Consider the following 55,791-nt stretch of genomic DNA (forward strand, 5'->3'; position numbering starts at 1 on the left):
ACAGCCAGCAGTGGCCGAGCAGGCCATAAAGCACACCCGACAGGCCACCGAACAAACTCGGCCCGCTCACCTCGTACTGCACCAGGTTGGACACCAGGCTCAGCAGCAAGGTGAGCCCCAGCAGCATCCAGCCGCCCTGGCGGTATTCGATGCGCCGCCCCAGCTCCCACACCCACATGCCGTTCATGGCCAGGTGCAGGATGCCGAAGTGCACCAGCATGGGCGTCACCAGGCGCCACCACTGGCCGGCTTGCAGGCTGTCGGCCAGCGGAGTGAAGAGCACGTAGTCGCCTTCCACACGGAAGTCGAGGAAGGTCAGCCAGCTGACAGCCTGGAGGTTGTCACCCAGCGCCGTCACACCGGCACAGACCAGGGTCACCAACAGCAGGGCCACGGTGAAGGGCGTGGCCTTGAGCCGCGCGCCCCAGGACTCGCGTACCGGCTCGGCCGGTGCGTGTTCCAGCACGAACTGCGGATCACCCTGGGGGAAGCGCGCATACAGGCCACGCACCTGCTCCGCCCAGTCCTCGCCGGGCACCCAGAGCACCTGCTCCTCGCGCTCCTCGCTGACCCGGTGCGGCACCTCCAGGCGTCGCAGCAGGCTGACGAATCCACTCAAGTCCACCGAGGCCGGCAGACGCATCGCGGCCACCACCGTCATCGGGGCTCCTCCGGGCGTTCCACCTCGACCCACACGAACTTCGCGGGGTCCAGGCGCAATTCATCGTCCAGCCGGTAGGCCACCAGCTTGCCGTACATCACTGCGCTGTAGTCCAGGCAGGCCAGGTTGGGGCGCAGCGGCGCCGGGCGTCCGCGGCGCCAGTAGTGCCCGACGAACAGCAGCGGCTCGTTGACGCCGTAGCTGAGCAGCGCCGAGCGGTGGGCGTCGGAGAGTGGCTGCCGCGCCACGTCTTCCGGCAGCGCATCGGGCTGGAAGACCACGTCGCCGTAGGTACGCGGGTTGTCTTCCCAGAACTTGGTGCGGAACACCGAGCGGGTGAAGCCGTCGCTGCCGGTCAGGGTCATGCCGCCGGGCAGCGGCAGGTCGGTCCCCCGCAGCAGGCGCTTGAACACCCGCTCGGCGAAGCCGCCGCGCTCGGCCGAGGCCTGGATGAAGGTGGCGTCGATCCGCCCGTCCGGGTAGTCGCGGCGCACCGCCTCGATCAGGTCGTGGTCCCAGCAGGCATGCACCAGGCGGAAACGGCCGCCGTCGATGAACAGCGGCAAGTCCTGGAACCAGCGGAGGAAGTCGTGCCAGTCGCCGGGGTGGCCCTCGAACTGTTCGAGGGTCTCCTTCAACAGGCGGGTGTGGCGCGGCGTGTGGTCGTGGACGAAGGTCCGGCCACTGCCGGCCGGTGCCGGCGTCACCCAGCCGAGGGCGTTGTACTCATGGTTGCCCATGATGCAGCGGGCCTGGCCCGCCTCGACCATGGCGTGGACCAGATGCAGCGCCTCGCGGATGCGTGGCCCACGGTCGATGAGGTCGCCGAGGAACAAGGCCATGCGCCACGGGTGGCGCCAGACATCGCCCTGCTTGCGATAGCCCAGCCGATCCAGCAGGCGCTCCAGGGTGTGCGCACACCCGTGGATGTCGCCGATCAGGTCGTAGCCACGCCCGGCGTCCAGTTCCATCAGTCGCCACCACCCAGGCGGCTTCCCCAGCCGAGCTTGGTGCGGCACACCTCGTAGTAGTTGTGGTCCAGCGGGTGGATCAGGCGCAGCTTCTGCGGCTTCTTGCGCACCGTGATGGTGTCGCCGGGGGCGCAGGTGAAGTGGTTCTGGCCATCGCAGGACACCAGCGGGTAGATCTGCAGGTTGGGCGAGACCACGATCTTCAGCTCGCTGGTGCTGTCCACCACGATGGGCCGGCTGGACAGGGTGTGCGGGTACATGGGCACGACGACGATGGCGTCGAGCTTCGGGTGCATGATCGGCCCCCCGGCGGACAGCGCGTAGGCCGTGGAGCCGGTGGGCGTGGCGATGATCAGGCCGTCGGCCTTCTGGGTGCAGACGAACTGGCCGTCGATGTGCAGCTCGAACTCGATCATCCGGGTCGACTTGCCCGGGTGCAGCACCACGTCGTTCAGCGCGTCGCCCTGGCCGATGGCCTCGCCGTGCTGGCGGCGCACCTCGGCCTCCAGCAGGAAGCGCGTCTCGACGCTGTAGTGGCCGTCCAGCACCTCGGCCACCTTCACCTCCAGCTCATCGGGCTTGATGTCGGTGAGGAAGCCCAGGCTGCCACGGTTGATGCCCAGTACCGGGATGTTGTGGCGGGCCAGCGCACGGGCGGCGCCGAGCATGCTGCCGTCACCGCCGACCACGATCACCAGATCGCAGACCTCGCCGAGGATCTTCCGCGACGACGTCTGCAGGCCGTGCCCGGGCAGCACTTCGGCAATGGTGTCCTCGAGGATCACGTGGAGGTGGCGATCCAGCAGGAATCGCTTCAGGCGGCGGATGGTATCGAGCACGTGGGGGCTCCCCAGGCGTCCGATGATGCCGATATTGCGGAATTGCTCCATGGGGCTCCAGCAAGGCTCTACGACGGGAGGAAATGCCGGCGATTATGGGCGAAAGCCCGTGGCAGCGGCAAACCGCTGCTCGGCTATGCTGCGTGCATGACGCCCTTCCCCACCCTCGCCGATCTGCCCCGTCACCTGCATCACCCTGCCGTGCGCGACCTCGCCTGGGCACTGCTCGCCCCACCGTTGCTGGCGCGTCCGGGGCTGGCCCAGCGGCACCCGCTGAGGGCCTCCGAGTGGGCCGCCGCGCCCCTCCGGCTGGAAGCCTGGCTGCAGAGCCAGGAGCAGGCACCGCAACCGCTGGAAGCATGGCTCGCCGGCCTGGCCTCCAGCCGCCTGGGGCTTCGCTTCGAGCGGCTTTGGCAGTACGCCCTGGCGCAGGCACCGGGCGTGCGCCTGCTGGCCAGCAACCTGCCGGTGCGCCAGCAAGGCAAGACGCTGGGGGAAATGGACCTGTTGCTGCAGGACGACCATGGCATCCACCACGTGGAGCTGGCCATCAAGCTCTACCTCGGCCCCCAGGCGGGTGGCGGGCATGACGCGGAGCACTGGTGCGGCACCGATGTCAGCGACCGCCTCGACCTCAAGCTCGCCCACCTGCGCGAGCGTCAGCTGCCCCTTTCCAGCCTCGCCGTCAGCCGCTCCGCCCTGGAGAGCGTCGGCGCCTGGCCGGCCCAGGCATCGGCCTGGCTGGGCGGCTACCTGTTCTATCCCTGGCCGGGAGGGTGCGAAGCGCCGACCATCGCCAACCCCGGCCACAACCGGGGCCTGTGGCTGCATCGCCGCCACTGCCAGGCCCTCATCGACCAGCATCCCGACGCCCGCTGGTACCCCCTGCCCCGCCCGGACTGGCTGGGCCACGCGCAGGTGCCGGCCGAGCAGGCCTGGCCACGGACGCAGGTGATGGAGTGGCTGGCCGCGCAGCCACCCGGCGGGCCGGCCTGGATGCTGGCAAGGCTGGCGCCGGAAGGCACCCACTGGCGGGAAGTGGAACGGGGGTTGGTGGTGAACGACGCCTGGCCCGCGACGGGCTGAGCCCGCCGCAGCGACCGGTCAGCGGCTGCGCTCGGTGCGCCCACCGGAACGGGCCAGGTAACCGGCACCGCTTTCGCACAACAGCGCATCGCGTTGCACCGCCGGCAGTGCATCCAGGCCATCGCGCAGCGCATAGGCACGGAAACCCAGCTGGGACAGCAGGAACACCGCACTGGCGCTGCGCTTGCCGCTGTCGCAATAGCAGAGGTAGTCACGCGCCGGGTCGAGCAGACGCGTCTTCAGCCGCAACAGGTGCAACGGCATGTTCAGCGCTTCGGGGGCGTGGGCCCGCTCGTATTCGTCCTGCAGGCGCACATCCAGCCACTGGCCACCTGCCGCCAGCAGCCGCGACGCCTCACCGAGGGATACCTCGTCCACCACGGGGGCACGCAGGAGGGCAAAGAAATCCTGGCGGTCCAGCCGCATCACCACACCGTCCTCCAGCAGGGTGACGCTGGCGTTGCGCGGCCGGTCGGACAGCAACGCCTCCTCACCGAAGCAGGCCCCTACCTCCAGCTCCGCCAGCACCTGGTGATCGCTGCCGGCCCCACGGATGACCTCAGCGCGGCCCTCGCGGAGGAAGTAGCAGCAATCCCCCGCTTCGCCTTCGCGCAGCACCTCGCTGCCCGCCGGCAGTTCGATGCGCTGAAGCCGTCCGACCATCTGCTGCACGTTGGCCGGCGGCACCTTGCTGAACAGCGGGTTCTCCAGCAGACGCTCCAGCCATTCGACGTCGTCGCTGTCCATCTGCAGCAACAGGTCCTGGTAGGCGGAACGCCAGGTGATGAGGCGCGCGAGGGTGGCGCTGTCGATGGCCAGCACGCTGACCTCGGTGAGCGCCACCGCCTCCTGCAGGCGCGGCAGGCTGGGCGAGAGCGGGTGGCAGCTGGCTTCGCTGCCGGCCACCAGGCGGATTTCAGCCCCCGAGGCGTCCCGCAGCAGCAGCTCGCCGGCCAGCAGGTAATAGGTCAGCCGGGCCTGGTCGCCGCGCCGGAATAGCACCTGGCCCGCCAGCAGGGGCTGGGGCACCAGTTGCCCACGCAGCTCCCGCCACTGCTGCTCGGAAAGCGCATTGAGCGGTGTCAGGCTGCGCAGCTGATCCGGATTGAGCGGTTCGGTCATCGGTTGATTTCCAGGGCATCGGCTGAGGTGGAAGTGTAGCCAGCCAGGTGGTGCAGGCGCGTTGAAAGGGCGCGGCGCCCCTGCAGCCCACCGGTGTGCAGCAGGACGATCCGACTGCCGGCAGCAAGGTAACCGGCCTCGATCTGCTGGCGCAACGCCAGCAATGCCTTGACGGTGTAGAGCGGGTCCAGCTCGATGCCGCCCTCCGTTTCCCAGGCGAGCATGGCGCAGGCCAGCTCGGCATCGACCCGACCGAAACCGCCTCGGCAGGCATCCAGCAGGCGATAGCCGGCATCGACTGCGCCGGCTTCAACCAGCAGCGCGCGGACCTGCTCCGCCACGCCGTGATCCGCCGGTACCGCCAGGGCACCCACCACCGGGTGGCGGCCAGCCTCGCCGAGCACCAGCCCTGCCAAGGTGGTACCGGTACCGGCAGCAGTCCACAGCGCGTCGTAGTCAGCCCAGCCCAGCACCGGCAGTTGCCGTTGGATCATCGCCACCAGCGGCGCGCAGCCGAGGGCGCCCGGCAATCCGCCGCCGCCCTCGGGCACCGGCATCAACGCGGGGTAGCGGGCCTGCCAGTCATCCCAGAAGCCCGGCGCGTGGCGAGCCCGATAGCCGCCATAGCCCAGCCAGTGCAGGGTCATGCCGAAGCGGCGCAGGTCCGCGACGGTCGGGGTGTCCTGGGGGTCGCCACGCAGCAGGCCCACGGTGTCGAAGCCGAAGCGCTGGCCGGCGGCGGCCACCGCATGCAGGTGGTTGGAATGGGCCCCGCCCAGGGTCATCACCCCGCCGAACCCCTTGGCAGCCGCCCGTTGAAGATGGGGGGCCAGCTTGAACCATTTGTTGCCGCTCACCAGCGGGTCGATGCGGTCGAGGCGCAGCATCGCCACCTCGACGCCCGCACGCCTCAGCCACCCCAGGCGCAAGGGTTCGAGAAGGGCTTGCGGGTTCCAGTCGGGAAGCGGCAACGGCACGGATGGGCTCGCTCGGAAAAGGCGCGGAGCTTACGGCAAGCGCCGCGCCATGGCGATCAGCCCACCGTGCGCAGGCGGGCGGTGGCCTTGTGGCGGGCGCAGCAGTTGGAGTCCCCGGCCACGAAGCGGCTGGGCGTGTCCACCCGGTCGATGGGCATGCCGCAGCGCTCGCCGCCCGGCAGGGTCGCCTCGCAGGTGGGCTGCTGGTAGTGGGCCAGCCACTGGCGGTACTGCGCCTCGGAGACGAAGCACTTGGCCGCCGCGTAGGCGTAGGGGTTGTCCTGGTAGCGGGCGATGTCCTGCAGCGGGATGGTCAGGTGGCCGGCGCCCGGGTGGTAGACCACGAACACCACACCCAGGCGGGCCAGGCGCTCGAGGATCTGGTCACCGCCCTGGTTCACCAGTTGCTCGCGCTCCTGCTTGAGGCGGTCGATCTCCTGCTGCAACTGGGTGTCCAGCTCGTTGCGGTAGGCCAGCTCGACGTCACGGATGGCCAGCTGCTCCTTGTAGTCCATGACGGCGGCGGCCACCTTGGCCTGCAGCTCGCCCTCGAACTGGGAACGGAGGATGTCCACTTCGGTGCGCCCATGGCGCTCCAATGCGCGCAGTTGCTGGCTCATCTCCTCGCGGGATTTCTGGAAGCCCTCGGCCTGGACCTGCAGCTGGCGCTTGAGGTCGGCGTTCATGTCCTGCTGCTGGCGCAGTTCCAGCTGCAGGGAGTCGATGGTCTGCTGCAGCTCGCGCGCCTTCTCTTCGGCGGCCAGGCGGTACTTGGCCAGGGCCTCTTCGTTCTGCTGGCCGAGGCTGGCGATGCGCAGGCGCTGCTGCTTGATCAGCTGGGCCGTCTTCAGGCGGTGCTCCTGCTCCAGCTGCTGCGCCAGTTTCTCGGCCATTTCGGCGGCGGCATCCGGCGGTGCGTACCACTTGTCCTCCGGCGCCATCTGCAGGCGCTGGGGCTCGACCACCTGGGGCGCGTCCTCCTCCACCATCAGGCCCAGGGCATTGCGGCGCACGGTGTCGCGCACCAGGGCCAGGTCGTTCTGGCCGGGGGCGAGGTTCGGGTCCCACATGTGCATCTGGTGCCAGGAAACCGGGCACTGGCTGCGGCAGGCGAGGCGGATGGGGCCGGCGCCCAGGTCGGGGCCGCGCCCGGCGCGTTCGGCCAGGTGGCGCAGGGGCATGTTCCAGCCGGTGTCAGCCTGCCCCTTCTCGTCGAAGTCGAGGTAGAAGAAGACCAGCGAGCGGACCATCAGGCGCGGGTTGATCAGGACGTAGACCAGGCGCATCTGCTGGTCGGCGAACTCGGGCATGTTCACCACGCCGTCGAGCATCGCTTCGAATTCGGGGAAGAGCATTTCCTTGCAGATGCCCCGTTCATTGAAGAACAGCACGGCCTCAACCATCTGCGGCTTGTTCTGCATGCTCATCGGGTTTACCTCTGGCCAACGCGGTGAGTCCCGGAGGGGACGGGCGACTTCCTTGTCGGTAAAACGGGGCCTTTATGACAGGCGCACCGGCTGATTGTCGGAGTCTAGGGTAAAAGCCGAGGCGGGCAATGTGACTGGGTTGGCACTCGCCCGGCCCCTGGCGGGAGGCGGACGAAGTGCACGGCCGTTTTGTGATGGGGTTGGAGAGTTTCAGCCTTTCATGGCAGCGAGATAGGGTGCCAGGCGCCGCCCCATCTCCTCGCCGAGGGCCGCAAGGCCGCTCATCGGGCGCACCATCACCTCGAATTCGCGGATCAGCCCCTGCTCGTCGAAGCGGATCATGTCGATGCCCTTGAGGTCGCGCCCGCCCACCCGCGCACTGAACTCCAACACCACGTTGAGGCCATCGTCACTGGCCAGTTCGCGGTGATAGGCGAAATCCTGGAACACCTGCAGCACGGTATTGAGGATGAGGTTGACCGCCTGCGCGCCCGGGTAGGGCGTGTGGGCCATGGGCGAGCGGAACACCGCCTCGGGGTGCAGCAGCTCGGGCAGGCGGCTGAGGTCCTGGCTGGCGATGAACTGGTGCCAGCGCTGCAGGCTGGCGGCCGCGGCAGGGTTGAGTCGGGCGTCGAGGGACATCAGCTTCTCCTTGTTTTTATCAGCCTATAAAGAGAGCGCCCCGCACGAGGCGGGGCGTCTTTCCATCAGAGTTCGGCGGCGAGGCGCGAACCCTGGTTGATCGCACGCTTGGCATCCAGCTCGGCGGCCACGTCGGCACCGCCCACCAGGTGCACGGACTGCCCGGCAGCCACCAGGCCCTCGTGCAGCTCGCGCAGCGGGTCCTGGCCGGCGCAGACGATAACGGTGTCCACCGGCAGCACCTGGGGTTCGCCCTCGGCCACGCGGATGTGCAGGCCGGCGTCGTCGACCTTGAGGTACTCCACCGAGTTGAGCATCTGCACCTGCTTGTTCTTCAGGCCGGTGCGGTGGATCCAGCCGGTGGTCTTGCCGAGGCCGTCGCCCACCTTGGATTTCTTGCGCTGCAGCAGGAACACCTGGCGAGCCGCCGCGTGGGGCTGCGGCTTGACGCCGGCGATGCCGCCACGAGCTTCCAGCGCGCCGTCGATGCCCCACTCCTTCCAGAACGCCTCGCGGTCCAGGCTGGTGGAGGTGCCCTGGTGGGTGATGAACTCGGAGACGTCGAAGCCGATGCCGCCGGCGCCGATCACCGCCACGGTCTGCCCCACCGGCTTGCGCTCGAGGATGGCGTCCAGGTAGCCGATCACCTTCGGATGGTCGATGCCCGGAATGGCCGGGGTACGCGGGGCGATACCGGTGGCCAGGATGATCTCGTCGAAGCCGCCCTTGACCAGGTCCTCGACGCTGACGCGGGTGTTCAGGCGCAGGTCGACACCGGTGGTTTCCAGCTTGCGCTTGAAGTAACGCAGGGTCTCGTAGAACTCCTCCTTGCCCGGCACGCGCTTGGCCACGTTGAACTGGCCACCGATCTCGGCGGCCGCGTCGAACAGGGTCACGCTGTGGCCGCGCTCGGCGGCGACGGTGGCACTGGCCAGGCCCGCCGGGCCGGCGCCGACCACGGCGATCTTCTTCACCTGGGTGGTGGGGATGTAGTTCAGTTCGGTTTCGTGGCAGGCGCGCGGGTTCACCAGGCAGCTGGTCAGCTTGCCGCCGAAGGTGTGGTCGAGGCAGGCCTGGTTGCAGCCGATGCAGGTGTTGATCTCGTCGCTGCGGCCTTCGGCGGCCTTGTTGACGAAGTCCGGGTCGGCGAGGAACGGACGGGCCATGGACACCATGTCGGCGTCGCCTTCGGCCAGCACCTGCTCGGCCACTTCCGGGGTGTTGATGCGGTTGGTGGTGATCAGCGGGATCTTCACCTCGCCCCGGAGCTTGGCGGTGACCTTGGTAAAGGCCGCGCGCGGCACCTTGGTGGCGATGGTGGGGATGCGCGCCTCGTGCCAGCCGATGCCGGTGTTGATGAGGGTGGCACCGGCGGCCTCGATGGCCTTGGCCAGGGTGACGATCTCGTCCCAGGTGCTGCCGCCTTCCACCAGGTCCAGCATGGACAGGCGGTAGATGATGATGAAGTTCGGGCCCACGGCCTCGCGCACGCGGCGGACGATCTCCACCGGCAGGCGCATGCGGTTCTCGTAGCTGCCACCCCAGCGGTCGGTGCGCTGGTTGGTGTGGGCGGCGAGGAACTGGTTGATGAAATAGCCTTCGGAGCCCATGACCTCGACGCCGTCGTACTCGGCCTTCTGCGCCAGCACGGAGCAGTTCACGAAGTCCTGGATCTGCTTCTCGATGCCCGCCTCATCCAGCTCGTGGGGCTTGAAGGGGTTGATCGGCGCCTGGATGGCGGACGGCGCGACCGACTTGGGGCTGTAGGCGTAGCGGCCGGCGTGGAGGATCTGCATGCAGATCTTGCCGCCCGCCTCGTGCACGGCGCGGGTGACGATGCGGTGCTTCTCGGCCTCTTCCTCGGTGGTCAGCTTGGCCGCGCCGGAGTAGACACCGCCCTCCTCGTTCGGGCCGATGCCGCCGGTCACCATCAGGCCGACGCCGCCACGGGCGCGCTCGGCGAAATAGGCGGCCATGCGCTCGAAGCCGTTGGGCTTCTCCTCCAGGCCGGTGTGCATCGACCCCATCAGGGTGCGGTTGCGCAGGGTGGTGAAGCCCAGGTCGAGGGGCGCGAGCAGGTGCGGGTAAGCGGCCATGGGGTGGTATCTCCAGCAGGCTTTTTCTCTCACGGGTGCCACGGCCTCGCGGGCCATGGTCGGTTATGGGCCAGACGATAGTCAGCGATACGAGGCCGCTCAATGATCGAAAGTGACAACTTACTGATCCAAACGCACAGCCGCCCTTGGCAAGCCGGGCCCGCTCCCCTACCCTGGCCGGCACCTTCACGATGACCGAGCCGACATGCGCAAACTGCTCTACACCTTCGCCTGTGCCCTGCTGGCCGGCCTGCTGGTGGCCTACTCGCTGTGGACCGACCAGCGCCCGGTCGGCCACTACCTGTCGGACCTGCGCAGCGAAGTGGCGGTCAACCAGGGCCAGCCCGGCGAGCGCGGCAACCTGCTGGGCATCCAGCCCGAACTCTTCGCCGCCGACTACCAGAGCGTGGAGCGCCTGCGCCTGAAGCTGGCCGCCTACCTGGGCAAGGCCCGTGACCAGGGCCTGCTCAATGCGCGCACCATCGTCGTACTGCCCGAGCACGTCGGCACCTGGCTGGTGGCCGCTGGCGAGAAACCCCAGGTCTACGAGGCCCACCACCTCGACGAGGCGATGCTCTGGCTGGCCGCCGCCAACCCCCTGCGCCTGGCCCGCGCCCTGGCCAGCGGCCACGGCGACGATCGCTTCACCGATGCGGTCTTCCGCATGAAGGCCCGGCGCATGGCCGACGACTACCAGGCACTGTTCGGCGGCCTGGCCAGGGATTTCGGCGTAACCCTGGTGGCCGGCTCCATCCTGCTGCCCGCCCCCCGGGTCGAAGGCGGCACCCTGCTGGTCAGCGACGGCCCGCTGTACAACGTCAGCCTGGTCTTCGACGCCCACGGCCTGCCCATCGGCCAGCCGCAGCCCAAGCTGCATCCGGACCACCACGAACTCGCCTACACCCAGGCCGGCACGATCACCGGGCTGAGCGCCCTGGACACCCCCGCCGGCCGCCTGGGCGTCCTCCTCGGTGAAGACGGCCGCAGCCCCGAAGGCCGGCAAGCCCTCGCGGAACAGGGTGCGGAGCTGCTGGTCTATCCGGCCTTCGCCCCCGGCAACGGCAGCTGGGAGCGTCCACTGGCCGGCGGCGCGCACGCCCTGGATCTCTGGCGAGAACAGCTGTACGCACCCCAAGCCCGCGCGGCGCTGGCGGTGTTCCTGCGTGGCCAGCTGTGGGACCTGGGCAGCGATGGCCGCAGCCTGGCAGGCAGCGCCACGGACACGGCGGTGGCCGATGCCGGGCGCGGCGCCAAGCTGGTGAACATCTGGCTATGAAGGCGCCCCGGGTCAAGCTGGGGGACCTGTCCGTCGGCTTCGTGCAGAACCTGGCGGAAACCCTGCGCGCCCACGGCCATGACCCGGTGCCGCTGCTGGACCAGTACGGCCTGGACGCCGTGCGCCTGGCCGAACCCCGGGGCCGGCTGTCCATCCCCCGCTACATGCGCCTGGGCCACGCCGCCAGCCAGTTGCTGGACGAACCCGCCCTGGGCCTGGCCATGGGCCGCCTGGGGCGCTTCAGCCAGCTGGGCCTGGCGGGCGTCACCGCCGAACAGGCGCCGAACGTGCGTGAGGCAGCGCGCGCACTGACCCGCTTCGAGCCGCTCTACGCCCAGAACTACCGGGGCCAGTCGAGCTTCCACGAGGACGCCAGCGGGGCCTGGCTGCGCTTCTATTCCATCAGCCCGTACAACGCCTACAACCGCTTCGTGGTGGACTCGGTGCTGGCCAGCTGGGCCTGCCAGCTCGGCCATCTCGCCGGCCAGGCGCTGCAGCCGGAACGGGTCGAGATCGAGTTCCCCGCCCCGACCTACGCCGAGTGCTACGGCGAGCTGTTCGGCTGCCCGGTGGAGTTCGGCGCCGCCACCAACCAGCTGCGCCTGTCACGGGCCACCCTGGCCCTGCGCAATCCGGCCCACTGCCCCAGCACCTGGCGCCAGTTGCTGGAACTGTGCGAGCGCGAGCTGGAGCACATGACCCGCACCCGCAGCCTGCGCGAGCGCATCGCACAACTGCTCGGCCCCCTGCTCCACGGCCGCGAGCCCGACCTGGAAGAGGTCGCGGCGCGCCTGCAACTGCCCACCTGGACCCTGCGCCGCAAGCTCGCCGAGGAAGGCACGCAGTTCCGCAGCATCCTCAACGACACCCGCCGCGACCTGGCCATGGCCTACATCCGCGACACCGAGCTGGCCTTCGGCGAGATCGCCTACCTGCTGGGCTTCGCCTCGGCCGAGGCCTTCCAGCGCGCGTTCAAGCGCTGGAGCGGCAGCACTCCCGGCGAATTCCGCCGCGCCCAGCGCCAAGTCGGCTGATCACAGTTCGGTGGCGTCGTCGGCGGGCTCAGGCATGTCGCGCTCGCGGGCATGCAGGTCGAGCAGTTCTTCCTGGTAATCATCCATCTCAGTTCCCTCCCTGGGCGGCCTTGTCCAGGCCCCTCTGGGAAGTAACGAACCGGCTGAGGCGAAATCCAGGAATCCCCCATTCAGAGCGCACCATGGCCCTAGGGCTGTGCAGCGGTTCTGGAAGGAAGGAAGCCCAGGCCAACCGGCCAGGACCTCGGCAGGCCTATAAAAGGCAGACAAATAAAAAGCCCCCAGGTATCGCTACCTGAGGGCTTTCGTATATGGCGCAGCGGACGGGACTCGAACCCGCGACCCCCGGCGTGACAGGCCGGTATTCTAACCGACTGAACTACCGCTGCGCGTCGGTTTGGACTTGCGTCCGGTGGAGCTTTGCTTTGGAGCGTCTGGCGCTTGCCTTTCGGCCTTCGCCTCATCCCGGGCAGGACCCTGGATGGAAGATAAGTGGCGCAGCGGACGGGACTCGAACCCGCGACCCCCGGCGTGACAGGCCGGTATTCTAACCGACTGAACTACCGCTGCGCGTCGGCCGGACTTTCGTCCGAAGTATCACAAGGAGTGGTGGGTGATGACGGGATCGAACCGCCGACCCTCTGCTTGTAAGGCAGATGCTCTCCCGGCTGAGCTAATCACCCATCGCCTTGCGAGGCGCGCAATTTACGCAGAGGGATCACCTAAGTCAACACCCTGCTTGAAGTTTTTTTCATCGAGGAGATTTTTCGAGGGGCTGAAGGGACGCCTTCGCCGCGTCCCTTTTCCCGCTCGACCGATGACTCAGCCGCCGACCCGCAGGGTCAGCCGGGCGGCAACGCGTCCTTCTTCCGCACGATCGAGCCCGGTTTCCTCGATGCGCACGCCCTGGGCCTCCAGCGCCACGAACCAGCGCAGCAGCTGAGGGAAGGCGGTGGGCTGCAGGCTGACCTGCACCTGGCCGGGTGCATCGCTGTCCATGCGCTCCACCGAAAGGCCCTGCTCTGCGGCACTGGCGGTGACCAGCCCCTGCAGGCGTTCGGGCTCGACACTGGCCTGGGGCCGCTCGACGCCGGCCCGCGCCTGGGGCGCCTGGGCCTGCATGTAGAGGTTCAGCGCGCGCTGCTGCTCGAAATACCGGCGCGCCTCCAGCATGCCGTTGTGGGCAGGACGCCAGAGGGCCAGGTACAGCAGCACCAGTGCCAGGAAACCACCCAGCGCCGCCAGTGCCAGCCGGTCGCGGGGTGGCAGGGCTTGCCAGCGGGTCGCGGCGCTGGAGGCCTGCCAGTGGGTCTGCAAACGATCCCTGAGAGTGACCATGCTCATCCTCCGATCACCAGTCGCGCGCTCACGCTGTCACCTTCCCGGCTGGCAGAGCCCATCTGCACGGCCAGCCCGGCGCCGATCAGGCGCTCGCGCAGCCGCTCCAGTGCGTCGAACCCGGGGGCCTGCACCTGCAGGGCCAGGTCGCCACGGGTTTCGCTGAAATCCAGCTGCTGGATGCGCACCACGGCGCCGTCCTCCAGCAAGGCCCCGGAGGCCTGCCCGAGGGTTTCCAGCAGCTTGCCCTGCCCGGGCCGGTTGCCGTCCGCCAGGTGCTGGTCGAACTGCGCCCGCAGGTTCACCAGCCGGGTGTCCTGGGGAAACAGCTCGCGGTACAGCGCCTCGTTGGCCTGGGCATAGGCATCCCCCTGGTGCCGCAGGTGCCAGCCCTGGGCCAGGTAGAAGCCGCACTGCAGGACCGCCCACAACCCCACGAGCCCCAGTGCCGGGCGCCACAGCGCCCACTGCCGGTTGGGCTGGCGGACCTCGAAGTCGCCCTGGGCCAGTTCGGTGCCCTGCCAGCCGGCCAGGTCGACGTGGCTGTCCTGCACGCCCTCCCAGCGTTCGATGCCCTCCAGGCTGCGGCGGTCGGCGCTCGCCTGGCCGATCCACGGGGGCGGACAGGCCTCGCGCAGCATCGACCAGTCCTCGTCCTGCACGCTCAGGCGGGAGACGCCCTCCCCGCCCAAGAGCCAGCGGCCGTCCAGCCAGAACAGCCGGGTGCCTTCCAGCGGCAGCAGGTCCGCGTCCACCTGCAGGCTGGCCGGCGAGGCACCGCTCGCCGTCGCCAGGTCGATCCACGACGCCAGCCAGGCCCGGCGCACGGCCAGGACACGGTGGCGACCGTCCTCCAGGGGCTCCCCCACGGCCAGGTGCAGGCCGTCCACGTCCTCGGCCAGCAGCTCCTCCACCGCGAACGGCAGGGCCTGGCGCAACCAGCGCGCCTTTTGCGTCGGCAGGCGCACGGCGCAGGCGGTCACCGCCTCCACGGGCAGCACCAGCCGCCAGTTGTTGCCTGCGGCTGCCACGGCGTCGGCGAACGGCAGTCGCCGCACCTCGCTCCCACTGACCAGTCGTACCTCCAGGTCACCCATGACCCACTGCAGGGCCTGGGGCGGGAGGAACACGCTCGTCTGAATCATTGTTTGTCCTGCTCCTTGTTGAGGGTGAGCGGCAGTCCGCCCTGTCCCAGGTCGCGCGCCAGCACCCGTACCCGACCGTCATTGCTGCGCTGCAGGGTACTTACCAGCACCTGCCGGCGGTCGCCCAGACGGACTTCGCTGGTCACGCGGAAATATTCACTGCCCACAGCCAAGCCCTGGGCTTCGAGGCCGAGGCCCGCCAGAGCCGGCTGGCCGAGGAAGGCGTCCACCGTCTTGAACCCTTCACGGCCGCGGGCCGCCACCAGGGATTCGGCCACCGAGGGGCTGAGGGTGTCGCCCAGGCTGGAGAGCACCAGGGCCCCGGCGGTGTTGACATTGAGGGTGGCGTCGCTGGGCAGGGCGGTGACGAAGGGCAGCAGGCGACGGTAGTCGGCCTCCGTCATGCCGGCCAGCAGGCGCAGCTCGGATACGTCCGCCATCACGCGGTTGGCCGCGCGATAAGGCGGCTGGTTCAGCAGGTACTGGTTGTCCTCGGCGCCATTGGCACCAGTAGGCTCCTGGTCCTTGTCCAGCCAATCCACCAGGCGTTCGCCGTAGGGCGCCTCGATACCCAGGCGCAGCAACAGGCGACGGAACTGCTTGAGCCCCTGCTCGTTCACCCGGCCCTGGCGCACCACGCCATTGAGGTTGAAGCGTGCGGTGGCGTCCTCGATGCGCACAACCAGTTCACCGCCGTCGTCCAGCGGGAAGCTGGTCAGGGGCCGCGCCCAGGCTTCACCCAGGTGGTCCACCGGGGTGCGCGGGTCGCCGGCGCGCAGATCACGCACCAGGATCGCCCGGGCCAGCGCCTCGCCCCCGAGGGCGTACTGCAACGCCTGGCGGGTGTGCAACTGGTTGGCACTGGAGCGAATGGCCAGTTCCTGGCGGGCGATGAGCCCGGCACAGACGACCGTCACCACGGCCACCACCAGCAGCACGGTGATCAGGGCCACGCCCCGTTGCGCTCTCACTGGGCGCCCTCCTCGGGAAGCGGTGTGTCCGAGTCGGGGTCGGTGCTGTTGGGTACCGGCTTGCGCTCCGGCGGCTCGTCCACCAGCCGCAGGACACGGCGCAGCTCACCGTAGCGGCGGTGCTCCAGGGTCACTTCGACGGCCTTCGGTACTTTCTCCAGGCGCTTGCTGTCGCTTTCGCCATCCGGCGGCCAGGTCTCCAGCCAGTTGTCGTCCTTGTCCAGGTAGCGCAGGCGCAGCCGTGTGACGCCATCCAGCGCCTCCTGGACCCGGGGCTGGCTGTCCTGGGCCTGGTCGAGCACCGTCCAGTAGCGGCGTTCGAGCTTTTCCCCGGAGAGCTGCCAGCGCACCCGCTGCAGGCCCGAGCGCAGCGCGCCCATGGGGTTGCGCCAGCCGCTGCGGGTGAATTCGACGCTGTCGTTGTCGGCGCGCTCGCCCAGCAGGGCGCTGCGCCATTCGCCGTTGGGGTCGCGCACCGGGCGCACCACCACCTGCTGCAAGTCACGCTCCAGTGCGGCCATGGCGCGCACCAGCTCGCGCAGTTGCTGCTCCTGCACGCGGGTGGCGCGGTCGGTGGCCAGCACGCTGTCGAGCATGCGGTAGGTGCCCAGGGCCAGCAGCGCGAAGATGGCGATGGCAATCAGCAGTTCCAGCAGGGTGAAGCCACGCTGGCGGGTCATGGTGCGGTCTCGATGAAGCCGACCAGGCGAGCCGCAGCGCGCTCTTCCAGCTTGCCGCGCTCGCTGCGCTCGGGCCGCTGCGCCACCCACAGGGTGACCCGGCGCAGGGCGGGGTCGGAGGTGGCTTCTACCTGGCTCTGCCATTCCCAGCGCCGACCGGCCATCTGCACCTCGCCTTGGTCGCGGCCTTCAGCAGGGGGCGTGCGGCTCAGCTGCATCTCGGTGAGGCGGTTGTCGGCCACCCACATGGCCAGGGTCTTGTCTTCCAGGCGGGCGGCGTTGCGCAGGCTGCGGCCGCTGGCGGTGAGCACCGAAGCGGCGACCACGGCGAAGATCGCCAGGGCCACCAGCACTTCCAGCAGGGTGAAGCCGCGCAGCGCTTTCATCCGGCGCGCCCCCGCACGACCGGTTCGATTCGCGGCAGGCGGAAGCCGTCGCTGCTCAGTTGCAGGCGAATACCGTCCTTGCTGCGCTCGCCCATCTCCAGGCGGAACGGGCTGAGTTCGCCGCTGGAGAGAATCAGCAATTGCGGCGCCCGGGCGTTCGGACTGCCCTTCTTCTCATCCCCATCGGTAACGCTGCCCGGCAGCACCAGGGCATCGCCTTCCAGCTCGAGCTTCATCTCCGCCCAGGCGGGCAGCACGTGGGGCTGCTTTCCCATCGGCTCCCAGCGGGCCTTGGCCTCGTCGAAGCGCAGCACCTGGTAGCGGTCGTTTTCCAGGCGCAGGCCGTACTCGCGGTTGTCCAGCACGGCCTCGTCCACCAGCACGCCGATCAGGCCGGCCAGGCGCTCGGCTTCGTTGCTCAGTTCACGCGAGGGCCCGGCAATGCCGGTGCTGAAGACTGCCAGCCCGACCAGGCAGCCGATGATCACCAGGACCACCAGCAGCTCGATCAGGGTGAAGCCCCGGGCCCCGCGCGCGCCCATCAGTTGTCCCAGTTACCGATGTCGGCATCGGCGTCGGTACCGCCTTCCTTGCCGTCGGCGCCGAAGGAATACAGGTCGTACGGGCCCTTGGTACCCGGCGCCAGGTACTGGTAGGGGTTGCCCCACGGGTCGACCGGCAGGCGCTTGAGGTAGCCGTCCTTGTTCCAGTTCTTCGGCTGCGGGTTGCCGCTGGGCTTCTTCACCAGCGCCTCCAGGCCCTGCTGGGTGCTGGGGTAGGCGAAGTTGTCCAGCTTGTACATGTCCAGGGCAGCGCCGACGGCCTTGATGTCGCCCTTGGCGACGGTGATCTTGGCCTGGTCCGGGCGGTTCATCACCTGGGGCACCACCAGCGCGGCGAGGATGCCGAGGATGACCACCACCACCATGATTTCGATGAGGGTGAAGCCCCTCTGTAGACGGCTCGATTTCACGCGTTTACCCCACGAGTTGGTTGAGAGAAAGGATGGGCAGGAGAATAGCCAGGACGATGACCAATACCACGGCGCCCATGAACACCAGCATGAAGGGCTCGAACAGCCCCACCAGCAGCGCGATCTGCGCGGCCAGGTCGCTTTCCTGGTTGCGGGCGGTGCGGGCCAGCATCTGGTCCAGCTCGCCGGAACGTTCGCCGCTGGCCACCATGTGCAGCATCATCGGCGGGAACTGACCGGTCTGCTCCAGGGCACGGGTCAGGCTGCCGCCTTCGCGCACTTTCTGTGCGGCCAGCACCACTTCGGCACGGATCACCCGGTTGGCGATGACCTCGGCGGCAATGCCGAGGGCCTCTACCAGCGGTACGCCGCTCCGGGTGAGGATCGCCAGGGTGGAGGCGAAGCGCGCAGTGTCGGTGGCACGCACCAGGCGCCCCACCAGCGGCACCCGCAGCAGGATGCCGTGCCAGCGCTGACGCGCCGCCTCCTGGCGCAGCGCCAGGCGGATCGCGGTGATGCCGGCCACCAGCAGCAGGATGGCCAGCCAGCCCCAGTGCTTGACCAGGTCGCTGAGGGCGATCAGGCCACGGGTGAGCAGCGGCAGGGTCTGCCCGGAATCGATGAACACCCGCACCACATCCGGCACCACGAAGCCCAGCAGGAAGCCGACGATGCCGAGGGAGGCGCACATCAGGATCACCGGGTAGAGCAGTGCCAGCTGGATCTTCTGCCGCGACTGCTGGCGTTGTTCGGTGTAGTCCGCCAGTTGTTCCAGCACCGGGCCGAGGTGGCCGGCGTGCTCCCCTGCCGAAACGGTGGCGCGGTAAAGCTCGGGGAAGGCAGCGGGAAACTCGCGCAGGCTGCCGGCCAGGCTGTGCCCCTCCAGCACCTTGGCGCGCACCGCCAGCAGCATCGACTGGATGCGCGATGAGGTGGACTGGGCCGCCGCAGCGCGCAAGGCTTCCTCGATGGGCAGCGCCGCCTGCACCAGGGTCGCCAGCTGGCGGGTCACCAGGGCCAGGTCACGGGCGGACAGCCCCCGGGCGAAGCCGAAGCGCTGGCCACCGACGGCTTGCTCGCGGGTGCGGGTGGCCTTGACCTCCAGCGGCGCCAGCTGACGCTCGCGCAGCAGTTGGCGGACCTGACGGGCACTGTCGGCCTCCAGCACGCCCTTCTGCTGGCGTCCGCGGGCGTCCAGGGCGATGTATTCGAAGGCAGCCATTTATTCTTCCCGGGTCACGCGGAGGACTTCTTCCACGGTCGTCACGCCTTCCAGCACCTTGCGCTTGCCGTCGTCACGGATGCTCGGGCCGGAGCGGCGGGCGTGGCGGGTCATCTCCTGCTCGGAGGCGGCGTTGTGGATCAGGCTGCGCATGTGGTCGTCGAACACCACCAGCTCGTAGATGCCGGTTCGCCCGCGATAGCCCTGCTGGTGGCATTCACTGCAGCCACGTGCGTGATAGAGGGTGACCGGCTGCGTCGGGTCGACGCCCAGCAGCTGGCATTCGGCAGCGTCGGCCTGGTAGGCCTCCTTGCAGTGCGGGCAGAGCACCCGCACCAGGCGCTGGGCCAGCACGCCCAGCAGGGAAGACGACAACAGGAAGGGCTCGACGCCCATGTCCACCAGGCGGGTAATGGCCCCGATGGCGCTGTTGGTGTGCAGGGTGGAGAGCACCAGGTGACCGGTGAGCGAGGCCTGCACGGCGATCTCGGCGGTCTCGTGGTCACGGATCTCGCCCACCATCACCACGTCCGGGTCCTGGCGGAGGATGGCCCGCAGGCCCCGGGCGAAGGTCATGTCCACCTTGGGGTTGACCTGGGTCTGGCCGATGCCTTCCAGGTGGTACTCGATGGGGTCCTCGACCGTGAGGATGTTGCGGGTGCGGTCGTTCAGGGTGGTGAGGCTGGCGTAGAGGGTGGTGGTCTTGCCCGAACCGGTGGGACCGGTGACCAGCAGGATGCCGTGGGGCTTGCGCACGGTCTCTTCCATCAGCGCGCGGTCCCGCGCACTCATGCCCAGGTGCTGCAGGGTCAGGCGCCCGGCCTGCTTGTCGAGCAAACGCAGCACCACGCGCTCGCCATTGGCCGAGGGCAGCGTGGAGACGCGGATGTCCACCTCGCGGCCGGCCACCCGCAGGGAAATGCGGCCGTCCTGGGGGATGCGCTTCTCGGCGATGTCGAGCTTGGCCATGACCTTGATCCGCGACACCAGCAGCGCCGCCAGCTCGCGCTTGGGCTCCAGCACTTCGCGCAGGATGCCGTCGACGCGGAAGCGCACCACGAGGCGCTTCTCGAAGGTCTCCAGGTGGATGTCCGAGGCGTTCTCGCGGATCGCCTCGCCGAGGATGGCGTTGATCAGGCGGATGATCGGTGCGTCGTCCTCCTGCTCCATCAGGTCGGTGGTCTCGGGCATCTGCTCGGCCAGCGCGGCGAGGTCCAGGCTGCCGCCCAGGTCCTCGGCCAACTGCATGGTGGCGGACGAATCGTGTTGATAGGCCTGGGCCAGGGCCTGGTCGAAGGCCTCGGGGGCAAGCGCCCGGAACGGCAGGCTGCGCCCGACGAAGCGGCGGGCCTCGGCCAGGGCCACCAGCTCGGCGCCCTGGCGATGGGCCAGGCAGGGTTCGGCGCCATCCTGGAGGAAGACACCGTGGCGTTTGGCGAAACCGAATGGCAGGCGCCGCAGCGGCGCGTCCAGCGAAGAGGAATTCATCCGTGTCATGCCTTAATGAAATCACCCCGGAAACGTCTAGCACGGGGTCTGACGGTTGTTCGGCGAATCCCTGCCGAATTCTTTTCGTTGTGCTGCCGGATGCACGGCAAGTCGTAAAAAAACGGCGCTATCTTTAGCACATCGTCGCCGGTCGTACATCTTCCGGACGCTTGCAGCGTGATCCATTCGTGCTGCTATGATCAACGCACTTTTTCCCCGACGTACCCCCACAATCACCACTGACTCGCCTCGCGGAGACCCTCTTTTGCCCGTTCCAGGTGCCCGATATCGCTTGCAGGAAAAGGCCCCCGTCGTCGTCGGGGTGGCGCTGGTCGCAGCGATGAGCCTGAGCCTCGCCTGGCAGACCGCCGACTGGATCCGCCTGCTGCGCGCCCCCGCCCCCACCAGTGGCGACAGCCCGCAATCGGCGGCGGTTCCGCCCAGCCTCGACCGCCTGGATCGCCTGTTCGGCCCGGCCCGCATCCAGCAGGAGGGACCGCCACCGGCGACCAACCTGCGCCTGGTGCTGCTGGGCAGTTTCATCAACGCCGACCCGGCACGTTCCAGCGCCATCATCCGCGCGGACGACAACAAGCCGAGGCGGATACTGGCAGGCGAGTCGATCAGCGACGGCGTACGCTTGCACGCTGTCTACCGCGACCGGGTGGAGATCGAACGGGGTGGCCGCCTGGAGACCCTGACCTTTCCCCATACCCGCCCCAGTGCAACCGTTTCGCCGGTGATGGACGCAGCGCCCGCCGACGGAGCGATCGAGGCACTCGAAGGCCTTCAGGACGAGAATGCCGCCGAGCTGCGTGAGCGCATGGAAGCCCTCAGAAAACAGATGGAAGAATCCGGCGGCCTGCCCCCGGACTCACCGCCCGAACAGCCCATGGAAAGCGAATGAATCAATGCCCACAGCCCTCTCGCGCCTGAGTATTGCCGTACTGGTCGCCGGACTTGCGACCGCCCCGCTCCCCGTTTTCGCCGCCGAACCCGTGTCCGCCTCCAGCAGCAGCCAGCAGGACAGCTGGACGATCAACCTCAAGGATGCGGACATTCGCGAATTCGTCGACCAGGTGGCCGACATCACCGGGCAGACCTTCATCGTCGATCCGCGGGTGAAGGGCCAGGTCAGCGTGGTCTCCAAGGCGCCGCTGAGCCTGTCGGAGGTCTACCAGCTGTTCCTCTCGGTGATGGCCACCCACGGCTTCACCGTGATCACCCAGGGTGACCAGGCGCGGATCATCCCCAACGCCGAGGCCAAGGCCGAAGCCGGTAGCGGCCCGGAAGCACCGGACACGCTGGAGACCCGGGTGATCCAGGTCCAGCACGCGCCGGTCACCGAGCTGATCCCGCTGATCCGCCCGCTGGTGCCGCAGTACGGCCACCTGGCCGCGGTGACCTCGGCCAACGCACTGATCATCAGCGACCGCGCCGCCAACATCGCCCGCATCGAAGACCTGATGCGCCAGCTGGACCAGAAGGGCGACCGCGACTACACCGTGCTCAACCTGCAGAACGCCTGGGTGATGGACGCCGCCGAGGTGCTCAACAACGCCGTCACCCGGGGCCAGGCCAAGGGCACCAACGCCGCCCAGGTGATCGCCGATTCCCGCACCAACCGCCTGATCATCGTCGGCCCGCCTTCGGCCCGGGCCAAGCTGGTGTCCCTGGCGCAGTCCCTGGACACACCCACCGCGCGCTCGGCCAATACCCGGGTGATCCGCCTGCGCCACAACGATGCCAAGGCCCTGGCGACCACCCTCGGCGAGATTTCCGAGGGCCTCAAATCCCCTGAAGGCACCGAGCAGAAGGGCAAGCCGCAGAACATCCTCATCCGCGCCGACGAGAGTCTCAACGCCCTGGTGCTGCTGGCCGAACCGGACACAGTGAATGCACTGGAAGACATCGTCCGCCAGCTGGACGTGCCCCGCGCCCAGGTGATGGTGGAAGCCGCCATCGTGGAAATCTCCGGCGACATCAGCGACGCCCTCGGCGTGCAATGGGCCGTGGACGCCCGTGGCCGCACCGGTGGCATGGGGGGTGCCAACTTCGCCAATACCGGCCTGTCGGTGGGCACCGTGCTCAAGGCCATCCAGGACAAGAAGGTGCCGGACTCGCTGCCGGACGGCGCCATCATCGGCGTCGGCACCGACCACTTCGGCGCCCTGGTCACGGCACTGTCGGCCAACAGCAAGAGCAACCTGCTCTCCACGCCGAGCCTGCTGACCCTGGACAACCAGAAGGCGGAGATCCTGGTGGGCCAGAACGTGCCCTTCCAGACCGGCTCCTACACCACGGGCTCGACCGGCGCCAGCAACCCCTTCACCACCATTGAGCGCAAGGACATCGGCGTGACCCTCAAGGTCACCCCGCACATCAACGAAGGCGCCACCCTGCGCCTGGAGATCGAGCAGGAAATCTCCTCCATCGCCCCGACGGCCAGCGTCAGCGCACAGGCCGTCGACCTGATCACCAACAAGCGCTCGATCAAGAGCACCATCCTCGCCGAGGACGGCCAGGTGATCGTGCTCGGCGGCCTGATCCAGGACGACATCACCACCACCGATTCCAAGGTGCCGCTGCTGGGCGACATCCCCCTGCTCGGCCGGCTGTTCCGCTCCACCAAGGACAGCCATGTGAAACGCAACCTGATGGTGTTCCTGCGGCCCACCGTGGTGCGCGACCGCGCCGGCCTGGCGGCGTTGTCGGGCAAGAAGTACAGCGACATCCGCGTACTTGGCGACCCGGGCCCGCAACGCAGCCGCCCGAGCATCCTGCCGTCCGAACCGGCCCAGCTGTTCGACGGCCAGGGCACCCCGGCCATCGACCTGCGCCCCTGAAACGCAAACGGGCGGTGACGCGCCAGCGCCACCGCCCGTTCAGGCCCCTCCCCCGACCTCAGGGCACCTCTAAAAACTACCTGCGCTGTCATCGCGGCGTTAAAAGCGGGCTCAAAATGCTCATTTACCGCACGTAAACTGCGCTTTTTCGCCTGCTTTCGCCTTGCGCTGACCGCCTCGCCTACGTTTTTAGAGCCCCCCCTCAGTCTAGGTAGATCATCTTGCGGGTCATCCCGCCGTCGACGCGGTAGTCCTGACCGGTGACGAACGCCGCCTGGTCGGACAACAGCCAGGCCACCAACGGCGCCACATCCTCCACCAGCCCGACCCGCCCCACCGGGTGCTGGTCATGATCCAGTTCGGTGAGCGGCACGGCCTCGCGTTCGGCGCGATCACGGCTGTCGATCCAGCCGGGGCTGACCGCATTCACCCGAACATCCGGCCCCAGGCTGATGGCCAGGGCATGGGTCAGCGCCACCAGGCCACCCTTGCTCGCGGCATAGGCCTCGGTATCCGGCTCGGACTGGTGGGCGCGGGTCGAAGCGATGTTGACGATCGCGCCCTTGTGCGCCCGCAGGTACGGGGCGCAGTGCTTGGCCAGCAGCATGGGCCCGGTGAGGTTGACCGCCAGGGTGCGGTTCCAGGCCGACAGCTCGAGGCTTTCCAGCGGTGCGCCATGGGGATCGGCAACGGCGGCGTTGCACACCAGGGCATCCAGCCGGCCGAACTGGCCGAGGACCTCGGCAATGCCAACGGCCACCTGGCTTTCGTGGGCCACGTCCATGCCGACGAACCAGGCGTTGGGGCCCAGCGCCTTGGCGACCTTGGAACCCCGGGCCCGATCGATGTCGGACAACACCACCTGCCAGCCTTCGGCCAGCAGCCAGGCGGCGACGCCCAGCCCGATGCCCCGGGCCGCGCCGGTAACCAGCGCGACCTTGCCATTGTTGGCGAGGCAGGTTTCAACACTCCACTCCATCACAGAACCGCCAGGCCTCGCGCCAGGTCCGCCTGGATGTCGGCCACGTCTTCGAGACCGACCGCCACGCGGATCAGGTTGTCGGCGATGCCGGCATTGGCCCGCTCCTGGGGCGACAGCCGCCCGTGGGAGGTGGTGGCCGGGTGGGCGATGGTGGTCTTGGTGTCCCCCAGGTTGGTGGTGATGGAGATCATCCGAGTGGCATCGATGAAGCGCCACGCCGCCTCCTTGCCGCCCTTCACCTCGAAGCTGACCACGGCGCCGAAGGCCTTCTGCTGGCGCTTGGCGAGTTCATGCTGAGGGTGGCTTTCAAGGCCGGCGTAGTGCACCCGCTCGATGCCCGGCTGGGTTTCCAGCCAGCGCGCCAGCTCCAGCGCACTGGCGCTGTGGGCCTGCATGCGCACGCGCAGGGTTTCCAGGCCCTTGAGCATCAACCAGGCGTTGAAGGGGCTGAGGGTCGGGCCGGCGGTCCGCAGGAAGCCCACCACCTCCTTCATGTGTTCGCCACGGCCGGCCACTACGCCCCCCATGGCGCGGCCCTGGCCGTCGATGTACTTGGTGGCCGAGTGCATGACGATGTCGGCCCCCAGCTTCAGCGGCTGTTGCAGCGCCGGGGTGCAGAAGCAGTTGTCCACCACCAGCAGAGCGCCCTTGGCGTGGGCGATTTCGGCCAGGGCGGTGATGTCCACCAGCTCGGCCAGGGGGTTGGACGGCGACTCGACGAACAGCAGGCGGGTGTTGGGCTTGATCGCCGCTTCCCAGCCGGCCAGGTCCGACAGCGCCGGGTAGTCCACCTGCACGCCGAAGCGCTTGAGGTACTTCTCGAACAGGCTGATGGTGGAACCGAACACGCTGCGCGAGACCAGCACATGATCGCCGGCACTGCACAGGCTCATGGCGATGGCGAGGATGGCGGACATGCCGGAAGCGGTGGCCACGGCCTGCTCGGCGCCTTCCAGCGCGGCGATGCGCTCCTCGAAGGTGCGCACGGTGGGGTTGGTGTAGCGCGAGTAGACGTTGCCCGGCACTTCGCCGGCGAAGCGCGCGGCGGCATCGGCGGCGGTGCGGAACACGTAACTGGAGGTGAGGAACATGGCCTCGCCGTGCTCACCTTCCGGCGAACGGCGCTGGCCGGCACGCACGGCGAGGGTGTCGAAGGAGGCGCCTTCGAGGTCACTGTCCAGCCTTCCGGCTTCCCATTCTTGCGTCATAACCCTATCTCTCCAGAAACGAAGCCCGGATCGGGTCCGGGCTGCGGGGTGTCACGGAGGGCGCGGCCTGGGCCGCGCCTGGCTCAGTTGTTGTACAGGTCGATGATGGCGCTGACCGCACTGGCCTTGACCTTGGCGAGGTCGTTGCGGGCCTGCTCGATCTTGTCCAGGTACTGCTCGTCGACGTCACCGGTGATGTACTGGCCGTCGAACACGGCGCAGTCGAAGTGCTCGATCTTCACCTTGCCACCGCCGACCGCTTCGATCAGGTCCGGCAGGTCCTGGTAGACCAGCCAGTCGGCACCGATCAGCTCGGCCACGTCCTCGGTTGTCCGGTTGTGGGCGATCAGTTCATGGGCACTCGGCATGTCGATGCCGTAGACGTTGGGGTAGCGCACCGCCGGAGCGGCGGAGCAGAAGTAGACGTTCTTGGCGCCGGCTTCGCGGGCCATCTGGATGATCTGCTTGCAGGTGGTGCCACGAACGATGGAGTCGTCCACCAGCATCACGTTCTTGCCGCGGAATTCCAGTTCGATGGCGTTGAGCTTCTGGCGCACGGATTTCTTGCGCGCCGCCTGGCCCGGCATGATGAAGGTCCGGCCGATGTAGCGGTTCTTCACGAAGCCTTCGCGGAACTTCACGCCCAGGTGGTTGGCCAGCTCCAGTGCCGCGGTGCGGCTGGTGTCCGGGATCGGGATGACCACGTCGATGTCGTGGTCGGGACGCTCGCGCTGGATCTTCTCGGCCAGCTTCTCGCCCATGCGCAGGCGCGCCTTGTAGACGGAGACGCCATCCATGATGGAGTCCGGACGCGCCAGGTAGACGTGCTCGAAGATGCACGGGGAGAGCTTCGGCGCCTTGGCGCACTGGCGGGTGTAAAGCTTGCCTTCCTCGGTGATGTACACCGCCTCACCCGGGGCGAGGTCACGGATCAGGGTGAAGCCGAGCACGTCCAGGGCCACGCTCTCGGAGGCGATCATGTACTCGACGCCTTCGTCGGTGTGGCGCTGGCCGAACACGATCGGGCGGATGGCGTTGGGGTCGCGGAAGCCGACGATGCCGTAGCCGGTGATCATCGCCACCACGGCGTAGCCGCCCAGGCAGCGGTCATGCACGCCGGAGACGGCGGCGAACACGTCTTCCTCGGTGGGCTGCAGCTTGCCGCGATGGGCCAGCTCGTGGGCGAACACGTTGAGCAGCACTTCCGAGTCGGAGTTGGTGTTCACGTGGCGCAGGTCGGACTCGTAGATCTCCTTGGCCAGCTGCTCGACGTTGGTCAGGTTGCCGTTGTGGGCCAGGGTGATGCCGTAGGGCGAGTTGACGTAGAACGGCTGCGCCTCGGCGGAGCTGGAGGAGCCGGCGGTGGGGTAGCGCACATGGCCGATGCCCATGTGGCCGACCAGGCGCTGCATGTGGCGCTGCTGGAACACATCGCGCACCAGGCCATTGTCCTTGCGCAGGAACAGGCGGCCGTCATGGCTGGTCACGATCCCGGCCGCATCCTGGCCGCGATGTTGGAGAACGGTGAGCGCGTCATACAGCGCCTGATTGACGTTCGACTTGCCGACGATACCGACGATGCCACACATGTGACGCAACCCCTGCTAGTAGTTCGAGCCAATACTGGGCGCCGCACGGGGTTTACCCCGGGGTGGCGCCCTTCGTCTGGCAGCTCAGCCGGGTGGGCTGACGCTGCCGTTGAGCCACTGACCGGTCAGACCCAGGATCAGGTTCTTGGACCAGTCGGCGACCATGAGAAAGTGCGGCAGCAGCGTGGACTGCTGCCACCAAGGATCCTGTTGCACCGGCGCCAGGCTGAGCAGGCCGACCAGTACCACCACCAGCAAGGCCCCGCGCGCCGCGCCGAAGACCATGCCGAGGAAGCGGTCGGTGCCGTCCATGCCGGTGACCCTGATCAGTTCGCCGATCAGGAAGTTGACCAACGCCCCCACCAGCAGGGTGGCGATGAAGAGAATGGCGCAGGCCGCGATGACGCGGGCCGAGGGCATTTCGATGAATTGAGTGAGGTGCTGCGACAGCGCGCCCCCGAACATCCAGGCGACGGCACCGGCAATGATCCAGGTGAGCAACGAGAGGGCTTCCTTGACGAAGCCGCGCCTCAGACTGATCAAGCTGGAAATGGCGATGATGGCGATGATCGCCCAATCGACCCAGGTGAATGCCACGTATGCAGCCCACGAACGGAAAAGGCGGGCATTTTAACAGAGGCCTTGGACTCCGGTAACCCGCGAATCAGAAAGGTCCGACGGCGGTGCTGACTCAGCCCTTCTCCGGCTGGAACCGCACCACGAAACCGTTGAGCTTCTGCTGGCGGCTGAGGGAATCGCGCAGGCGCTCGGCTTCGGCACGCTCGATGACCGGCCCGACGAACACCCGGTTCATGCCGTCCGCGCTGCGGATGTAGGCGTTGTAGCCCTGGTTGCGCAGGGACTTCTGCAGGTTCTCGGCACTGGCCCGGTTGGACAGGCTGGCCAGCTGGATGGACCAGCTGACGGGCAGGCCGTTGGGGTCCAGGCGCTTTTCCTCGACCTTGGCCGCCGACTGCGCCGGAGCAGCCTGGGGTTGAGCCTGGGCGACGGGCGGGGCCGCAACGGGCTGTGCAGGTGCCGGGGCCGGCTGCTGGCGCGGCGCCTGGCTGGGCGTCGGAGCGGCAGGGGGAGTGGTCGGCACCTGGGCCACGCCACCGTTGGCGTCCAGCGGGGGCACGGGCTCGTCCGGCAGGACCTGGGGCTCGGGGACCTGGACGTCCTCCAGCTCGGTCGAGGGCATGGCCGGCGCCTGGGGCATCGGCGGTGCTTCGACGTGCACCTGGCGCAACTCGTCCTCGCGGGTGAACAGCATCGGCAGGAAGATCACGGCCAATGCCAGCAGCACCACGGCGCCGACGATACGTTGCTTGAGTCCCTTGTCCAGCACGGCTACCCCCACTATCAAGCCTGCTGCGCGAGCCAGGCCAGGGCCTCGGCCACGCAATAGAACGATCCGAACACCAGGATTTCATCCCCCTCCCCGGCCTGTTCGCACTGCGCCTGCAGGGCGGCGGCGACGGACTCATGGCCATGCACCCGCGCCCCCAGGGCATCGAGGGCAGCCTGCAGTTCGCCGGCCGGCCGGGAACGGGGCGACGGTAACGCAGTCACCGCCCAATCCGCCAGATGCGTGTGCAGCGGGCGGAGCACGCCGTCGAGGTCCTTGTCCGCCAGCAGGCCGAACACGGCCAGGCGGCGCCCCGCGACAGGCCGCGCAACCAGGCGGCCAGCAAGGAATTCTGCGGCATGGGGGTTGTGCCCGACATCCAGCACCAGGGAGATGCGCTTGCCTTGCCACAGGATGTTGCGGCGCTCGAGACGCCCACTGACTTGGGTAGCGGCCAGGGCTTGCGCCTGGCGCTCGGGCTGCCAGGGCAGGCCAAGCAGCGCATAGGCCTGCAGGGCGAGGGACGCATTCTCCTGGGGCAGGTCCAGCAGCGGCAGGTCGTGCAATTGCAGCAACTCGCCGGACGGCGAGCGGCCACGCCAGTGCCAGCTCTGCTCGGCCTCGGCCAGGTCGAAGTCGCGCCCCCGCACCAGCATCGGCGCACCGATCTCGGCAGCCCGGCCCAGCAGGGGGGCAGGCGGGTCGAGATCACCACACACGGCTGGCTTGCCCGGGCGGAAGATGCCGGCCTTCTCGAAGGCCACGCTTTCACGGGTGTCGCCGAGCCAGTCGGCATGGTCGATACCAATGCTGGTAACCAGGGCCAGGTCAGCATCGGCCAGGTTCACGGCGTCGAGCCGTCCACCCAGGCCGACTTCCAGCAGCACGGCATCCAGGGCTCGGCGCTGGAACAGCCAGAAGGCCGCCAGGGTGCCCATCTCGAAATAGGTCAGGGTGATATCGCCACGCGCCGCTTCGACTGCGGCGAAGGCATCACAGAGGGCCTCATCACTGGCGAGGCCGTCGTCGAACTGGACGCGCTCGTTGTAGCGCAGCAGGTGCGGCGAGCTGTAGACCCCGACGCGCAAACCCTGGCTGCGCAGCAGCGCAGCCAGGAATGCACAGGTGGAACCCTTGCCGTTGGTGCCGGTGACGGTGATCACCTTGGGGGCAAGCTGCCCGATACCCAGGCGCTCGGCCACCTGCCGGCTGCGCTCCAGCCCCATGTCGATGGCGCTGGGGTGGAGGTGTTCGAGGTAATCGAGCCAGTCGGCGAGGGTTCTCTGGGTCATGCAGTGGCCGGTACGGGGGTGGGTTCGGGAGACGGCAGGTTCTGGAACTGGGCGAGCAGGCGCGACAGGCGGCTGCGCAGTTCCTGGCGGGGGATGATCATGTCGATGGCGCCGTGTTCCAGCAGGAACTCGCTGCGCTGGAAGCCTTCAGGCAGCTTCTCGCGCACGGTCTGCTCGATCACGCGCGGGCCGGCGAAGCCGATCAGGGCCTTGGGCTCACCGACGATCACATCGCCCAGCATGGCCAGGCTGGCCGACACGCCGCCGTAGACCGGGTCGGTCAGCACGGAGATGAAGGGAATGCCCTCTTCGCGCAGGCGCGCTAGGACAGCGGAGGTCTTGGCCATCTGCATCAGGGAGATCAGCGCCTCCTGCATGCGCGCGCCACCAGAGGCGGAGAAGCACACCAGCGGGCAGCGCTTCTCCAGCGCAACGTTGGCGGCACGCACGAAGCGCTCACCGACGATGGCGCCCATGGAGCCGCCCATGAAGGAGAACTCGAAGGCGCAGGCCACGATGGGGTTGCCTTCGAGGCTGCCGCTCATGGCGATCAGGGCATCCTTTTCACCGGTGTCCTTCTGCGCGGCGGCCAGGCGGTCCTTGTACTTCTTGCTGTCGCGAAACTTCAGGCGATCCACCGGCTCGAGGTCGGCGCCCAGTTCTTCCCGGCCTTCGGCATCGAGGAAGATGTCCAGGCGAGTGCGCGCATCGATGCGCATGTGGTGGTCGCACTTGGGGCAGACATTCAGGGTCTTCTCGAGCTCGGGCTTGTACAGCACGGCATCGCAGGACGGGCACTTGTGCCAGAGGCCTTCGGGTACCGAGCTCTTCTTAACTTCGGAACGCATGATCGAAGGGATCAGCTTGTCTACCAGCCAGTTGCTCATGCTCTCGTTCTCCATAGCTTCAGGCCCGAACACGCGCTAGCGGCTCGAAGCGCTGCGCCTGTTCCTGAGCGAAATCAAATTCATGGCCGGGTTCGCCCCGACCGCCGCCGCCATCCACGCCAATAGAACGTGCCGGCAGCACCTGGTTCCGGCCCGGCTCGCGGCGCTCCCGGGGAGCGTCCGAGCGGACAACTGGGTTATGGACGGCAGCCCGCTCGCCGTCGTCACATCCAGTCGAGCGCTGCCACTCGACACGATGGCGGGAAAGACGATCACTCGGCAGAACGCACGGCATCGATGAAGGCCCGGATCAGCGCAGGGTCCTTGATGCCCTTGGACGCCTCGACCCCGCCGCTGACATCGACGGCATAGGGGCGCACACGACGGATGGCCTCGGCGACGTTGTCGGGAGTCAGGCCACCGGCGAGCACCACCGGGCGGGAAGGCGCGCTGGGCACCAGACTCCAGTCGAAGGCCTCGCCCGTGCCGCCGGGCGTGCCAGGCACGTAGGTGTCCAGCAGAACGCCGGATGCATCCGGGTAGCGGTCGATCAGCGCCGGGACATCGTCACCGGGACGGATACGCAGGGCCTTGAGATAGGGGCGCCCATGGCACCGGCATGCCTCCGGCGATTCGTCGCCGTGGAACTGCAGCAGGTCGAGCGGCACCGTCGCCAGCACGCTGTCCAGTTCCTCCCCCGGCATGTCGACGAACAATCCGACCGTGGTCACGAAGGGCGGCAGAGCGGAGATGATCGCCCTCGCCTGCTCGGCGGTCACGGCCCGGGGACTGGGCGCGTAGAACACCAGCCCGATGGCATCGGCACCGGCGGCTACAGCCGCCAGGGCGTCCTCGACACGGGTGATGCCACAGATTTTGACGCGAACGGTAGACAACGTGCAGACACCTGCTGGGCAAAAAGTTGCTGGATGGTAGCAAAGGTCCGCTACAGCGTCAGCTTGCGTCTTCAGGCATCCAGGAGAGGAAATGCGGCCCCAGGTAACGCCTGGGAAGCTCGAACTCCTCCGGGTATTCCACCTTCACCAGGTACAGCCCGTAGGGGTGCGCAGTGACACCGCCGGTACGCCGGCAACGGCTTTCGAGGATTTCCTTCGCCCACTCCGGCGGGCGCTCGCCGGCACCAATGGCGATGAGCACGCCTGCGAAGTTGCGCACCATGTGGTGGAGGAAGGCATTGGCTCGCACGTCCAGCACGATGAAACGGCCATGCTCGTGGATCTGCAGGTGATGGACCGTCTTCACCGGCGACTTGGCCTGGCACTGTTTGGCGCGGAACGAGGTGAAGTCGTGGGTGCCCACCAGGTAGGCAGCCGCCTCACGCATGCGCTCGACATCCAGGGGCCGGTGGTTCCAGGTCACCTCTTCGGCCATGTGGGCCGGGCGGATCGGGTCGCTGTAGATGACGTACCGATAGCGCCGCGCCATGGCGCTGAAGCGCGCATCGAAATGCGCGGGCATGGCCTGGGCCCAGGTGACGCTGATGTCGCCGGGCAGGTTCATGTTCGCGCCCATGGTCCAGGCGTGCATGGAGCGCGGGACCGGCGTGTCGAAATGCACGACCTGGCCACTGGCATGAACCAGCGCATCGGTCCGGCCCGCGCAACTGAGGGTGACGGGATGCCCGCCAGCCACTTTGGTCAGCGCCTTCTCGAGGGCCTCCTGGATGGACGGCACACCGGCGATCTGGCGCTGGAAGCCACGGTAGCGGGAACCCTTGTACTCAATGCCAAGGGCGATTCTGGAAATGCCAACGGCAGCCTTTTCGGCTGCCGTTGCGGGTACTGCTTGTGTCATGGATCAGCTGATACGGGCGATCAGGTCGCGCGCTTCCTGTTGCTGGGTTTCGCTGCCTTCGGTCAGTACCTCGTCGAGGATGTCGCGAGCACCTTCGGTGTCGCCCATGTCGATGTAGGCACGTGCCAGGTCGAGCTTGGTGGAGGTTTCGTCGGTGCCCGAGAGGAAATCGAAGTCGTCGTCCCCTTCCAGGTCCGCAGCAGGTGCCGCGACTTCAGGAGCCGGAGCCGGGATGGGCGCCTCTTCGGCCGGCTGGTCGAGGCTCTCGGCGAGCTGGTCCAGTTCGGCGGTGACTTCATCCAGCTTGGCGGCGAAGCTGTCTGCCTGCGGCTCGAAGTGCGCCGGCTCTTCGGGCATGGACAGGTCGAAGTCGGAAGGCAGGTCGAAGTCACTGGTTTCGAGCTTGGCGGGCTCGGCGGCCGGCAGGTCGTCGTCCAGGCTCAGCAGGAAGTCGTCTTCCGCAGCAGCCGAGGGCTTGGCGCCTTCGTCCAGGTCCAGGCTGAAATCGGCCAGGTCGTCACCCAGAGAAAGGTTGTCCTCGGCGAGGGGCTTGCTGTCGAGTTCCAGGTCGAAGCCGAGGTCGTCGTCAGCGGTGGCGGGGCTGGAAGCCGGCAGGTCGAGGTTCAGATCGGCATCCAGATCCAGGTCGTCGAGGCTGGGCAGGGGCTCTTCGACCGGGGCACGGGCGGCGGGCGTGGCATCCAGTTCGTCGTCGAGGCTGAGGTCGAAGGCATCGTCCAGATCCTGCGGCTTCTGAGTCGGAGCAGCCGGCTCGTCCAGGGTCAGGTCGTCGAGGCTGAAGCTGTCCAGGTCGTCTGCAACCGAGGCAGCGGCAAAGCCGGCACCAGCGGCCGCCACGGCGGCCATGGCCGGGTAGCGGGACTTGAGCAGGTCCACGTCAGCCTGGGCACCACCGATTTCACGCAGCTCGCCTTCCTGGCGGGCGAAACCGTCGCGATCACCGAGTTCGGCGTAGACCTCCATCAGTTTCAGGCGCAGGTCCGCGCGATGCGGCTCGTCGTTGATGGCGTTCTGCAGCAGCTCGGCAGCCTGGTTGAAGCGGCCGTAGGCGATATAGATGTCGGCTTCGCTGAGGGCGTCGCCAGTCTGGGCGGTGACACGCTCCTCGGACGCGCCCTGGGCTGCGGCCGCTGGGGCGGCAGCCGGCTCGACGTCGAAACCGGAGAAGGCGTTGTCCTGCAGGTCGAGATCGCTGTCCGCATTGGCATCGCCATCCTGGTCGGCCAGGCTGTTCTGCAGCTCGGCTTCCTTCATGGCGTTACGACGGGAAAGGATCATCAGTACCACCAGCAGCACCAGCAGCGCGCTGCCGCCAATGATGCCCAGCAACATGGTGTTGCCCATCAGTTCGTCGAGGAAGCTCGGCTGCTCGGCCTCGACCGGGGGAACCGGCGCGGGAGTCGGGGCCGGGGTCGGCTGGGCAGCGGGCTTCTCAACGGCTTCAGCCGGCTCTGTGGCCGGCTGCTGGTTCTGGGTCTGGCTGGCCGCATCGGGTGCGGCCGGCTCCTGGTTGTAGTTGTAGTCCGGCGCGGCGCCGGCCGGCGGAGTCGCCGGGGCGCCCGCCTCGGCGGGCGCCTGGGTCTGAGGTGCAGGCGCGGGCTGCTCGGCGGCAGGTGCCGGCGGCGTGGCGGAAGCCGGTGCAGCCGGAGCGGCGGCCTCGGGCTTCTTGGACAGATCGCCCTGCATCTTGGCGAGTTGATCGTCCTTGAGTTGGATCAGGCGCTGCAGCTTGTCGAGCTGGCTCTGCAGATCCGTCATCCGGCTCTTCAGCTCTGCGTTCTCGCGGCGGGTAGTGTCCAGGCTTTCCTGGGTGACCGCCAGCTTCTCGGCCAGGGCCTTGGCGTTACCGTTGGCGGCACCCTTCTCGCTGCCGGCGGTTGCCTTGCCACTCTCGGCGGAAACCAGACGCAGGCTGTCCTTGCTCTCGGCCTTGGCCGGAGCGGCACCCGCGGAGGAGCGCTTGGTGGCATCCAGCTGGCGCTGACCAGCGGTATCGGCCACGGCACCGCCGCTGCGCCAGGCAGCATTCTGGGCGGCGACCTGGGCAATGGCCTCAGACTGGGAACGGCTGGCGATCTGCTGCTCGGTCGGCATGCGCAGGACCTGGCCGCTCTTCAGACGGTTGATGTTGCCACCCACGAAGGCGTCGGGGTTCAGGTCCTGGATGGCCAGCATGGCCTGGTGAACGCTGCCGCTGGCGCGGTTGCGCTGGGCGATGTCCCACAGGGTGTCCTTGCCGGTGGTGCGGTAATCGCCGCCACCTGCAACCTTGCTGGCACTGGCGGCCGGAGAAGCGGACGGAGCCGGAGCGACCGGTGCAGCAGCGCGCGGTGCAGCCGGGCGAGCCTGTTGGGCCGGCGCGGTGGCAGCCAGAGCAGGAGCGACGGCAGCAGTTTCAGGCGAATAGGCCGGCGGATCGAGCAGCAGGGTGTACTCGCGCAGCAGTCGGCCGTTGGGCCACAGCACCTCAACCAGGAAGTTGAGGTAGGGCTCGCGCACCGGTTTGCTGGAGGTCACGCGCACCACGCTCTTGCCGTTGGGCTTGAGCACAGGGGTGAACTTGAGATCCGTGAGGAAATACTGGCGATCAACGCCCGCCTTGCCGAACTCTTCGGCGGAAGCGAGGCTGGGAACGACTTCACTGGACGACAGATCGCGGACGTCGAGCAACTCGATCTCAGCATCCAGCGGCTGGTTCAATGCAGACTTGAGAGTGACTTCACCAAGCCCGAGGGCATGTGCCATGCCGGAAGACAGAGCCGAAGCTGCCGCAATTGCCAGTACCAGTTTGCGAACCCGAACCATAGCGTAATCCCTTGTTTTATCTTTTCTTCTCGCTCGAACGAGAGGGTAATTGATCGCCGCCACAACGCGCGCTTTGCGCTTCCCCGCCAGCGATCAACCAGATCAGTATTGTCAAGCTAGAAAAGTACTTCAAATTTTCAGGTAAGTATCTTTTACAGATAGTGTTTTATCAACAACTCGCCAGACTGTATGGCATTGAGCGCAGCGCCTTTTCGCACATTATCTGACGCAATCCACAAATTGAGTTGACGTGGATCTTCGAGGCCCTTTCTCACGCGGCCGACGTAGATCACATCCTGCCCAACAGCGTCACCTACTGCCGTGGGATAGTCCCCCAACCCGACGCACTCCAGCGCATCGGCCTCTTCCAGTGCAGCGTTGACTGCACCGAGATCCACGTCCTTGGCGGACTGGATGCAGACACTCAGGCTGTCGCCGAAGAACACCGGCGCCAGGACGCAGGTCGCCGCGACGTCCAGCCCCGGCGAATCCAGGACCTCCTTCAATTCCCGTGCCAGGCGCCGCTCAAGCTGAGCATGGCCTTCCTCGTCCACCGCGTCGGGTTGCGCGAGGATGTTGAAGGCCACCTGCCGGTCGAAGAAGCGCGGCTCCAGCGGGCGCGCATTGAGCAATTCGGCCGTCTGGCGGGCCAGTTCATTCACGCCCTCACGCCCCCGGCTGGATACCGAAAGGCAGGCCGTCACACAGATGCGCTCAGGCGTCAGGACTTCCCGCAACGGCGCGAGCACACTGGCAAGCGCAACGGTAGAAGGGCTGGGGCTGATCAGTGCGAACGGGGCCTGGAGCTTTGCCAGGGCCGAATCGTTGGCACCTGCAACCAGCGCCACGCCCTGCTCCAGCGCCCCGGACAGGTCGATCACCGAGCAACCGGCCTGCAGCGCACGGGAGGCAAAGCTGCGGGTCACGGCCTCGCCGGCGGCGAAGAAGGCCAGGCGGACACGGGCGAAATCGAATTCGGCAACATCTCGCACGCGCAGGTTCTTGCCGCGAAACGGCACGGAGGCGCCGGCAGACTCGATGCTGGCCAAGAGATGCAAGGTGGATACGGGGAACTCGCGCTCCTCAAGGAGCTGGACGAGGGTTTCGCCGACGGTGCCGGTGGCGCCGATCACGGCGATTTCAAGGGACGGGCTCATGGTCATTGCCTATGGCGAAACGGGGAGCGGCACTTTAACCGTCACCCCGTATGCAGGCAATCGGACCGATTGGCGCGGGCGAGCCCCGCCCGCGCCAGGCTCGATCAACGCTCCAGCAGGATGCGCAGCATGCGGCGCAGCGGCTCGGCGGCACCCCAGAGCAGTTGGTCACCCACGGTGAAGGCGCCCAGGTACTGCGAACCCATGTTCAGCTTGCGCAGGCGGCCAACCGGAACCGACAGGGTGCCGGTCACGGCCGTCGGGGTCAGCTCACGCATGCTGATCTCACGATGGTTCGGCACCAGCTTGACCCAGGGATTGTGCTGGCTGATCAGCCCTTCGATATCAGCGATCGGCACGTCCTTGTTCAGCTTGATGGTCAGCGCCTGGCTGTGGCAGCGCATGGAGCCGATGCGCACGCAGATGCCGTCCACCGGGATCGGGCTCTTGAAGCGGCCGAGGATCTTGTTGGTCTCGGCCTGGCCTTTCCATTCCTCGCGGCTCTGGCCGTTGGGCAGTTCCTTGTCGATCCAGGGGATCAGACTGCCGGCCAGCGGTACGCCGAAGTTCTCGGTGGGGAAGGCTTCGCCGCGCATGGTCTCGGCGACCTTGCGGTCGATGTCGAGGATGGCGCTGGCGGGGTTGGCCAGGTCATCGGCGACGGCCGCGTGGGTGGCGCCCATCTGCTTGATCAGCTCACGCATGTTCTGCGCGCCGGCGCCCGAGGCCGCCTGGTAGGTCATGGCGCTCATCCACTCCACCAGGCCGGCTTCGAACAAGCCGCCCAGGGCCATCAGCATCAGGCTGACGGTGCAGTTGCCACCGATGTAGTTCTTGGTGCCGGCATCCAGGGAATGATCGATGACCTTGCGGTTGACCGGATCGAGGACGATGACCGCGTCATCCTGCATGCGCAGGCTGGAGGCGGCGTCGATCCAGTAGCCGTTCCAACCCGCTTCACGCAGCTTGGGGAAGACCTCGTTGGTGTAGTCGCCACCCTGGCAGGTCAGGATCACGTCGAGGGTCTTCAGCTCTTCGATGCTGTAGGCATCCTTCAGCGGGGCAATGTCCTTGCCGACCGCCGGGCCCTGCCCACCGACGTTGGAAGTGGTGAAGAACACCGGCTCGATCAGGTCGAAGTCCCGCTCCTCAAGCATCCGCTGCATGAGCACCGAACCCACCATGCCGCGCCAACCGATCAGACCTACACGCTTCATGACAACTGCACCTTTCAGGAAAAAAGTGGGCCGCTGCCACGCAGCGGGCCCGACAGATTACAGATTACGCAGGGCCTCGACCACTGCATCGCCCATGGCCTGGGTACCGACCTTGGTCGTGCCCGGGGAGTAGATGTCACCGGTGCGCAGGCCCTGGTCCAGCACGCGGCTCACGGCCTGTTCGATGGCATCGGCAGCGGCGCCCTGGTTGAAGCTGTAGCGCAGCATCATCGACACCGAGAGGATGGTCGCCAACGGGTTGGCGATGCCCTGGCCGGCGATGTCCGGTGCGGAGCCGTGGCAGGGCTCGTACATGCCCTTGTTGTTGGCATCCAGGGAGGCGGACGGCAGCATGCCGATGGAGCCGGTGAGCATGGAGGCCTCATCGGAAAGGATGTCGCCGAACATGTTGTCGGTGACCATCACGTCGAACTGCTTCGGCGCACGCACCAGTTGCATGGCGGCGTTGTCGACGTACATGTGGCTGAGCTCGACGTCCGGATAGTCCTTGGCCACCTCCTCCACCACCTCGCGCCACAGCTGGCTGGAGGCGAGGACGTTGGCCTTGTCCACCGAGCACAGCTTCTTGCCGCGCACGCGGGCCATGTCGAAGCCGACGCGGGCGATGCGGCGGATCTCGCTCTCGCTGTACGGCAGGGTGTCGTAGGCCTGGCGCTCGCCATTCTCCAGTACGCGCTGCTCGCGGGGCTGGCCGAAATAGATGCCGCCGGTCAGCTCGCGGACGATGAGGATGTCCAGCCCGGCGACCACTTCCGGTTTGAGGCTGGACGCTTCAGCCAGTTGCGGATAAAGGATGGCCGGGCGCAGGTTGGCGAACAGGCCCAGTTGCGAGCGGATCTTCAGCAGGCCGCGCTCCGGGCGGATGTCACGCTCGATCTTGTCCCACTTCGGGCCGCCCACGGCGCCCAGCAGCACGGCATCGGCCTCGCGGGCGCGCTCCAGGGTCTCGTCGGCCAGGGGCACACCGTGCTTGTCGATGGCAGCGCCACCGATCACGTCGTGCACCAGCTCGAAGCCCAGTTGGTACTTGTCGTTGGCCACCTCGAGCACCTTGACCGCCTCGGCCATGATCTCCGGACCGATGCCGTCACCGGGGAGAACCAGAATCTGCTTGCTCATGCTTTCCTCGTCATTCATCTGTCGGCGCCTCGGCGCCGGGGTGTTCAGTGTTCAGCGCTCGGCCCAGAGCACCAGCACATCGGTGCTGAAGGAGCCGTCCGCTGCAATCTCGAAATACTCGCGCACCTCGTCGCCCACCGAGCGCTGCAATGCCAGGATGGCCTCGCGGAATACGTCCGGCGTGCGCATGCGCTCGATCCAGGTGGCGAACTCCAGGCGCAGGCGCTGCCGCTTGGAGGCGGTCAGTACCAGCCCGGCCTCGCCGACCAGCCGTGCCCATTCGGAGGGCGAATAATCGCGCACATGGCTGGTGTCGCGCAGCACTTCCACCGTCTGCAGGTGGGTATCCAGCAACGGCAGGCCGGGCGCGACCACATCGATGAAGCACGCCGCGCCGCCCGGACGCAGGACCCGACGCACCTCGCGCAGGGCCTGGCCGACATCCCGCCAGTGGTGGGCGGAATAGCGGCTGAAGACATAGTCGAAGGCCTGGTCATCGAACGGCAGGCGCTCGGCAGCGCCCTGCTGGGTGCGGATGTTGTCCAGCCCCCGCTCGGCGGCCGTGCGGGCGACCACGTCCAGCATCTGGGCGGACAGGTCGTAGGCCACCACCTCGTCGCAGAACTCGGCGACCTGGAAGCTCACATGACCGGCACCGCAGCCCAGGTCGAGTACCCGGGCCCCGGCGTCAGCCGCGACCGTCTCGCGCAGCAGGACGAACTCCTCGCCCTGGGCGTGAACGGCACTGTTCAGATAGGCGGTGGCCTGGCTGCCGAACTGGCGCTGGACCACATCCTCGTGCTGGCTGGTGGTCATGGTGAGCCTCCTCTGGCTGATCAGCCCTGGAACAACCAGGGCTGGCGCTGGCGATAGCCGGCTTCGAAAGTGCGAATGGCATCGGCGTCCTGCAGCGTCAGGCCGATGTCGTCGAGGCCGTTCAGCAGGCAATGCTTGCGGAAGGCGTCCACCTCGAAGGCATAGGACTTGCCATCCGGACGGGTCACGGTCTGGGCCGCCAGGTCGACGGTCAGCTGGTAGCCCTCGGTGGCCTCGCACTGCTCGAACAGCTCATCCATCTCTTCATCTTTCAGCACGATCGGCAGCAGGCCGTTCTTGAAGCTGTTGTTGAAGAAGATGTCGGCGAAGCTCGGCGCGATGACCGCGCGGAAGCCGTACTCATCCAGCGCCCAGGGGGCGTGCTCGCGGGAGGAGCCGCAGCCGAAGTTCTCGCGGGCCAGCAGCACGCTGGCGCCCTGGTAGCGCGGGAAGTTGAGCACGAAGTCCTTGTTCACCGGGCGCTTGGAGTTGTCCTGGTTGGGCTGGCCCACGTCCAGGTAGCGCCACTCGTCGAACAGGTTGGGGCCGAAGCCGGTGCGCTTGATCGACTTGAGGAATTGCTTGGGAATGATCTGGTCGGTGTCGACGTTGGCGCGATCGAGCGGGCAGACCAGGCCGGTGTGTTGGGTAAAGGCTTTCATGACTCTGCTCCTCAGGCCTGCATCAATTCACGAACGTCGATGAAGTGGCCGGTCACCGCAGCGGCGGCGGCCATGGCCGGGCTCACCAGGTGGGTACGGCCGCCCGCGCCCTGGCGCCCTTCGAAGTTACGGTTGGAGGTGGAGGCGCAATGCTCGCCACTTTCCAGCCGGTCCGGGTTCATCGCCAGGCACATGGAGCAGCCCGGCTCACGCCATTCGAAGCCAGCCTCGATGAAGATCTTGTCCAGCCCTTCCTGCTCGGCCTGGGCCTTGACCAGACCGGAGCCCGGCACCACCAGCGCCTGCTTGACGGTGGCGGCGACCTTGCGGCCCTTGGCGACGGCAGCGGCAGCGCGCAGGTCCTCGATCCGCGAGTTGGTGCAGGAACCGATGAACACGCGATCCAGGCGGATGTCGGTGATCGCCTGGTTGGCGTTCAGGCCCATGTACTTGAGCGCGCGGACGATGGAATCGCGCTTGACCGGGTCGGCTTCGACGGCCGGGTCCGGCACGTTCTGGTCGACGGCCAGGACCATCTCCGGCGAGGTGCCCCAGCTCACCTGGGGCTTGATGTCCTCGGCACGCAGCTCGACCACGGTGTCGAAGTGGGCGTCGGTATCGGACACCAGGTCCTTCCAGGCGGCCACGGCCTTGTCCCAGTCAGCACCCTTCGGCGCAAAGGGGCGACCTTCGACGTAGGCAACGGTCTTCTCGTCCACCGCCACCATGCCGACGCGGGCACCGGCTTCGATGGCCATGTTGCAGAGGGTCATGCGGCCTTCCATGGACAGGTCACGGATCGCGCTGCCGGCGAACTCCAGCGCATGGCCGTTGCCACCGGCGGTGCCGATCTTGCCGATCACGGCGAGGACGATGTCCTTGGCCGTCACGCCGAAGGGCAGCTGGCCCTCCACGCGGACCTGCATGTTCTTCATCTTCTTGGCCACCAGGCACTGGGTGGCGAGCACATGCTCCACCTCGGAGGTGCCGATGCCGTGGGCCAGGGCACCGAACGCACCGTGGGTGGAGGTGTGGGAGTCGCCGCAGACCACGGTCATGCCCGGCAGGGTGGCGCCCTGCTCCGGCCCGACCACGTGGACGATGCCCTGGCGCACGTCGTTCATCTTGAATTCGAGGATGCCGAAGTCATCGCAGTTCTCGTCCAGGGTCTTGACCTGGATGCGCGACACCTCGTCGGCGATGGCCTCGAGGCCACCCTTGCGCTCGGCGGTGGTGGTGGGGACGTTGTGGTCCGGGGTGGCGATGTTGGCATCGATGCGCCACGGCTTGCGACCGGCCAGGCGCAGGCCTTCGAAGGCCTGGGGCGAGGTCACCTCGTGGAGGATGTGACGGTCGATGTAGATGAGCGACGAACCATCGTCGCGGCGCTTCACCTCATGCATTTCCCAGAGCTTGTCGTAGAGCGTCTTGCCAGCCATCGGACTTTCCTCATCGGCGTGTTTCTATGCGGGGGCTCTGCAAAGGCCCCTTGGCTCGTGTGGGGATGCTAGGGGCTTGCATTGAATAACTCAAATTCATATTTTTTATCCGAATGATTCCTCACAGGAATCCATGACCCGGCAGCCGACAGGCACCGGAACACGCCCGCGATGCATCCGCCATCGCCGCCAGGAGCCGATACCGATGGACCTCGCCAGCCTCAACGCCTTTATCGCCATCGCCGAGACCGGCAGCTTCTCCGAAGCCGGCGAACGCCTGCACCTCACCCAGCCGGCGGTGAGCAAGCGCATCGCCTCGCTGGAGCAGCAGCTGAACGTCCGCCTGTTCGACCGCTTGGGACGCGAGGTGGGGCTGACGGAAGCCGGGCGCGCCCTCCTCCCCCGCGCCTACCAGATCCTCAACGTGCTGGACGACACCCGCCGCGCGCTGAGCAACCTGTCCGGCGACATCAGTGGTCGGCTCACCCTGGCCACCAGCCACCACATCGGCCTGCATCGGCTGCCGCCGCTGCTACGCGCCTTCACCCGCGCCTACCCGCAGGTGGCGCTGGACATCCAGTTCCTCGACTCCGAGGTGGCCTACGAGGAGATCCTCCACGGCCGTGCCGAGCTGGCGGTCATCACCCTGGCTCCGGAGACCGCCGACCCGGTCCAGGCCGTGCCGGTGTGGGACGACGCCCTCGACTTCGTAGCCGCCCCCGAACACCCGCTGGCCCGCGACAAGACCATCTTCCTCGCCGACGTTGCCAAGCACCCGGCGGTGTTCCCCGGCGGCAACACCTTCACCCACCACATCGTCCGCCGCCTGTTCGAGGCAGAAGGCCTGACGCCGAACATCGCCATGAGCACCAACTACCTGGAGACCATCAAGATGATGGTGTCCATCGGCCTGGCCTGGAGCGTGCTGCCGCGCACCATGCTCGACGAGCAGGTGGTGCGCCTGCCGCTGCAGGACATCCAGCTGAGCCGCCAGCTCGGCTACATCTTCCATACCGACCGCACCCTCTCCAACGCCGCCCGGGCCTTCATGGTCCTGCTGGATGGGCAACGCGACCCGCTTGCCTGATCCGGGGGGCTGGGGCTAACGTGAACGCCATAACGATAAGAAAAGGCCTTCCCATGCCTGCCTCGGTTCCAGGCCTCAACCGCGCCAATTCGTACCCTCCTGACAGACCCAGGCGCCATGACCCAATCTTCCGATAGCCCCCCGCTGCCCTTCATTCCAGCCCTGGACCCGGTCGAGTTCGAACAGAGCTGGCAGGACGCCCCGCGACTGATCGCCGCGCTCAACGGCGCACGGCTGGGGGCATGGGACTGGGACCTGGCCAGCGGCCGGGTCAACTGGTCACGGGGGGCCCAGGCATTGTTCGGCTTCGATCCGCGGGTACCGCTGGCGCAGCGGGTCGACTACATGGAGCTGATCCCGGAGGACGACCGCGAACGGATCATCGGGCTGTTCAGGCTGGTGCTGGAGAACCGCCCCATCTCCCACGCCTACCGGCACCGCATCCGCTGGCCGGACGGCAGCCTGCACTGGCTGGAGATCAGCGGCAGCCTGCAGCAGGACGACGATGGCCGTCGCCACGTCATCGGCGTGATCCGCGACGTCACCGCCCAGCAGGAGCGCGACGAGGCCCTGGCCAGCTCGCAACGGCGTTTCTCCACCCTGTTCCAGCTCAGCCCGGACGTGGTGATGCTGGTACGCGTGAAGGACGGCCGCATCACCGAGGCCAACCAGCACTTCGAAACGCTGTTCGGCTGGCCCTCCTGCGAGGTGATCGGGCGCAACGCACTGGAGTTGGACCTCTGGGTCGACACCCGCCAGCGCGAGCACCTCTATCGCATCGGCCCCGGCTCCAGCGAGCCCGTGGTGCAGGAAGTGCAGATGCGCACCCGTGACGGCCGCCTGCTGGATGGCGTGCTGTCCACCCAGTACGTGGAGCTGGACGGCGAGGCCTTCTTCATCAGCACCTTCCTCGACACCACCGAGCGTCGGCAGGCCGAAGCCGCCCTGCGCACCAGCGAGGAAAAGTTCGCCAAGGCCTTTCACAGCTCGCCGGATGCCATCGTCATCACCGAGCGCGAGAGCGGGCTGTTCATCGAGGCCAACCCCAGCTTCGCCCGGCAGTTCGGCTGGACCAACGCCGAGACCATCGGCCACACCTCCACCGAGCTGGGCCTGTGGATCGACCCCGCGCAGCGCCGGCAGATGCTCCTCGGCCAGGACGACAACGGCCGGCTGATGGGCGTGGAAGTGGAACTCCGCCACCGCGACGGCACCACCAGCACCAACCTGATCTACGGCGACCAGATCCAGTTGCAGGGGCGCGACTGCCTGGTCCTCACCGTGCGCGACATCACCGCCGTACGCGCCCAGGAGCGTGCCCTGCGTGACAGCCAGGAACGCCTGGCGCTGGCGCTGGAGTCAGCCGACCTGGGCACCTGGGACTGGCACATCCCCAGCGGGCGGCTGTATGGCTCGGCACGCGCCTCGGCCCTCCACGGGCTGGCACCGGAACCCTTCGACGGGGACTTCCACCTGTTCTTCGCCAGCGTTCCCGCCGAGGACCGCCGGACGATGCGCAAGGCCTACCAGGAGCTGCAGGACGGCCAGCAGACGCGCTACCAACTGATCTACCGCTCGCGCTTCGCCAATGGCGAGGTGCATTACCTGGAGAGCACCGCCAAGCTCTACCGCGATGCCAACGGCGCACCGCTGCGCATGGCGGGCACGCTCATGGACATCACCGAGCGCGTGCGCCGCGAGCAGCGCCTGACTGCCTCGGAGGAAAAGTTCTCCACCCTGTTCCAGGCCAGCCCGGACCCGATCTGCGTCACCCGCCTGCGTGACGGCGCCTTCATCGAGATCAACCCCAGCTTCACCGACGTGTTCGGCTGGAAACCGGAAGAGATCGTCGGCCGTTGCGCCCCCGAGATCCGCTTCTGGGCCAACCTGGAACAGCGCGAGCAACTCTCCGCCCAACTGATGCGGGACAAGGGCCTGGACAACGTCGAGGTGCACTACCTGAAGCGCTCCGGCGAGCCGATCACCTGCGTGGTCTCCAGCCGCTTCATCCGCGTCGAACGGCAGCTGTGCATCACCACCACCTTCCGCGACGTGACCGAGCGCAAGCAGGCGGAAGCCGCGCTCAAGGCCAGCCAGGAGAAGTTCGCCAAGGCGTTCCACAGCTCGCCGGACGCCATCACCATCACCGAGCTGGAAAGCGGCCGCTACATCGAGGTCAACGAAGGCTTCTGCCGCCTCACCGGCTACAGCGCCGAGGAGGTGATCGGCCGTACCGCCGGCGAGATGCAGATCTGGTCAGACCCGGCCGAGCGCCGACGGCTGCTGGAAGTGCTGGACCGCGACGGCCGCGCGCTGCACCTGGAAATGGTCGGCCGCCACCGCGACGGGCACACCAAGACGGTGGAAGTGTCGGTGGAGCGCATCGAGCTGGACGGCAAGGCCTGCCTGCTGCTCACCGCGCGGGACATCAGCGCCCTGAAGGACGCTCAAGAGCAGATCCACCACCTGGCCTACCACGACCCGCTGACCAACCTGCCCAACCGCGCCCTGCTGATGGACCGCCTCACCCAGCAAATCGCCCTGCTCAAGCGGCACGACCTGCGCGGCGCCCTGCTCTTCCTCGACCTGGACCACTTCAAGCACATCAACGATTCCCTCGGCCACCCGGTGGGCGATGCCGTGCTGAAGATGGTCACTGCACGCCTCGAAGCCAGCGTGCGCCTGGAGGACACCGTAGCCCGCCTGGGCGGTGATGAGTTCGTGGTGCTGCTCAGTGGCCTGGAGGGCAAGCGCTCGGAAGTGACCCGCCAGGTCCGCCAGATCGCCGACAAGCTGCGCAAGCTGCTGGCCGAGCCGATGCTGCTGGACGGCCACCACCTGCAGGTGACACCGAGCATCGGCATTGCGCTGATCCCGGACCACGGCCAGACCCCGGCCGACCTGCTCAAGCGCGCCGACATCGCGCTGTACCGGGCCAAGGATTCGGGGCGCAACGCCATCCAGCTGTTCCGCTCCACCATGCAGGAAGCGGCCAGCGAGCGACTGCGTCTGGAGAACGACCTGCGCCTGGCGCTCGCTCGCAGCGAGTTCGAGTTGCACTACCAGCCCCAGGTGGACGCCCGCAGTAACCGCATCGTCGGCGCCGAAGCGCTGCTGCGCTGGGTACACCCGACCCTGGGCCCGCAGTCACCGGGCCAGTTCATCCAGGTGCTGGAGGAGAGCGGGCAGATCCTCGAAGTCGGCAGCTGGGTGCTGGAGGAAGCCTGTCGCAACTGCGCCACGCTGATCGCCGATGGCCTGATCGACCCGAGCGACTTCAGCCTGTGCGTCAACATCAGCCCGAGGCAGTTCCGCCAGAACGATTTCGTCGAGCGCATCGAGAAGAGCCTGAGCAACAGCCACCTGCCCCGCCGCCTCCTCAAGCTGGAAGTGACCGAGGGCATCGTGATCCAGAACATCGACGACACCATCGGCAAGATGCGCCGGTTGAAGAAGCTCGGCGTGAGCTTCGCCATGGACGATTTCGGCACGGGGTACTCGTCCCTCACCTACCTCAAGCGCCTGCCGGTGGACGTGCTGAAGATCGACCAGTCCTTCGTCCGCGACGCCACCAACGACCCCAATGACGCCGAGATCATCCGCGCCATCGTTGCCATGGCGCGCAGCCTCGGCCTGGGCATGGTGGCCGAAGGCGTGGAACAGCCCGAGCAGCTGGAGTTCCTCGAGCAGCAGGGCTGCCACCTCTATCAGGGCTACCTGTTCAGCCGCCCCCTGCCCTTCTCCGCCTTCCGCACGCTGCTCAAACCGGCGACGGCCGCCAACGCCTGATTCCCGGGCAAGAAAAAGGGCGCCACTCGGGCGCCCTTGTTTCACATGGCCAGGAGTCGATCAGTGCTCCAGCATGGCCGGCCCGCCATTGCCACCGATGGGAATGCGCTTGGGCTTGGCCTCTTCCGGCACGACACGCACCAGGTCGATGTTGAGCAGGCCGTTCTGCAGCGACGCACCCTTCACCTCGATGTGGTCGGCCAGGCGGAACGACAGCTTGAAGGCGCGCTGGGCGATGCCCTGGTGCAGGTAGGTCACGCTGCTCTCGGGGCCCTTGTCGCGCTTGCCACCGCTGACGGTCAGCACGCCACGCTCGACCTGCAGTTCGAGGTCGTCTTCCTGGAAGCCGGCGGCCGCGACCACGATGCGGTACTGGTCATCGCCATGCTTCTCGACGTTGTAGGGCGGGTAGCTGCTGCCCCCTTCGTTGCGCAGGGCCGACTCGAACAGGTCGTTGAAGCGGTCGAAACCCACGGAATGGCGGAACAGGGGGGCCAGGGAAAATGCAGTGCTCATAGTGTTCTCCTGAATAGATCAGCAAGGGTTCTACGGGTGCGGGACCCGACTTCGGCATCCCGCAGTACCCTAGATAGGGACAGGCCGAAACTTTTCAAGGGGGCAAATCATGCGCAAGGTCATGCTCGTCACAGGAGCCAGTCGTGGCATCGGTGCTGCCACGGCAAGTCTCGCCGCGCAACGCGGCTACGCCGTGGGCATCAACTACCGGGAGCGGCGCGAAGAGGCCGAAGCGCTGGTCAATGCCATACGCGCAGGGGGCGGCGAAGCGTTGGCTATACAGGCCGACGTGGGCGTCGAAGAACAGGTCGAGCAGATGTTCCAGCGCCTGGACGAGGCGTTCGGCCGGCTGGACGTGCTGGTGAACAACGCCGGCATGCTGGAGCGGCAGATGCGCCTGGAAGACATGGACGCAGCCCGCTTCGAGCGCGTCCTGCGGGCCAACGTGATAGGCAGCTTCCTGTGTGCGAAGCAGGCCATCCGCCGCCTGTCGACCCGGCACGGCGGCACCGGTGGCGCCATCGTCAACCTGTCCTCGGTGGCAGCCCGTATCGGCGCTCCCGATGAATACATCGACTATGCCACCGCCAAGGGTGCCATCGATTCCATGACCCTGGGCATGGCGAAGGAGCTGGCCGGCGAGGGCATCCGGGTCAACGCGGTTCGCCCGGGGGTGATCCACACCGACATCCATGCCAGCGGCGGCGAGCCCGACCGGATCGAACGGGTGCGCCACAGCGTGCCGATGAAGCGCGGGGGCGAAGCGGAGGAGATTGCAGCGGCCATCCTGTGGCTGGCCAGCGACGAGGCGTCCTACACCACCGGCGCCATTCTGGACGTTTCGGGCGGCCGCTGAACCGCAAGCAGATCGCAGCCCAGCAGGCTGTCGATGCGCAGGCAGTCATGCTCCCGGCGGATCTCGGCGAACAGCGCCACCGCCTCGGGGTAGGTCCGGGTGAGCATGCCCACCCATTGCTTGAGGCGACCGGGGGCGTAGCGCGGCGCGAGCTTGTGCCGGGCCTGGCGCCAGAAGTCCTGCAGCAGCGGGAAGAACGCTTCCCAGCTCATCTCTTCCGGCTCGCGACCATCGCGCACGGCTGCGATCTGCCGGGCCAGCGAGGGCCGCGAAACCAGGCCGCGGCCGAGCATGATGTCCTCCACCCCGCTCACCTCCCGGCAACGTCGCCAGTCGTCCAGGGTCCACACCTCGCCGTTGGCGAACACCGGCACGCGCACCACGTCCTGCACCCGCGCGACCCACTCCCAGTGGGCAGGCGGCTTGTAACCCTCCACCTTGGTACGGGCGTGGACCACGATCTGCTGGGCACCGCCGTCGGCCAGCGCGCGGGCACAGTCGAGGGCGACCTCGGGGCTGTCGTAACCCAGGCGCATCTTCGCCGTCACCGGAATGGCTGCCGGTACCGCGCGCCGCACCTCGGAAACGATGGCATGCAGCAGCTCGGGCTCCTTGAGCAGTACGGCACCACCCCGGGACTTGTTCACCGTCTTGGCCGGGCAACCGAAGTTCAGGTCGATGACCGGCGCTCCGAGCTCGCAGGCAAAGGCAGCGTTCTCGCCCAGGCACACCGGGTCCGAGCCGAGGAACTGCACCCGCATGGGCGTGCCTGCTCGGGTGCGTGCACCGTCGGCCAGCTCAGGCGCCAGCTTCTGGTATGTGGTGGCGGGCAACAAGCGGTCGCACACGCGGATGAACTCGGTGACGCACCAGTCGATGCCGCCCACACGGGTGAGGACGTCACGCAGGATTTCGTCGACCAGGCCTTCCATGGGTGCCAAGGCGATTTGCATAGGAGCTGAAGGGGTGTGTTGAGGGGCGCGTAGTGTAATGGGCGGCCCCGAGGGTTAGAACCCTTGAATGGGCGGGAGCCGAAGCCGCTCGTCCGTGGTCCAAACCGCAGGACCAGAACCGCGAGCCGCCTTATGAAAGCATCCTGCCTAGCCCTCGCCTGCTGCATGACCGCTGCAGCCACCAGCTTTGCGGACGCGCTGCAGCCTGCGCCAGACGCTCTGGCCGAACTGGAAGTACGCCGGGACGAAAACGCCGCCAACGCCTGCGACATCAACCTCTACCTGCGGGATGAGGCCGTGGCGCAGCTCGCGCCGGGACAGGCGGTGGTACTGGAGGTACCGGCAGGCGAGCAGGTGCTGGCCTTGCGGCAAACGCCTTCGGGCTACTGCAGCGCCGGCCCGGTTGGGCGGCCGCAATCAATCCTCCTGCAACCGGGGGAGCACCGCAGCCTGCGCATCATGCAAAGCCCGACGGAGCTGTACCTGGCGCCCGCCCTGGAATGAGTTCAATCGGCCGGCAGCAGCGCCCGGCCGTAACCCTCTACGAACTCGACGGGCATGCGCTTGGGCCGACCGGTCGACAGTTCGATGCAGACGAAGGTGGTGCGCGCACGCAGGAGCGTCGCGCCATCTTCGGGGCGGATCAGCTGGAAGCAGCGGTCCATCTTCAGGCGCTGGTCCGATTCGACGATCCAGGTGCCCATCTGCAGTGCCTGCCCTTCATAGGCAGCGGCCAGGTAGTCGATCTCGTGGCGCACCACTGCCATGGCGCGGTCGAGGCGACGGTATTCGGCCAGGTCCAGGCCCAGGCTCTGGGAGTGGCGCCAGGCACAGCGCTCCAGCCAGCTGACGTAGACGGCGTTGTTGGCATGGCCGAGGCCGTCGATGTCATCGGCCGCCACAACCAGGTCGATCACGAATGGAAGGGGTCGGTCCCAGTTCATCAGCCGTGCTCCGCCTTGTGCACCAGCTCCCGGGCCTCTCGCGCCAGCTGGGTGATCTGGTCCCAGGCGCGAGCGCGGATCAGGCTCGACGGCGCGATCCAGGTGCCGCCCACGCACGCGACGTTGGGCAGTTGCAGGAAGCTCAGCAGGTTGTCCGGCGTGACGCCGCCGGTGGGGCAGAAACGGATGCCGGTGAAGGGCCCCTTCAGGCTCTTGAGCATCTTCACGCTGGCATTGCCGTTGGCGGGGAACAGCTTCAGCGAGCGGTAGCCGTATTCCAGCGCCAGCAGCACCTCGGAGGGTGTCATGACACCGGGCAGGTAAGGCAGGCCGGAGTCCTCGGCGGCGGCGGCCAGGCGCTCGGTGCAGCCCGGGCTCACGGCAAAATGCGCACCCGCATCGCGAACCTCGAGGAACTGCTCGGTGTGGATCAGCGTGCCCGCCCCCACCAGCAGGTCCGGGAACTCCTTGCGGATCGCCGCGACCGCGTCCAGCGCACGCGGCGTACGCAAGGTCACCTCCAGCACCTCGACCCCACCGGCACTCAGCGCGCCGGCCAGGTCCAGCGCCAGGGCGGTGTCTTCGATCACCAGCACCGGCAAGACGGGGCGCGCCCTGCGCAACACCACATCCATCGTCAGACTCATTTGCCTCTATCCCCTCAATGCAGATGCCACGGCCCACCGGGCCGGCCATTCCAGATGTCGACCGACACCAGGCCGACGTGTTCCTTGGAAGCGGACAGCACTCAGCCGGTCACGGCGCCGCCAATGGGCTGCCATCTTCCTGCACGAGCAGGCCGCCGCCAAGGGCCAGCCGGCCAAAGGCACGAGGGAAGGGAGGAATTTTTTCAGGCCCAAAAACAAAAGGGCCACTCCATGACGGAATGACCCTTGAAACCCCGCAGAGCGGGAAAAGTGGCGTCCCCTAGGGGACTCGAACCCCTGTTACCGCCGTGAAAGGGCGGTGTCCTAGGCCACTAGACGAAGGGGACAGTAACCTTCGAAAAGCAAGGCCAGCTAAGCGCTGGCCTTGAATTTGATGCTGGACGCATCGGATTTGGTGGAGCTAGACGGGATCGAACCGTCGACCTCTTGCATGCCATGCAAGCGCTCTCCCAGCTGAGCTATAGCCCCGAAAACCGCTTCGGTGCGCGATTTGCCTGGCGGCAATCGCTGCTGGAAAGTGGCGTCCCCTAGGGGACTCGAACCCCTGTTACCGCCGTGAAAGGGCGGTGTCCTAGGCCACTAGACGAAGGGGACTTAACCTTCGCGAACATGAAGCGTGCGCTTCACATTCCGGTAAATTGGTGGAGCTAGACGGGATCGAACCGTCGACCTCTTGCATGCCATGCAAGCGCTCTCCCAGCTGAGCTATAGCCCCAAAGTACCGCTGGATCACTTCGCTACGTTCAGTTCGTCGCGAAGACGGGGCGCATATTAAGGGCGACCCTGGAGGTCGTCAACAAGTTTTTTCATCGAAATCGAAAATTTTTCGTCGACAGAACAAACACTTACCCGCCTCTGCCATTGCCGCCCGGTAAAACCGAAGCCACCACCCTGCCCGCACATACGAAAAGGCCCGCATCAGGCGGGCCTCTTCGGTACTTGATCACTCAGCCTGGAATGGCGTCGCGAATCTTCTCCCACTCCTTGGTTTCCTTCTTAGACGTGCCCCCAAGCAGCTCGAGCGCCTGGCGCAGACGGAAACGGGTGAGGTCGGCACCGAGGATCTCCATGGCATCCAGCACCGAGACCGAGCTGGATTGCCCGGTGATGGCCGGGAACATCAGCGGCATGACATCGCGCAGCTTCAGCCCGAGGTGTTCAGCCACGGCCTGGATGCAAGCGGTGATGCGATCCTTCTCCCACTGGCGCAGCGATTCCAGCTTCCACAGCACCAGTTGCAGCACCTGACGCACCTGGTCGGGCGCGAGCTTCTTGTGCTCGAACAGCGATGCATCCAGAGGCAGCGCACCGGCGAAGAAGAAGCCGGCCAGCGGGGCGATCTGACTGAAGGTCTCGACCCGCCCCTGTACATGGGGAGCGATCTTCATCAGGTAGTCGGGATTCAGCGCCCACTTCTGCACCTCAGCCGCGAAGCGCTCCACCGGAAGCTCGCGAATCCACTGGCCATTGAGCCAGGAGAGCTTCTCCAGATCGAAGATCGGGCCACCGAGGGAGACGCGCGACAGGTCGAAGTGCTCGATCATCTCCGCCAGGGAGAACTTCTCGCGCTCGTCCGGCATCGACCAGCCCATGCGGCCGAGGTAGTTGAGCATCGCCTCGGGCAGGTAGCCCATGCGCTCATAGAAGGTGATGGAGGTCGGGTTCTTGCGCTTGGAGAGCTTGCTCTTGTCCGGGTTGCGCAGCAGCGGCATGTAGCAGAGCGTGGGCTGCTCCCAGCCGAAATACTCGTAGAGCTTGATCAGCTTGGGCGCCGACGGCAGCCACTCCTCGCCACGGAGCACGTGGGTGATGCCCATCAGGTGGTCATCGACCACGTTGGCCAGGAAGTAGGTGGGCAGGCCATCGGTCTTCATCAGCACCTGCATGTCCATGCGGTCCCACGGGATCTCGACGTCGCCACGGAGCATGTCCGGAACCACGCAGACGCCCTCGGTGGGCATCTTCATGCGGATCACATGGGGCTCGCCCGCAGCGATGCGCTTGGCCGACTCCTCGCGGGGGAGGTGCATGCAGTGGCCGTCGTAGCGCGGGGTTTCCTTGCGCTCGGTCTGCTCGGCACGCAGCTTGTCCAGGCGCTCGGCGGTGCAGAAGCAGGGGAAGGCATGGTCCTTGTCCACCAGCTCCTGAGCGTACTTCTTGTAGATCTCGCCGCGCTCGCTCTGGCGGTAAGGGCCGTGCGGGCCGCCCACATCCGGGCCCTCGTCCCACTCGATGCCCAGCCAGCGCAGGGCGTCGAAGATCTGCTGCTCGGACTCGCGGGTGGAGCGCAACTGGTCCGTGTCCTCGATGCGCAGGATGAACTGGCCACCGTGCTGACGGGCGAAGCAGAGATTGAAGAGGGCGATGTAGGCGGTACCGACGTGCGGGTCACCGGTGGGCGACGGCGCGATGCGGGTGCGGACAGTGGTCATGGAAGGTCCTGATACAGAGGAACGGTCAAGGGCGCGATGTTAGCAGGCGCGAGCCGGCGGGCTCCAGCCACGCGGCCTCCTCCTCCATGGCCAACCGGGCCATGAGGAAATCCAGGAAGGCCTTGACCTTCATCGCCTGGAATCGCCGCGAGGGGTAGACGGCGTAGATCTCGCCACTGGGCAGTGGAATCCCGGGCAACAGCTCGACCAGTTCTCCACGGCGCACCGCCTGCTCGGTGATCATCAGCGGCAGCGAGGCAATGCCCGCGCCTCCCAGCACCGCCTCGCGGGCGAAGGTGATGTTGTTGCAGTGCAGCACCCGCTGGCAGGGCACGGACGTATCCAGCAGCGGCCAGTAACGCTGGGAGTCGATGGGCAGGAGCACGGCGCGGTGCTGGGCCAGGTCTTCGGCCGTACGCGGCACGCCATGGGCCGCCAGGTAGGCCGGGCTGGCGCATAGGCGTCGTCCGGCCTCGAACAGCTTGCGGGCGATCAGGCTCGAGTCCTGCGGCTGGCCCACCAGGATGGCGATGTCCACCCCCTCCTCCAGCGGATCCACTTCCCGGGAGGTGAGCTCCACCTGGGCGGTGATCTGCGGGTACTGGCTCATGAATTGCCCGAGCACCCGGCCGAGGAACATCTGGCCGAACTCGATGGGGGCCGTGATACGCAACAATCCGGACGGTGCCTGCTGCAGTTGCATCACTGCCTGCTCGGCCTCGGCGAAGTCGAGCATGATCTGGCGGCACCGGTCGTAGTAGGCCTGCCCCACTTCCGTGAGCCGCAGCTTGCGGGTAGTACGGTTGAGCAGGCGCACCCCAAGCCGCTCCTCCAGCAGTGCGATGCGCCGGCTCACCGTGGACTTCTGCATGCCCAGGCTGTGTGCCGCCTGGGTAAAACTGTGCAACTCCACGACGCGGGTGAAGATCAGCGCATCATCCAGCCCCATTATTGTTCCCCATAAGCAACAAAGTTTACGAAGTGTACTGGCTACTTGCCTGACTGGAACAGTGCTAGATTCCCGCGTCTTTGATCACAGATTCGAGCCTGCCCATGCCTACCCCGTTGAAACGCCGCCTGTTCATCTTCCTGACGCTATTGGTGCTGGTGGTCGGTGGTTTCTTCGCACATTGGCTGCTGATCGGTCGCTTCCTGGAGAGCACGGACAATGCCTATGTCCAGGGCGAAATCACCCGGGTCTCGAGTCAGTTGGGCGCGCGTATAGAAGAAGTACTGGTGGGGGACAACCAGGCCGTCAAGAAAGGGGACCTGCTGGTGCGCCTGGAGTCGGCAGACTTCCGCGTCGCCCTTGAGCGTGCCCAGGCCACCCTGGCGACCCGCGAGGCCGAACTGGCCCAGGCCCAGAGCAAACTCACCCAACAGTCCAGCCTCATCGCGGCCAGCGAGGCGGATGTCTCCGCGAGCCAGGCCACCCTGGGCCGCACCCAGATCGACCTGTCCCGCGCCCAGACCCTGCGCAAGCCCGGCTACGTGTCGGAAGAGCGCGTCACCACACTCTCGGCCGACTCCCGCGTCGCCCGCTCGCAACTGGCCAAGGCCGAAGCCGACCTCAAGGCCCAGCGCGTGCAGACCGACGCCCTGCGCGCCGACATCAAGCGCCTCGAGGCACAGATCGCCACCGCCCGGGCGGACATCGCCCAGGCCGAACTGAACCTGGCACGCACCGAGATCCGCGCCCCCATCGACGGCTTCGTCGGCCAGCGCGCGGCACGCAACGGCCAGTACGTGCAGGTGGGTGCCCACCTGATGTCCCTGGTACCGGACCAGGACATCTGGGTGCAGGCCAACTTCAAGGAAACCCAGATCGAACACATGCAGCCGGGCCAGAAGGTGGAACTGGTGTTCGACAGCTTCCCCAGCACGCCGATCGAAGGCCGCGTGGACAGCCTGTTCGCCGCCTCCGGCGCGCAGTTCAGCCTGCTGCCGCCGGACAATGCCACCGGCAACTTCACCAAGGTGGTGCAGCGCATCCCGGTGAAGATCACCTTCGACCGCGAAAGCCCCCTGAAAGGCCGCATCCGCCCCGGCATGTCGGTGCTGGTGAAGGTCTCCATCCAGCGGGATGAATGACCGTGGCCGCTGACGCGCTGCTGCGCCCCACCGGCGAGCCCAGCCGACGAGACTGGATCGCCGTGATGAGCGCCATGCTCGGCGCCTTCATGGCGGTGCTGGACATCCAGATCACCAACTCATCGCTCAAGGACATACAGGGCGCACTGTCGGCCACGCTGGAAGAGGGCTCGTGGATCTCCACGTCCTACCTGGTGGCCGAGATCATCATGATTCCCCTCACCGCCTGGCTGGTGCAGCTGCTTTCGGCACGCCGGCTGGCCGTGTGGGTTTCCCTGGGCTTCCTCGCCTCCTCGCTGCTCTGCTCCCTGGCCTGGAACCTGGAGAGCATGATCGTCTTCCGTGCCATGCAGGGCTTCACCGGCGGGGCACTGATCCCCCTGGCCTTCACCCTCACACTGATCAAGCTGCCGGAGCACCACCGCGCCAAGGGCATGGCGCTGTTCGCCATCACCGCCACCTTCGCGCCTTCCATCGGCCCGACGCTGGGGGGCTGGCTCACCGAAAACTTCGGCTGGGAATACATCTTCTACATCAACGTGCCCCCGGGCCTGCTGATGATCGCCGGCCTGATGTACGGCCTGGAGAAGAAGGCGCCCCACTGGGAACTGCTCAAGCGCACGGACTACGCCGGCATCGTCACCCTCGGCATGGGGCTGGGCTGCCTGCAGGTATTCCTCGAAGAGGGGCATCGCAAGGACTGGCTGGAATCGAACCTGATCGTCGGCCTGGGCAGCATCGCCCTGGTGAGCCTGGTGCTGTTCGTCATCCTGCAGCTCTCGCGCCCCAACCCGCTGATCAACCTGGGCATCCTGGCCAACCGCAACTTCGGGCTCAGCAGCATCTCCAGCCTGGGCCTGGGCGTGGGGCTCTATGGATCCATTTATGTGCTGCCGC

The 55,791-nt window shown here is 67.2% G+C and carries 50 protein-coding genes and 7 tRNA genes (2 of these 57 only partly in view); 11 read left to right on the plus strand and 46 right to left on the minus strand.

The window, feature by feature from the left end; translation table 11 throughout:
- The 3 genes in view from PotMrB4_RS18975 to PotMrB4_RS18985 are tightly spaced (each overlapping or abutting the next) and all read right to left on the minus strand, a layout consistent with a single transcriptional unit that may run on beyond the window.
- Positions 1-661 carry the 5' portion of a rhomboid family intramembrane serine protease gene (locus tag PotMrB4_RS18975; protein WP_172434205.1) on the minus strand. It extends 203 nt beyond the left edge of the window, so 661 of the gene's 864 nt are visible here — the first part of the coding sequence; its start codon is at positions 659-661; the stop codon falls past the left edge of the window.
- Positions 658-1,632, minus strand: coding sequence for a metallophosphoesterase (locus tag PotMrB4_RS18980; protein WP_172434206.1), 975 nt, complete (start codon positions 1,630-1,632; stop codon positions 658-660). The genes PotMrB4_RS18975 and PotMrB4_RS18980 overlap by 4 nt, the downstream gene beginning before the upstream one ends.
- Positions 1,632-2,522 carry an NAD(+) kinase gene (locus PotMrB4_RS18985; protein ID WP_044408577.1) on the minus strand — a complete coding sequence of 297 codons (891 nt, stop codon included), beginning with the start codon at positions 2,520-2,522 and terminating at the stop codon, positions 1,632-1,634. The genes PotMrB4_RS18980 and PotMrB4_RS18985 overlap by 1 nt, the downstream gene beginning before the upstream one ends.
- A 96-nt stretch (positions 2,523-2,618) precedes the next feature.
- On the opposite strand from PotMrB4_RS18985, the gene PotMrB4_RS18990 reads away from it, so the two are divergent.
- Positions 2,619-3,557, plus strand: coding sequence for a DUF1853 family protein (locus PotMrB4_RS18990; RefSeq protein ID WP_172434207.1), 939 nt, complete (start codon positions 2,619-2,621; stop codon positions 3,555-3,557).
- An 18-nt stretch (positions 3,558-3,575) separates the two neighbouring features.
- Here PotMrB4_RS18990 and PotMrB4_RS18995 read toward each other — a convergent pair whose 3' ends face one another.
- The 5 genes from PotMrB4_RS18995 to PotMrB4_RS19015 all read right to left on the minus strand — a co-directional run bounded on the left by PotMrB4_RS18995 (position 3,576) and on the right by PotMrB4_RS19015 (position 9,821).
- Positions 3,576-4,679 (minus strand): cyclic nucleotide-binding domain-containing protein, encoded by a 1,104-nt coding sequence (locus PotMrB4_RS18995; protein ID WP_044408582.1) that lies wholly within the window; start codon positions 4,677-4,679, stop codon positions 3,576-3,578.
- Positions 4,676-5,650, minus strand: coding sequence for a 1-aminocyclopropane-1-carboxylate deaminase/D-cysteine desulfhydrase (locus PotMrB4_RS19000; protein ID WP_172435119.1), 975 nt, complete (start codon positions 5,648-5,650; stop codon positions 4,676-4,678). The genes PotMrB4_RS18995 and PotMrB4_RS19000 overlap by 4 nt, the downstream gene beginning before the upstream one ends.
- A gap of 62 nt (positions 5,651-5,712) precedes the next feature.
- Positions 5,713-7,083, minus strand: a complete 1,371-nt coding sequence (locus tag PotMrB4_RS19005; protein ID WP_074968440.1) for a chromosome partitioning protein ParA — start codon at positions 7,081-7,083, stop codon at positions 5,713-5,715.
- Between the two features lie 210 nt (positions 7,084-7,293).
- Positions 7,294-7,725: a nuclear transport factor 2 family protein gene (locus tag PotMrB4_RS19010; RefSeq protein WP_044408590.1), complete on the minus strand. Its 432-nt coding sequence runs from the start codon at positions 7,723-7,725 to the stop codon at positions 7,294-7,296.
- A 65-nt stretch (positions 7,726-7,790) separates the two neighbouring features.
- Entirely contained in the window at positions 7,791-9,821 is a 2,031-nt protein-coding gene (locus PotMrB4_RS19015; protein WP_044408593.1) for an NADPH-dependent 2,4-dienoyl-CoA reductase, read from the minus strand.
- A gap of 205 nt (positions 9,822-10,026) precedes the next feature.
- On the opposite strand from PotMrB4_RS19015, the gene PotMrB4_RS19020 reads away from it, so the two are divergent.
- Positions 10,027-11,097: a carbon-nitrogen hydrolase family protein gene (locus PotMrB4_RS19020; protein ID WP_172434208.1), complete on the plus strand. Its 1,071-nt coding sequence runs from the start codon at positions 10,027-10,029 to the stop codon at positions 11,095-11,097.
- Positions 11,094-12,131 carry an AraC family transcriptional regulator gene (locus PotMrB4_RS19025; RefSeq protein ID WP_172434209.1) on the plus strand — a complete coding sequence of 346 codons (1,038 nt, stop codon included), beginning with the start codon at positions 11,094-11,096 and terminating at the stop codon, positions 12,129-12,131. Before PotMrB4_RS19020 ends, PotMrB4_RS19025 begins: the two co-directional genes overlap by 4 nt.
- A 312-nt stretch (positions 12,132-12,443) precedes the next feature.
- Here the strand turns inward: PotMrB4_RS19025 and PotMrB4_RS19030 are convergent.
- The 12 genes from PotMrB4_RS19030 to gspE all read right to left on the minus strand — a co-directional run bounded on the left by PotMrB4_RS19030 (position 12,444) and on the right by gspE (position 20,334).
- Positions 12,444-12,520, minus strand: a tRNA-Asp gene (locus PotMrB4_RS19030).
- A gap of 104 nt (positions 12,521-12,624) precedes the next feature.
- Positions 12,625-12,701, minus strand: a tRNA-Asp gene (locus PotMrB4_RS19035).
- 37 nt (positions 12,702-12,738) lie between these two features.
- Positions 12,739-12,814, minus strand: a tRNA-Val gene (locus PotMrB4_RS19040).
- A 139-nt stretch (positions 12,815-12,953) separates the two neighbouring features.
- Complete coding sequence (locus PotMrB4_RS19045) at positions 12,954-13,475, minus strand: type II secretion system protein M (RefSeq protein ID WP_172434210.1); 522 nt, start codon at positions 13,473-13,475, stop codon at positions 12,954-12,956.
- On the minus strand, positions 13,472-14,614 hold the full coding sequence (gene gspL, locus PotMrB4_RS19050) for a type II secretion system protein GspL (RefSeq protein ID WP_172434211.1): 1,143 nt from the start codon (positions 14,612-14,614) through the stop codon (positions 13,472-13,474). The genes PotMrB4_RS19045 and gspL overlap by 4 nt, the downstream gene beginning before the upstream one ends.
- Positions 14,611-15,585 (minus strand): type II secretion system minor pseudopilin GspK, encoded by a 975-nt coding sequence (gene gspK / locus PotMrB4_RS19055; RefSeq protein ID WP_074968450.1) that lies wholly within the window; start codon positions 15,583-15,585, stop codon positions 14,611-14,613. Before gspK ends, gspL begins: the two co-directional genes overlap by 4 nt.
- On the minus strand, positions 15,582-16,265 hold the full coding sequence (gene gspJ / locus PotMrB4_RS19060) for a type II secretion system minor pseudopilin GspJ (protein WP_044408605.1): 684 nt from the start codon (positions 16,263-16,265) through the stop codon (positions 15,582-15,584). Before gspJ ends, gspK begins: the two co-directional genes overlap by 4 nt.
- Positions 16,262-16,651: a type II secretion system minor pseudopilin GspI gene (gspI, locus tag PotMrB4_RS19065; RefSeq protein ID WP_044408608.1), complete on the minus strand. Its 390-nt coding sequence runs from the start codon at positions 16,649-16,651 to the stop codon at positions 16,262-16,264. The genes gspJ and gspI overlap by 4 nt, the downstream gene beginning before the upstream one ends.
- Positions 16,648-17,193: a type II secretion system minor pseudopilin GspH gene (gene gspH / locus PotMrB4_RS19070; protein WP_172434212.1), complete on the minus strand. Its 546-nt coding sequence runs from the start codon at positions 17,191-17,193 to the stop codon at positions 16,648-16,650. The genes gspI and gspH overlap by 4 nt, the downstream gene beginning before the upstream one ends.
- Positions 17,193-17,579, minus strand: a complete 387-nt coding sequence (gspG, locus tag PotMrB4_RS19075; RefSeq protein WP_044408614.1) for a type II secretion system major pseudopilin GspG — start codon at positions 17,577-17,579, stop codon at positions 17,193-17,195. The genes gspH and gspG overlap by 1 nt, the downstream gene beginning before the upstream one ends.
- A gap of 49 nt (positions 17,580-17,628) precedes the next feature.
- Positions 17,629-18,846 (minus strand): GspF family T2SS innner membrane protein variant XcpS, encoded by a 1,218-nt coding sequence (gene xcpS / locus PotMrB4_RS19080; protein WP_044408617.1) that lies wholly within the window; start codon positions 18,844-18,846, stop codon positions 17,629-17,631.
- Entirely contained in the window at positions 18,847-20,334 is a 1,488-nt protein-coding gene (gene gspE, locus PotMrB4_RS19085; protein ID WP_083422335.1) for a type II secretion system ATPase GspE, read from the minus strand. It lies immediately after the preceding gene.
- Between the two features lie 340 nt (positions 20,335-20,674).
- Here gspE and PotMrB4_RS19090 point away from each other — a divergent pair, with 340 nt between their 5' ends.
- Both PotMrB4_RS19090 and gspD read left to right on the plus strand, forming a co-directional pair.
- The gene (locus PotMrB4_RS19090; protein WP_232060738.1) at positions 20,675-21,241 is read left to right on the plus strand and encodes a type II secretion system protein N; all 567 of its coding nucleotides are present in this window, start codon (positions 20,675-20,677) and stop codon (positions 21,239-21,241) included.
- Positions 21,242-21,245: 4 nt separating this feature from the next.
- Complete coding sequence (gene gspD / locus PotMrB4_RS19095; RefSeq protein WP_107328353.1) at positions 21,246-23,180, plus strand: type II secretion system secretin GspD; 1,935 nt, start codon at positions 21,246-21,248, stop codon at positions 23,178-23,180.
- A gap of 202 nt (positions 23,181-23,382) precedes the next feature.
- Here gspD and PotMrB4_RS19100 read toward each other — a convergent pair whose 3' ends face one another.
- The 16 genes from PotMrB4_RS19100 to leuC form a co-directional block, all read right to left on the minus strand.
- Complete coding sequence (locus tag PotMrB4_RS19100) at positions 23,383-24,159, minus strand: SDR family oxidoreductase (protein ID WP_142007875.1); 777 nt, start codon at positions 24,157-24,159, stop codon at positions 23,383-23,385.
- Positions 24,159-25,370, minus strand: a complete 1,212-nt coding sequence (locus tag PotMrB4_RS19105) for an O-succinylhomoserine sulfhydrylase (RefSeq protein WP_172434213.1) — start codon at positions 25,368-25,370, stop codon at positions 24,159-24,161. The genes PotMrB4_RS19100 and PotMrB4_RS19105 overlap by 1 nt, the downstream gene beginning before the upstream one ends.
- A gap of 83 nt (positions 25,371-25,453) precedes the next feature.
- A complete protein-coding gene (gene purF, locus PotMrB4_RS19110) occupies positions 25,454-26,959 on the minus strand; it encodes an amidophosphoribosyltransferase (RefSeq protein ID WP_044408636.1) in 1,506 nt (501 codons plus the stop codon).
- An 84-nt stretch (positions 26,960-27,043) separates the two neighbouring features.
- A complete protein-coding gene (locus PotMrB4_RS19115; protein WP_074968464.1) occupies positions 27,044-27,556 on the minus strand; it encodes a CvpA family protein in 513 nt (170 codons plus the stop codon).
- A 94-nt stretch (positions 27,557-27,650) separates the two neighbouring features.
- Positions 27,651-28,307, minus strand: coding sequence for an SPOR domain-containing protein (locus tag PotMrB4_RS19120; protein ID WP_232060739.1), 657 nt, complete (start codon positions 28,305-28,307; stop codon positions 27,651-27,653).
- A gap of 14 nt (positions 28,308-28,321) precedes the next feature.
- Positions 28,322-29,599, minus strand: a complete 1,278-nt coding sequence (gene folC, locus PotMrB4_RS19125) for a bifunctional tetrahydrofolate synthase/dihydrofolate synthase (protein WP_172434214.1) — start codon at positions 29,597-29,599, stop codon at positions 28,322-28,324.
- Positions 29,596-30,486 (minus strand): acetyl-CoA carboxylase, carboxyltransferase subunit beta, encoded by an 891-nt coding sequence (gene accD, locus PotMrB4_RS19130; RefSeq protein WP_074968472.1) that lies wholly within the window; start codon positions 30,484-30,486, stop codon positions 29,596-29,598. The genes folC and accD overlap by 4 nt, the downstream gene beginning before the upstream one ends.
- A 272-nt stretch (positions 30,487-30,758) precedes the next feature.
- A complete protein-coding gene (locus PotMrB4_RS19135) occupies positions 30,759-31,382 on the minus strand; it encodes a phosphoribosylanthranilate isomerase (protein ID WP_142007871.1) in 624 nt (207 codons plus the stop codon).
- A 58-nt stretch (positions 31,383-31,440) separates the two neighbouring features.
- Positions 31,441-32,301: a tRNA pseudouridine(38-40) synthase TruA gene (truA, locus tag PotMrB4_RS19140; RefSeq protein WP_172434215.1), complete on the minus strand. Its 861-nt coding sequence runs from the start codon at positions 32,299-32,301 to the stop codon at positions 31,441-31,443.
- Between the two features lie 3 nt (positions 32,302-32,304).
- Positions 32,305-35,127, minus strand: a complete 2,823-nt coding sequence (locus PotMrB4_RS19145) for a FimV/HubP family polar landmark protein (protein WP_172434216.1) — start codon at positions 35,125-35,127, stop codon at positions 32,305-32,307.
- Between the two features lie 152 nt (positions 35,128-35,279).
- Positions 35,280-36,284, minus strand: a complete 1,005-nt coding sequence (locus PotMrB4_RS19150) for an aspartate-semialdehyde dehydrogenase (protein ID WP_172434217.1) — start codon at positions 36,282-36,284, stop codon at positions 35,280-35,282.
- A 104-nt stretch (positions 36,285-36,388) separates the two neighbouring features.
- Complete coding sequence (gene asd, locus PotMrB4_RS19155; RefSeq protein WP_044408660.1) at positions 36,389-37,501, minus strand: aspartate-semialdehyde dehydrogenase; 1,113 nt, start codon at positions 37,499-37,501, stop codon at positions 36,389-36,391.
- A gap of 57 nt (positions 37,502-37,558) precedes the next feature.
- The gene (gene leuB / locus PotMrB4_RS19160) at positions 37,559-38,641 is read right to left on the minus strand and encodes a 3-isopropylmalate dehydrogenase (protein WP_172434218.1); all 1,083 of its coding nucleotides are present in this window, start codon (positions 38,639-38,641) and stop codon (positions 37,559-37,561) included.
- A 51-nt stretch (positions 38,642-38,692) separates the two neighbouring features.
- Positions 38,693-39,457, minus strand: coding sequence for a class I SAM-dependent methyltransferase (locus PotMrB4_RS19165; protein ID WP_172434219.1), 765 nt, complete (start codon positions 39,455-39,457; stop codon positions 38,693-38,695).
- A gap of 20 nt (positions 39,458-39,477) precedes the next feature.
- The gene (gene leuD / locus PotMrB4_RS19170; RefSeq protein WP_044408667.1) at positions 39,478-40,119 is read right to left on the minus strand and encodes a 3-isopropylmalate dehydratase small subunit; all 642 of its coding nucleotides are present in this window, start codon (positions 40,117-40,119) and stop codon (positions 39,478-39,480) included.
- A gap of 11 nt (positions 40,120-40,130) precedes the next feature.
- Entirely contained in the window at positions 40,131-41,558 is a 1,428-nt protein-coding gene (gene leuC / locus PotMrB4_RS19175; RefSeq protein ID WP_172434220.1) for a 3-isopropylmalate dehydratase large subunit, read from the minus strand.
- A gap of 205 nt (positions 41,559-41,763) precedes the next feature.
- On the opposite strand from leuC, the gene PotMrB4_RS19180 reads away from it, so the two are divergent.
- Together PotMrB4_RS19180 and PotMrB4_RS19185 are read left to right on the plus strand one after the other, a co-directional pair.
- Positions 41,764-42,645, plus strand: a complete 882-nt coding sequence (locus PotMrB4_RS19180) for a LysR family transcriptional regulator (protein ID WP_044408673.1) — start codon at positions 41,764-41,766, stop codon at positions 42,643-42,645.
- Positions 42,646-42,762: 117 nt separating this feature from the next.
- Positions 42,763-46,434: a PAS domain S-box protein gene (locus PotMrB4_RS19185; protein WP_172434221.1), complete on the plus strand. Its 3,672-nt coding sequence runs from the start codon at positions 42,763-42,765 to the stop codon at positions 46,432-46,434.
- Positions 46,435-46,494: 60 nt separating this feature from the next.
- Here PotMrB4_RS19185 and PotMrB4_RS19190 read toward each other — a convergent pair whose 3' ends face one another.
- Positions 46,495-46,950, minus strand: a complete 456-nt coding sequence (locus tag PotMrB4_RS19190; RefSeq protein ID WP_044408679.1) for an Hsp20 family protein — start codon at positions 46,948-46,950, stop codon at positions 46,495-46,497.
- Between the two features lie 109 nt (positions 46,951-47,059).
- Between PotMrB4_RS19190 and PotMrB4_RS19195 the strand changes: the two genes are divergently transcribed.
- Positions 47,060-47,806 carry an SDR family oxidoreductase gene (locus PotMrB4_RS19195; RefSeq protein ID WP_172434222.1) on the plus strand — a complete coding sequence of 249 codons (747 nt, stop codon included), beginning with the start codon at positions 47,060-47,062 and terminating at the stop codon, positions 47,804-47,806.
- Here PotMrB4_RS19195 and PotMrB4_RS19200 read toward each other — a convergent pair.
- Positions 47,764-48,759, minus strand: coding sequence for a tRNA dihydrouridine synthase (locus tag PotMrB4_RS19200; protein ID WP_172434223.1), 996 nt, complete (start codon positions 48,757-48,759; stop codon positions 47,764-47,766). The two genes, PotMrB4_RS19195 and PotMrB4_RS19200, sit on opposite strands and share 43 nt — an antisense overlap.
- Positions 48,760-48,891: 132 nt before the next feature.
- Between PotMrB4_RS19200 and PotMrB4_RS19205 the strand changes: the two genes are divergently transcribed.
- Complete coding sequence (locus PotMrB4_RS19205; RefSeq protein WP_172434224.1) at positions 48,892-49,263, plus strand: hypothetical protein; 372 nt, start codon at positions 48,892-48,894, stop codon at positions 49,261-49,263.
- 2 nt (positions 49,264-49,265) lie between these two features.
- Here PotMrB4_RS19205 and PotMrB4_RS19210 read toward each other — a convergent pair whose 3' ends face one another.
- The 8 genes from PotMrB4_RS19210 to PotMrB4_RS19245 form a co-directional block, all read right to left on the minus strand.
- The gene (locus PotMrB4_RS19210; RefSeq protein WP_172434225.1) at positions 49,266-49,703 is read right to left on the minus strand and encodes an acyl-CoA thioesterase; all 438 of its coding nucleotides are present in this window, start codon (positions 49,701-49,703) and stop codon (positions 49,266-49,268) included.
- Positions 49,703-50,350, minus strand: coding sequence for a bifunctional 4-hydroxy-2-oxoglutarate aldolase/2-dehydro-3-deoxy-phosphogluconate aldolase (locus PotMrB4_RS19215; protein WP_044408691.1), 648 nt, complete (start codon positions 50,348-50,350; stop codon positions 49,703-49,705). The genes PotMrB4_RS19210 and PotMrB4_RS19215 overlap by 1 nt, the downstream gene beginning before the upstream one ends.
- 271 nt (positions 50,351-50,621) lie before the next feature.
- Positions 50,622-50,697, minus strand: a tRNA-Glu gene (locus tag PotMrB4_RS19220).
- 66 nt (positions 50,698-50,763) lie between these two features.
- A tRNA-Ala gene (locus PotMrB4_RS19225) sits at positions 50,764-50,839 on the minus strand.
- A 50-nt stretch (positions 50,840-50,889) separates the two neighbouring features.
- A tRNA-Glu gene (locus tag PotMrB4_RS19230) sits at positions 50,890-50,965 on the minus strand.
- 45 nt (positions 50,966-51,010) lie between these two features.
- Positions 51,011-51,086 (minus strand) — tRNA-Ala (locus tag PotMrB4_RS19235).
- A gap of 232 nt (positions 51,087-51,318) precedes the next feature.
- A complete protein-coding gene (gltX, locus tag PotMrB4_RS19240) occupies positions 51,319-52,803 on the minus strand; it encodes a glutamate--tRNA ligase (RefSeq protein WP_142016156.1) in 1,485 nt (494 codons plus the stop codon).
- 25 nt (positions 52,804-52,828) lie between these two features.
- Positions 52,829-53,752 (minus strand): LysR family transcriptional regulator, encoded by a 924-nt coding sequence (locus PotMrB4_RS19245; RefSeq protein ID WP_044408697.1) that lies wholly within the window; start codon positions 53,750-53,752, stop codon positions 52,829-52,831.
- Between the two features lie 104 nt (positions 53,753-53,856).
- Between PotMrB4_RS19245 and PotMrB4_RS19250 the strand changes: the two genes are divergently transcribed.
- Positions 53,857-54,894 carry an HlyD family secretion protein gene (locus tag PotMrB4_RS19250; protein WP_172434226.1) on the plus strand — a complete coding sequence of 346 codons (1,038 nt, stop codon included), beginning with the start codon at positions 53,857-53,859 and terminating at the stop codon, positions 54,892-54,894.
- Between the two features lie 2 nt (positions 54,895-54,896).
- A protein-coding gene (locus PotMrB4_RS19255; RefSeq protein ID WP_074968519.1) for an MDR family MFS transporter crosses the window boundary here: on the plus strand, positions 54,897-55,791 show its 5' portion. 662 nt of this gene lie beyond the right edge of the window; the window shows 895 of its 1,557 coding nt (coding positions 1-895); its start codon is at positions 54,897-54,899; the stop codon falls past the right edge of the window.

Source organism: Metapseudomonas otitidis, from assembly GCF_011397855.1.
Lineage (GTDB): Bacteria > Pseudomonadota > Gammaproteobacteria > Pseudomonadales > Pseudomonadaceae > Metapseudomonas > Metapseudomonas otitidis.

What these genes read in the sequence shown, in the direction of transcription:
- PotMrB4_RS18980 (WP_172434206.1), bottom strand. Translation starts at nt 1,632, where the DNA reads ATGGAACTGGACGCCGGGCGTGGCTACGACCTGATCGGCGACATCCAC.
- PotMrB4_RS18985 (WP_044408577.1), bottom strand. Translation starts at nt 2,522, where the DNA reads ATGGAGCAATTCCGCAATATCGGCATCATCGGACGCCTGGGGAGCCCC.
- PotMrB4_RS18990 (WP_172434207.1), top strand. Translation starts at nt 2,619, where the DNA reads ATGACGCCCTTCCCCACCCTCGCCGATCTGCCCCGTCACCTGCATCAC.
- PotMrB4_RS18995 (WP_044408582.1), bottom strand. Translation starts at nt 4,679, where the DNA reads ATGACCGAACCGCTCAATCCGGATCAGCTGCGCAGCCTGACACCGCTC.
- PotMrB4_RS19005 (WP_074968440.1), bottom strand. Translation starts at nt 7,083, where the DNA reads ATGAGCATGCAGAACAAGCCGCAGATGGTTGAGGCCGTGCTGTTCTTC.
- PotMrB4_RS19010 (WP_044408590.1), bottom strand. Translation starts at nt 7,725, where the DNA reads ATGTCCCTCGACGCCCGACTCAACCCTGCCGCGGCCGCCAGCCTGCAG.
- PotMrB4_RS19015 (WP_044408593.1), bottom strand. Translation starts at nt 9,821, where the DNA reads ATGGCCGCTTACCCGCACCTGCTCGCGCCCCTCGACCTGGGCTTCACC.
- PotMrB4_RS19020 (WP_172434208.1), top strand. Translation starts at nt 10,027, where the DNA reads ATGCGCAAACTGCTCTACACCTTCGCCTGTGCCCTGCTGGCCGGCCTG.
- PotMrB4_RS19025 (WP_172434209.1), top strand. Translation starts at nt 11,094, where the DNA reads ATGAAGGCGCCCCGGGTCAAGCTGGGGGACCTGTCCGTCGGCTTCGTG.
- PotMrB4_RS19045 (WP_172434210.1), bottom strand. Translation starts at nt 13,475, where the DNA reads ATGAGCATGGTCACTCTCAGGGATCGTTTGCAGACCCACTGGCAGGCC.
- gspL (WP_172434211.1), bottom strand. Translation starts at nt 14,614, where the DNA reads ATGATTCAGACGAGCGTGTTCCTCCCGCCCCAGGCCCTGCAGTGGGTC.
- gspJ (WP_044408605.1), bottom strand. Translation starts at nt 16,265, where the DNA reads ATGACCCGCCAGCGTGGCTTCACCCTGCTGGAACTGCTGATTGCCATC.
- gspI (WP_044408608.1), bottom strand. Translation starts at nt 16,651, where the DNA reads ATGAAAGCGCTGCGCGGCTTCACCCTGCTGGAAGTGCTGGTGGCCCTG.
- gspH (WP_172434212.1), bottom strand. Translation starts at nt 17,193, where the DNA reads ATGGGCGCGCGCGGGGCCCGGGGCTTCACCCTGATCGAGCTGCTGGTG.
- gspG (WP_044408614.1), bottom strand. Translation starts at nt 17,579, where the DNA reads ATGGTGGTGGTGGTCATCCTCGGCATCCTCGCCGCGCTGGTGGTGCCC.
- xcpS (WP_044408617.1), bottom strand. Translation starts at nt 18,846, where the DNA reads ATGGCTGCCTTCGAATACATCGCCCTGGACGCCCGCGGACGCCAGCAG.
- gspE (WP_083422335.1), bottom strand. Translation starts at nt 20,334, where the DNA reads ATGAATTCCTCTTCGCTGGACGCGCCGCTGCGGCGCCTGCCATTCGGT.
- PotMrB4_RS19090 (WP_232060738.1), top strand. Translation starts at nt 20,675, where the DNA reads ATGAGCCTGAGCCTCGCCTGGCAGACCGCCGACTGGATCCGCCTGCTG.
- gspD (WP_107328353.1), top strand. Translation starts at nt 21,246, where the DNA reads ATGCCCACAGCCCTCTCGCGCCTGAGTATTGCCGTACTGGTCGCCGGA.
- PotMrB4_RS19100 (WP_142007875.1), bottom strand. Translation starts at nt 24,159, where the DNA reads ATGGAGTGGAGTGTTGAAACCTGCCTCGCCAACAATGGCAAGGTCGCG.
- PotMrB4_RS19105 (WP_172434213.1), bottom strand. Translation starts at nt 25,370, where the DNA reads ATGACGCAAGAATGGGAAGCCGGAAGGCTGGACAGTGACCTCGAAGGC.
- purF (WP_044408636.1), bottom strand. Translation starts at nt 26,959, where the DNA reads ATGTGTGGCATCGTCGGTATCGTCGGCAAGTCGAACGTCAATCAGGCG.
- folC (WP_172434214.1), bottom strand. Translation starts at nt 29,599, where the DNA reads ATGACCCAGAGAACCCTCGCCGACTGGCTCGATTACCTCGAACACCTC.
- accD (WP_074968472.1), bottom strand. Translation starts at nt 30,486, where the DNA reads ATGAGCAACTGGCTGGTAGACAAGCTGATCCCTTCGATCATGCGTTCC.
- truA (WP_172434215.1), bottom strand. Translation starts at nt 32,301, where the DNA reads ATGACACAAGCAGTACCCGCAACGGCAGCCGAAAAGGCTGCCGTTGGC.
- PotMrB4_RS19145 (WP_172434216.1), bottom strand. Translation starts at nt 35,127, where the DNA reads ATGGTTCGGGTTCGCAAACTGGTACTGGCAATTGCGGCAGCTTCGGCT.
- PotMrB4_RS19150 (WP_172434217.1), bottom strand. Translation starts at nt 36,284, where the DNA reads ATGAGCCCGTCCCTTGAAATCGCCGTGATCGGCGCCACCGGCACCGTC.
- asd (WP_044408660.1), bottom strand. Translation starts at nt 37,501, where the DNA reads ATGAAGCGTGTAGGTCTGATCGGTTGGCGCGGCATGGTGGGTTCGGTG.
- leuB (WP_172434218.1), bottom strand. Translation starts at nt 38,641, where the DNA reads ATGAGCAAGCAGATTCTGGTTCTCCCCGGTGACGGCATCGGTCCGGAG.
- PotMrB4_RS19165 (WP_172434219.1), bottom strand. Translation starts at nt 39,457, where the DNA reads ATGACCACCAGCCAGCACGAGGATGTGGTCCAGCGCCAGTTCGGCAGC.
- leuD (WP_044408667.1), bottom strand. Translation starts at nt 40,119, where the DNA reads ATGAAAGCCTTTACCCAACACACCGGCCTGGTCTGCCCGCTCGATCGC.
- leuC (WP_172434220.1), bottom strand. Translation starts at nt 41,558, where the DNA reads ATGGCTGGCAAGACGCTCTACGACAAGCTCTGGGAAATGCATGAGGTG.
- PotMrB4_RS19180 (WP_044408673.1), top strand. Translation starts at nt 41,764, where the DNA reads ATGGACCTCGCCAGCCTCAACGCCTTTATCGCCATCGCCGAGACCGGC.
- PotMrB4_RS19185 (WP_172434221.1), top strand. Translation starts at nt 42,763, where the DNA reads ATGACCCAATCTTCCGATAGCCCCCCGCTGCCCTTCATTCCAGCCCTG.
- PotMrB4_RS19190 (WP_044408679.1), bottom strand. Translation starts at nt 46,950, where the DNA reads ATGAGCACTGCATTTTCCCTGGCCCCCCTGTTCCGCCATTCCGTGGGT.
- PotMrB4_RS19195 (WP_172434222.1), top strand. Translation starts at nt 47,060, where the DNA reads ATGCGCAAGGTCATGCTCGTCACAGGAGCCAGTCGTGGCATCGGTGCT.
- PotMrB4_RS19200 (WP_172434223.1), bottom strand. Translation starts at nt 48,759, where the DNA reads ATGCAAATCGCCTTGGCACCCATGGAAGGCCTGGTCGACGAAATCCTG.
- PotMrB4_RS19205 (WP_172434224.1), top strand. Translation starts at nt 48,892, where the DNA reads ATGAAAGCATCCTGCCTAGCCCTCGCCTGCTGCATGACCGCTGCAGCC.
- PotMrB4_RS19210 (WP_172434225.1), bottom strand. Translation starts at nt 49,703, where the DNA reads ATGAACTGGGACCGACCCCTTCCATTCGTGATCGACCTGGTTGTGGCG.
- PotMrB4_RS19215 (WP_044408691.1), bottom strand. Translation starts at nt 50,350, where the DNA reads ATGAGTCTGACGATGGATGTGGTGTTGCGCAGGGCGCGCCCCGTCTTG.
- gltX (WP_142016156.1), bottom strand. Translation starts at nt 52,803, where the DNA reads ATGACCACTGTCCGCACCCGCATCGCGCCGTCGCCCACCGGTGACCCG.
- PotMrB4_RS19245 (WP_044408697.1), bottom strand. Translation starts at nt 53,752, where the DNA reads ATGGGGCTGGATGATGCGCTGATCTTCACCCGCGTCGTGGAGTTGCAC.
- PotMrB4_RS19250 (WP_172434226.1), top strand. Translation starts at nt 53,857, where the DNA reads ATGCCTACCCCGTTGAAACGCCGCCTGTTCATCTTCCTGACGCTATTG.